The 57,671-nt window shown below is 55.7% G+C and carries 58 protein-coding genes and 1 riboswitch (1 of these 59 only partly in view); of the genes, 48 read left to right on the forward strand and 10 right to left on the reverse strand.

The genetic code is table 11. The features are described from left to right. The 35 genes from E308F_RS06985 to E308F_RS07155 all read left to right on the forward strand — a co-directional run. Positions 1-295, forward strand: the 3' end of a protein-coding gene (locus E308F_RS06985; RefSeq protein ID WP_141264242.1) for an anti-sigma factor family protein. It extends 821 nt beyond the left edge of the window; only the last 295 of its 1,116 coding nucleotides appear in the window; its start codon lies off the left edge, out of view; the stop codon is at positions 293-295. Next, entirely contained in the window at positions 295-1,212 is a 918-nt protein-coding gene (locus E308F_RS06990; RefSeq protein WP_141264243.1) for an ABC transporter ATP-binding protein, read from the forward strand. Before E308F_RS06985 ends, E308F_RS06990 begins: the two co-directional genes overlap by 1 nt. Beyond that, positions 1,203-2,078, forward strand: coding sequence for an ABC transporter permease (locus E308F_RS06995; protein ID WP_141264244.1), 876 nt, complete (start codon positions 1,203-1,205; stop codon positions 2,076-2,078). Before E308F_RS06990 ends, E308F_RS06995 begins: the two co-directional genes overlap by 10 nt. A gap of 341 nt (positions 2,079-2,419) precedes the next feature. Further along, complete coding sequence (locus tag E308F_RS07000) at positions 2,420-2,602, forward strand: hypothetical protein (RefSeq protein WP_141264245.1); 183 nt, start codon at positions 2,420-2,422, stop codon at positions 2,600-2,602. Further along, entirely contained in the window at positions 2,599-2,988 is a 390-nt protein-coding gene (locus E308F_RS07005) for a type II toxin-antitoxin system death-on-curing family toxin (protein ID WP_141264246.1), read from the forward strand. Before E308F_RS07000 ends, E308F_RS07005 begins: the two co-directional genes overlap by 4 nt. A gap of 217 nt (positions 2,989-3,205) precedes the next feature. Continuing rightward, positions 3,206-3,427, forward strand: coding sequence for a type II toxin-antitoxin system HicB family antitoxin (locus tag E308F_RS07010; RefSeq protein ID WP_141264247.1), 222 nt, complete (start codon positions 3,206-3,208; stop codon positions 3,425-3,427). A gap of 348 nt (positions 3,428-3,775) precedes the next feature. After that, positions 3,776-4,156, forward strand: a complete 381-nt coding sequence (locus E308F_RS07015) for a GntR family transcriptional regulator (RefSeq protein WP_141264248.1) — start codon at positions 3,776-3,778, stop codon at positions 4,154-4,156. Then, positions 4,153-5,052: an ABC transporter ATP-binding protein gene (locus tag E308F_RS07020; RefSeq protein WP_141264249.1), complete on the forward strand. Its 900-nt coding sequence runs from the start codon at positions 4,153-4,155 to the stop codon at positions 5,050-5,052. The genes E308F_RS07015 and E308F_RS07020 overlap by 4 nt, the downstream gene beginning before the upstream one ends. Further along, complete coding sequence (locus E308F_RS07025; protein WP_141264250.1) at positions 5,027-7,015, forward strand: DUF6449 domain-containing protein; 1,989 nt, start codon at positions 5,027-5,029, stop codon at positions 7,013-7,015. Before E308F_RS07020 ends, E308F_RS07025 begins: the two co-directional genes overlap by 26 nt. 157 nt (positions 7,016-7,172) lie before the next feature. Further along, positions 7,173-8,108, forward strand: coding sequence for a signal recognition particle-docking protein FtsY (gene ftsY, locus E308F_RS07030; protein WP_141264251.1), 936 nt, complete (start codon positions 7,173-7,175; stop codon positions 8,106-8,108). Between the two features lie 3 nt (positions 8,109-8,111). Beyond that, a complete protein-coding gene (locus tag E308F_RS07035) occupies positions 8,112-9,398 on the forward strand; it encodes an amidohydrolase (RefSeq protein ID WP_141264252.1) in 1,287 nt (428 codons plus the stop codon). 5 nt (positions 9,399-9,403) lie between these two features. Beyond that, a riboswitch (cyclic di-AMP (ydaO/yuaA leader) is annotated at positions 9,404-9,538 on the reverse strand. 138 nt (positions 9,539-9,676) lie between these two features. Beyond that, positions 9,677-10,615, forward strand: a complete 939-nt coding sequence (locus tag E308F_RS07040; RefSeq protein WP_141264253.1) for an aldo/keto reductase — start codon at positions 9,677-9,679, stop codon at positions 10,613-10,615. 62 nt (positions 10,616-10,677) lie between these two features. Further along, positions 10,678-11,046, forward strand: a complete 369-nt coding sequence (gene ylxM / locus E308F_RS07045; protein WP_141264254.1) for a YlxM family DNA-binding protein — start codon at positions 10,678-10,680, stop codon at positions 11,044-11,046. Between the two features lie 63 nt (positions 11,047-11,109). Beyond that, positions 11,110-12,453: a signal recognition particle protein gene (ffh, locus tag E308F_RS07050; protein WP_141264255.1), complete on the forward strand. Its 1,344-nt coding sequence runs from the start codon at positions 11,110-11,112 to the stop codon at positions 12,451-12,453. A 16-nt stretch (positions 12,454-12,469) separates the two neighbouring features. Continuing rightward, on the forward strand, positions 12,470-12,742 hold the full coding sequence (gene rpsP / locus E308F_RS07055) for a 30S ribosomal protein S16 (RefSeq protein ID WP_054937393.1): 273 nt from the start codon (positions 12,470-12,472) through the stop codon (positions 12,740-12,742). 11 nt (positions 12,743-12,753) lie between these two features. Continuing rightward, positions 12,754-12,984, forward strand: coding sequence for a KH domain-containing protein (locus tag E308F_RS07060; protein WP_141264256.1), 231 nt, complete (start codon positions 12,754-12,756; stop codon positions 12,982-12,984). A 2-nt stretch (positions 12,985-12,986) separates the two neighbouring features. After that, positions 12,987-13,499 (forward strand): ribosome maturation factor RimM, encoded by a 513-nt coding sequence (gene rimM, locus E308F_RS07065; RefSeq protein WP_141264257.1) that lies wholly within the window; start codon positions 12,987-12,989, stop codon positions 13,497-13,499. 12 nt (positions 13,500-13,511) lie between these two features. Next, a complete protein-coding gene (gene trmD, locus E308F_RS07070) occupies positions 13,512-14,273 on the forward strand; it encodes a tRNA (guanosine(37)-N1)-methyltransferase TrmD (RefSeq protein ID WP_141264258.1) in 762 nt (253 codons plus the stop codon). A gap of 89 nt (positions 14,274-14,362) precedes the next feature. Beyond that, positions 14,363-14,704, forward strand: coding sequence for a 50S ribosomal protein L19 (rplS, locus tag E308F_RS07075; protein WP_141264259.1), 342 nt, complete (start codon positions 14,363-14,365; stop codon positions 14,702-14,704). Positions 14,705-14,770: 66 nt separating this feature from the next. Beyond that, positions 14,771-15,319, forward strand: a complete 549-nt coding sequence (lepB, locus tag E308F_RS07080) for a signal peptidase I (protein ID WP_253256363.1) — start codon at positions 14,771-14,773, stop codon at positions 15,317-15,319. A gap of 8 nt (positions 15,320-15,327) precedes the next feature. Next, positions 15,328-16,143 carry a ribosome biogenesis GTPase YlqF gene (gene ylqF, locus E308F_RS07085; RefSeq protein ID WP_141264261.1) on the forward strand — a complete coding sequence of 272 codons (816 nt, stop codon included), beginning with the start codon at positions 15,328-15,330 and terminating at the stop codon, positions 16,141-16,143. Between the two features lie 126 nt (positions 16,144-16,269). After that, on the forward strand, positions 16,270-16,947 hold the full coding sequence (locus tag E308F_RS07090; protein ID WP_141264262.1) for a response regulator: 678 nt from the start codon (positions 16,270-16,272) through the stop codon (positions 16,945-16,947). Between the two features lie 12 nt (positions 16,948-16,959). Further along, a complete protein-coding gene (locus tag E308F_RS07095) occupies positions 16,960-17,634 on the forward strand; it encodes a ribonuclease HII (RefSeq protein WP_253256361.1) in 675 nt (224 codons plus the stop codon). 55 nt (positions 17,635-17,689) lie between these two features. Further along, positions 17,690-18,049, forward strand: a complete 360-nt coding sequence (locus E308F_RS07100) for an NADH-quinone oxidoreductase subunit A (protein WP_253256360.1) — start codon at positions 17,690-17,692, stop codon at positions 18,047-18,049. Between the two features lie 5 nt (positions 18,050-18,054). Then, a complete protein-coding gene (locus E308F_RS07105) occupies positions 18,055-18,540 on the forward strand; it encodes an NADH-quinone oxidoreductase subunit B (protein WP_256370602.1) in 486 nt (161 codons plus the stop codon). 1 nt (position 18,541) lies between these two features. Then, positions 18,542-18,991: an NADH-quinone oxidoreductase subunit C gene (locus E308F_RS07110; RefSeq protein ID WP_141264265.1), complete on the forward strand. Its 450-nt coding sequence runs from the start codon at positions 18,542-18,544 to the stop codon at positions 18,989-18,991. Positions 18,992-18,994: 3 nt separating this feature from the next. Beyond that, the gene (locus E308F_RS07115) at positions 18,995-20,110 is read left to right on the forward strand and encodes an NADH-quinone oxidoreductase subunit D (protein ID WP_141264266.1); all 1,116 of its coding nucleotides are present in this window, start codon (positions 18,995-18,997) and stop codon (positions 20,108-20,110) included. 35 nt (positions 20,111-20,145) lie between these two features. Beyond that, positions 20,146-21,186, forward strand: a complete 1,041-nt coding sequence (gene nuoH / locus E308F_RS07120) for an NADH-quinone oxidoreductase subunit NuoH (RefSeq protein WP_172613874.1) — start codon at positions 20,146-20,148, stop codon at positions 21,184-21,186. A gap of 1 nt (position 21,187) precedes the next feature. Further along, positions 21,188-21,592 (forward strand): NuoI/complex I 23 kDa subunit family protein, encoded by a 405-nt coding sequence (locus tag E308F_RS07125; protein WP_141264268.1) that lies wholly within the window; start codon positions 21,188-21,190, stop codon positions 21,590-21,592. Next, positions 21,585-22,091, forward strand: coding sequence for an NADH-quinone oxidoreductase subunit J family protein (locus E308F_RS07130; protein ID WP_141264269.1), 507 nt, complete (start codon positions 21,585-21,587; stop codon positions 22,089-22,091). Before E308F_RS07125 ends, E308F_RS07130 begins: the two co-directional genes overlap by 8 nt. Continuing rightward, entirely contained in the window at positions 22,088-22,396 is a 309-nt protein-coding gene (gene nuoK, locus E308F_RS07135; RefSeq protein WP_141264270.1) for an NADH-quinone oxidoreductase subunit NuoK, read from the forward strand. Before E308F_RS07130 ends, nuoK begins: the two co-directional genes overlap by 4 nt. A 26-nt stretch (positions 22,397-22,422) precedes the next feature. Beyond that, complete coding sequence (gene nuoL / locus E308F_RS07140; RefSeq protein ID WP_141264271.1) at positions 22,423-24,297, forward strand: NADH-quinone oxidoreductase subunit L; 1,875 nt, start codon at positions 22,423-22,425, stop codon at positions 24,295-24,297. Beyond that, positions 24,294-25,823 (forward strand): complex I subunit 4 family protein, encoded by a 1,530-nt coding sequence (locus E308F_RS07145; RefSeq protein WP_141264272.1) that lies wholly within the window; start codon positions 24,294-24,296, stop codon positions 25,821-25,823. The genes nuoL and E308F_RS07145 overlap by 4 nt, the downstream gene beginning before the upstream one ends. Further along, entirely contained in the window at positions 25,823-27,253 is a 1,431-nt protein-coding gene (locus E308F_RS07150; protein ID WP_141264273.1) for an NADH-quinone oxidoreductase subunit N, read from the forward strand. The genes E308F_RS07145 and E308F_RS07150 overlap by 1 nt, the downstream gene beginning before the upstream one ends. Positions 27,254-27,337: 84 nt before the next feature. Further along, a complete protein-coding gene (locus tag E308F_RS07155) occupies positions 27,338-27,700 on the forward strand; it encodes a YraN family protein (RefSeq protein ID WP_141264274.1) in 363 nt (120 codons plus the stop codon). A gap of 40 nt (positions 27,701-27,740) precedes the next feature. On the opposite strand, the gene E308F_RS07160 is transcribed toward E308F_RS07155, so the two are convergent. After that, positions 27,741-29,054 carry a histone deacetylase family protein gene (locus tag E308F_RS07160; RefSeq protein ID WP_141265209.1) on the reverse strand — a complete coding sequence of 438 codons (1,314 nt, stop codon included), beginning with the start codon at positions 29,052-29,054 and terminating at the stop codon, positions 27,741-27,743. Further along, positions 29,047-30,720, reverse strand: coding sequence for a hydantoinase/oxoprolinase family protein (locus tag E308F_RS07165; RefSeq protein WP_141264275.1), 1,674 nt, complete (start codon positions 30,718-30,720; stop codon positions 29,047-29,049). The genes E308F_RS07160 and E308F_RS07165 overlap by 8 nt, the downstream gene beginning before the upstream one ends. A 201-nt stretch (positions 30,721-30,921) precedes the next feature. Here E308F_RS07165 and E308F_RS07170 point away from each other — a divergent pair, with 201 nt between their 5' ends. From E308F_RS07170 to E308F_RS07190, 5 genes are all read left to right on the forward strand, one after another. Further along, a complete protein-coding gene (locus tag E308F_RS07170) occupies positions 30,922-31,839 on the forward strand; it encodes an N-acetylmuramoyl-L-alanine amidase (RefSeq protein ID WP_172613363.1) in 918 nt (305 codons plus the stop codon). Further along, positions 31,823-32,485 carry a coenzyme F420-0:L-glutamate ligase gene (locus E308F_RS07175; protein ID WP_141264277.1) on the forward strand — a complete coding sequence of 221 codons (663 nt, stop codon included), beginning with the start codon at positions 31,823-31,825 and terminating at the stop codon, positions 32,483-32,485. The genes E308F_RS07170 and E308F_RS07175 overlap by 17 nt, the downstream gene beginning before the upstream one ends. Before the next feature lie 103 nt (positions 32,486-32,588). Next, positions 32,589-33,596, forward strand: coding sequence for an isocitrate/isopropylmalate dehydrogenase family protein (locus E308F_RS07180; protein ID WP_141264278.1), 1,008 nt, complete (start codon positions 32,589-32,591; stop codon positions 33,594-33,596). A 21-nt stretch (positions 33,597-33,617) separates the two neighbouring features. Next, the gene (locus E308F_RS07185; RefSeq protein ID WP_141264279.1) at positions 33,618-34,298 is read left to right on the forward strand and encodes a metallophosphoesterase; all 681 of its coding nucleotides are present in this window, start codon (positions 33,618-33,620) and stop codon (positions 34,296-34,298) included. Between the two features lie 107 nt (positions 34,299-34,405). After that, the gene (locus E308F_RS07190; RefSeq protein ID WP_141264280.1) at positions 34,406-36,604 is read left to right on the forward strand and encodes a phosphodiester glycosidase family protein; all 2,199 of its coding nucleotides are present in this window, start codon (positions 34,406-34,408) and stop codon (positions 36,602-36,604) included. Positions 36,605-36,622: 18 nt separating this feature from the next. Here the strand turns inward: E308F_RS07190 and E308F_RS07195 are convergent, their stop codons facing one another. Genes E308F_RS07195 through murJ form a run of 3 tightly spaced genes read right to left on the reverse strand, consistent with a single transcriptional unit; the run spans position 36,623 to position 40,290 of the window. After that, on the reverse strand, positions 36,623-37,363 hold the full coding sequence (locus tag E308F_RS07195) for a type 1 glutamine amidotransferase (RefSeq protein ID WP_141264281.1): 741 nt from the start codon (positions 37,361-37,363) through the stop codon (positions 36,623-36,625). Continuing rightward, positions 37,323-38,690, reverse strand: a complete 1,368-nt coding sequence (locus E308F_RS07200; RefSeq protein ID WP_141264282.1) for a Mur ligase family protein — start codon at positions 38,688-38,690, stop codon at positions 37,323-37,325. The genes E308F_RS07195 and E308F_RS07200 overlap by 41 nt, the downstream gene beginning before the upstream one ends. Before the next feature lie 16 nt (positions 38,691-38,706). Continuing rightward, positions 38,707-40,290, reverse strand: a complete 1,584-nt coding sequence (murJ, locus tag E308F_RS07205; protein WP_141264283.1) for a murein biosynthesis integral membrane protein MurJ — start codon at positions 40,288-40,290, stop codon at positions 38,707-38,709. Positions 40,291-40,523: 233 nt separating this feature from the next. On the opposite strand from murJ, the gene E308F_RS07210 reads away from it, so the two are divergent. The 8 genes from E308F_RS07210 (at position 40,524) to E308F_RS07245 (ending at position 48,476) form a co-directional block, all read left to right on the forward strand. Then, positions 40,524-41,090: a spore coat protein gene (locus E308F_RS07210; protein WP_141264284.1), complete on the forward strand. Its 567-nt coding sequence runs from the start codon at positions 40,524-40,526 to the stop codon at positions 41,088-41,090. A 397-nt stretch (positions 41,091-41,487) separates the two neighbouring features. Beyond that, complete coding sequence (locus tag E308F_RS07215; RefSeq protein ID WP_141264285.1) at positions 41,488-42,063, forward strand: hypothetical protein; 576 nt, start codon at positions 41,488-41,490, stop codon at positions 42,061-42,063. A gap of 169 nt (positions 42,064-42,232) precedes the next feature. After that, positions 42,233-42,922: a response regulator transcription factor gene (locus E308F_RS07220; protein WP_141264286.1), complete on the forward strand. Its 690-nt coding sequence runs from the start codon at positions 42,233-42,235 to the stop codon at positions 42,920-42,922. A 17-nt stretch (positions 42,923-42,939) separates the two neighbouring features. Beyond that, the gene (locus E308F_RS07225; RefSeq protein ID WP_216364484.1) at positions 42,940-44,367 is read left to right on the forward strand and encodes a sensor histidine kinase; all 1,428 of its coding nucleotides are present in this window, start codon (positions 42,940-42,942) and stop codon (positions 44,365-44,367) included. Between the two features lie 177 nt (positions 44,368-44,544). After that, complete coding sequence (locus tag E308F_RS07230) at positions 44,545-46,104, forward strand: ASKHA domain-containing protein (protein ID WP_141264288.1); 1,560 nt, start codon at positions 44,545-44,547, stop codon at positions 46,102-46,104. A 144-nt stretch (positions 46,105-46,248) separates the two neighbouring features. Then, on the forward strand, positions 46,249-47,178 hold the full coding sequence (locus tag E308F_RS07235; protein ID WP_141264289.1) for a nitrite reductase: 930 nt from the start codon (positions 46,249-46,251) through the stop codon (positions 47,176-47,178). Positions 47,179-47,213: 35 nt separating this feature from the next. Next, on the forward strand, positions 47,214-47,606 hold the full coding sequence (locus E308F_RS07240) for a DsrE family protein (protein ID WP_141264290.1): 393 nt from the start codon (positions 47,214-47,216) through the stop codon (positions 47,604-47,606). A 108-nt stretch (positions 47,607-47,714) separates the two neighbouring features. Beyond that, the gene (locus tag E308F_RS07245) at positions 47,715-48,476 is read left to right on the forward strand and encodes a TatD family hydrolase (RefSeq protein WP_141264291.1); all 762 of its coding nucleotides are present in this window, start codon (positions 47,715-47,717) and stop codon (positions 48,474-48,476) included. Between the two features lie 122 nt (positions 48,477-48,598). On the opposite strand, the gene E308F_RS07250 is transcribed toward E308F_RS07245, so the two are convergent. The 5 genes from E308F_RS07250 to E308F_RS07270 form a co-directional block, all read right to left on the reverse strand. After that, a complete protein-coding gene (locus E308F_RS07250; RefSeq protein WP_141264292.1) occupies positions 48,599-49,837 on the reverse strand; it encodes a multicopper oxidase domain-containing protein in 1,239 nt (412 codons plus the stop codon). Between the two features lie 4 nt (positions 49,838-49,841). After that, positions 49,842-51,080, reverse strand: a complete 1,239-nt coding sequence (locus E308F_RS07255) for a multicopper oxidase domain-containing protein (protein ID WP_141264293.1) — start codon at positions 51,078-51,080, stop codon at positions 49,842-49,844. A 50-nt stretch (positions 51,081-51,130) separates the two neighbouring features. Next, positions 51,131-52,120: a multicopper oxidase domain-containing protein gene (locus E308F_RS07260; RefSeq protein ID WP_253256359.1), complete on the reverse strand. Its 990-nt coding sequence runs from the start codon at positions 52,118-52,120 to the stop codon at positions 51,131-51,133. 73 nt (positions 52,121-52,193) lie between these two features. Next, positions 52,194-56,651, reverse strand: a complete 4,458-nt coding sequence (locus E308F_RS07265) for a choice-of-anchor Q domain-containing protein (protein ID WP_141265210.1) — start codon at positions 56,649-56,651, stop codon at positions 52,194-52,196. Positions 56,652-56,960: 309 nt separating this feature from the next. Beyond that, complete coding sequence (locus E308F_RS07270) at positions 56,961-57,647, reverse strand: manganese catalase family protein (protein WP_141264295.1); 687 nt, start codon at positions 57,645-57,647, stop codon at positions 56,961-56,963. Positions 57,648-57,671 lie beyond the last annotated feature (24 nt).

The raw sequence follows: 57,671 nt of genomic DNA on the forward strand, positions 1-57,671 counted from the left end.
GGGGGTCGACGCGGTAGCCCTGCGCGAGGCCCTGCTGAAGCTACCCTTCCTGCCCGAAAACTTGCGCCGGCAACTGGCGGCCATCAACGACTGGCAGCACACCCTGCCCATCCCGCAGACCCAGGGTATGGCGGCGCGGGAGATCACGGTCAACGGCAACCAGGGGGTATACTTTAGTAACGGTGCCACCAACAGCAGCAATGTTATCCTCGCCTGGCGCCAGGGCAACAGCTGGCGGGCTCTGACCGGCTTGCCCCTGGAAGAGGCCCTGCGGGTAGCGGCGGAGGTCAAATAATGGCCTTAATTGAAGCACGGAATTTGACCAAAATCTATGGCCGGCAAGTAGCCTGCCGGGAGATCTGCCTTTCCGTAGAGGAAGGGCAGATCTTCGGCCTCTTAGGACCCAACGGCGCCGGCAAGAGTACCCTGGTAAAGATGCTGGTGGGCCTGGTCTACCCCACGGCCGGGGAGGCAAAGGTTGCCGGCTACACGCCCCAGGACATCAGGGGCCGGCGCCGGGTGGGTTTTTTACCGGAGAACTTCCGCCTCCACGGCTGGATGAAGGGAGAAGAGCTATTGACCTTTCACGCCCGGCTGGCGGGCCTGGACGGCAGGGCCGCCAGCCGGCGGGCTCATGAAGTCCTGGAACTGGTGGGCTTGAGCGGGGAGGGCCGGAAGCTGGTTGCTAATTACAGTAAAGGCATGCAGCAGCGCCTGGGCCTGGCCGCCGCCCTGGTGGGCGACCCGCGGGTGGTCTTCCTGGACGAGCCCACCTCGGCCCTCGATCCCCTGGGCCGGCGCCAGGTGCGGGAGATCCTCCTGACCCTGAAGGAAGCCGGCAAGACTGTCTTTTTAAACAGCCACCTGTTGAGCGAGGTGGAGCAGGTATGCGATCAGGTGGCCATCATCAACCGGGGTACGGTGGTGGCCGCCGGCCACCTGGCGGAACTGCAGTCCGGCCCAGCGACGGTCGCCATCAGGTTGGCTGGCCTGACGGGAGAACTGGTGGCGGAGCTACGCCGGCTTTACCCCGAACTACAACTGGAAGGTGACCGGCTCACCCTGACCCTGGGTGACCGGGAGGAAATCGCCGATCTGGTGGCCCGGCTGGTGGCCGGGGGCTGTCGCATCTATGAAGTGAGGCCCGGCCATAATTCCCTGGAAGACGTCTTTGTCCACCTGGTGCGGGAGGGGGAGCAGGCATGTGGCTGATGGCCCTCTTTACCTTCCGGGAGGCATGGCGGAAAAAAGTGGCCTTCATCGCCGGCGCCCTCACCCTGGCCTTCCTCATCCTGTACGGCACCGGCCTGCACTTTATTACCAGGGACATGGTGAATACCGCCAATCCCGCCGCCACCGCCGCCAGTTACTTTGCCATGATGCAGACGGTTACCCTTTTTGTCCTGGGGATTTACCTGGCCAGTTTCCTGGCGGCTGGCCTGGCCGTCCTGGCCGCCGTGGGCAGCGTCGCCGGAGAAATCGAAAACGGCACCCTGTACACCCTGGCAGTACGGCCCCTGTCCCGCCGCGACCTGCTCCTGGGCAAATTCCTGGGCCTGGCGGCCATGCTGGTAACCTACGCCGCCCTCTTTTTCCTGGCCCTGGCCGGCCTGGTGTACTGGCAGACAGGCCTGGTCATTCCCGGGCTGGTGCCGGCCCTGGGCCTCTTTATCCTGGAGCCCCTGGTCCTCCTGGCCGTTACCATGCTGGGGACCACCAGGCTAAGTACCCTGGGTAACGGCGTCCTGGCCTTCGCCCTCTACGCCCTGGCCGTAGTCGGGGGTATGATAGAACAGATCGGCGCCCTGGTGGAGAGCACCGCTGCCATTTATACAGGTGTGGTCACCAGCCTCATCCTGCCGGCGGACGCCGTCTACCGGCGGCTGGTGGCGACGGTGGTCGACCGGCTCCCCGTCGGCAACGGCCAGGATATTCCCCGCTTTATCAATCCCCAGTCGATGCTGGGGCCTTTTGGCAGCCAGTCCACCCCCAGCGACTGGATGCTCCTCTATACCCTGGTCTATATCGTCGTTCTGCTGGCGGCGGCAATCTATAGCTTTAAGCGGCGGGATATTTAAGCTCACGGTGCGCTAAACCTTTTTTGCCCTCCAGACTACGACGGGATTAAATTAACAAAAGGCCGCGGCAGGACACCTGCCTGGCAGGCCCTGAGACCCTACGGCCCGCACACCGCCAGGGTTTGGCTTAACTACCTTCACTTGATTGATGCGGCAATCCGGAATATCCTCGTCCTTGGACAATTGGTCGTACCCGGACTTCCGGGTGCCCTATGGCGGCCGGTAGTAAAACCGCTATAGTATTTTTAAAACGGGAAGGTGGTGTCAAGGGGGGTGTGGTATAATAAACTAAAATAGCGTACACGAAAAGGAGTTAAAAGTCATAGGGGGGACCTTGAGTAATGGATATGAACAGCAATCTGGAACGGTTGAAGGCGGAAGTGGCCTCCCTGTCCCGGGAAGAGGCGGCGGAGTTACTGGCCTATATTCAAAGCAAGTTTGACCTGGAAGTGCGCGACTGGTTAGCCGCCGGGAGACGCTTCATTGAACAAAATAAAGGTGCCTTAAAGGATCTGGCCAAATGAAGTATCCCAGCATGGAGGTCGTTCTGGCCCTCTACCAGGAAACCATGGCCAGGACGGGCGGGCTATCCGGCCTGCGGGATCTTGCCCTGCTAGAAGCAGCCCTAGCCCGGCCGCATAGCACCTTTGACGGCAAGGAACTATACCCCACCCTTTTCTTGAAAGCTGCCTGCCTGATGCATAGTCTGATTTTAAATCATGCCTTCGTGGACGGGAATAAGCGCATCGGTGTGGTGCTGGCCGGTACCATGCTGGCTATGAACGGCTACCAGCTGGAGGTAGAGCGTCGGGAAATGGTCTCCTTTACCTTAAGCGTGGCCGAGGGGAAGCGTAGCGTTGAAGAGATCGCTGCCTGGCTGGAGGCACACAGCCGGGCGATTGCCATATAACAGTCCTACTGACAACCAAACCCGGAGGGCTTTGGCTTGTTGGAAAGGTCGGCCTATTTTCTGGCATTACAAATGATGCATTGAAGCTGGCGGGTGTGGTACAATACTAGTGGTACAATACTATACAATACTATGTAATAAAACATGATACCAGCCTATTGATGCGGAAGAGAAGACATCTTCACCCGCCTAAAACAAAAGATAGAGGTGATAAAAATTGTCCTCTCACCGTTTTCTAGTTGTAATCGAGCAAGATGAAGATGGCAAATATATTGCCTCGGTACCATCTCTCCCCGGATGCCACACCCAAGCAGATAACCTTACTGATCTGGAGAAGCGAATTCAAGAGGCAATAAAGCTTTACCTGAATGAGAACGGTCATGTTATTATGGCAGCGGAAAAGTTTATCGGAATTCATCAGGTCGAGGTACAAGCATGACAAAGCTTGCAATTATTTCTGCTGAAGATATGGAACGTATATTAATCCATTTTGGAAGAATATGAGAAATTGAGGCAAAAAGTTCTCTGATATTCGCTAACGCAGCTATATTTTTATAGTTAAAGTCTGAAGATACCGCTTTAACCTTATAAGGCAGCCTTAACCGGCTGCTTTTCTTATTATTTCGCACCCAAAAGAAAGGACCGCGTTGCCGGCGCTTCAACCGGGGTAGTTAACCAGCGGTTTAACTGAATTTACAGGGGCATTATTGACAACCTGCCACAGGTGATCTATTATAGCATTGTATTAACTGTATTATCATAATTAATACAGAAGAAGGAGGTGCCTATGTTACAGCTTGATTACAGGGACCGCCGCCCCCTGCACGAACAGATCAAGGAAAAGATTAAAACGCTGATCATTACCGGGGTGTTGCAACCGGACGAACGGATACCCTCGGTGCGTGAACTGGCCCAGTTGCTGACCGTCAATCCCAACACAATCCAGAAAGCCTACAAAGACCTGGAGGCGGAAGGCTTCATCTACTCCATCCGGGCCAAAGGCAGCTTTGTCACACCCCGGGACCGTTCAGCCCCGCACCCCCGGCTGGAGGAACTGATGCGGGAACTGGAGCGAAACGTGGCCGAATTAATGTATTTGAACGTACCGATGGAACAATTGCTGGATACCATTCGTGCCATCTATAAAAAAGGAGGTCTGAATGAGTGATTGAAGTCAGAAAGCTCAGCAAAAGCTTTGGCAGATTTAAAGCTCTGGAAAATGTCAATATCGATGTCAAAAAAGGTTCCGTTTACGGCTTGCTGGGCCCGAATGGCGCCGGGAAAACCACCCTCATCAAACACCTGGCCGGAGTCTATCGCCAGGATGCGGGGACCATCACCATTGCCGGCCAACCGGTTTATGACAATCCGGCCGTCAAGTCGTTCCTGGTTTACATACCAGATGACCTGTATTTTTTCTCGCAATACAGCATCGAGGAAACAGCCCAATTTTACGCCAGCTTCTACCCGGCTTGGAACTGGGAAAGATACCGGGTTTTAAAACAGGTGTTCTCCATAGACCCCCGGCGCAGAATCACCCGCCTGTCCAAAGGCATGCAGAAACAGGTGGCTTTCTGGCTGGGCATCTGCGTCATGCCCCGGGTGATGATCCTGGATGAACCGGTCGACGGCCTTGACCCGGTAATGCGTAAGAAGGTCTGGAATCTGGTGCTGCAGGACGTCGCCGAACGCGAAACCACGGTGCTAGTTTCCTCCCACAACCTGCGGGAATTGGAGGATGTTTGTGACCACGTTGGCATCCTGTACAACGGCACCATCCTGGTGGAAAAAAATCTTGATGATTTAAAGACAGATATACACAAACTTCAGGTAGCGTTTGCCGGCGAAGTACCTCCAGATCTCCTCCGGTCTGGAACGATCCTGCACCGGGAACAAAACGGGAGCATCCTCCTGCTTGTTGTGAAGGGGGATAAAGAGCAAATCCTGGCCGAGATACGGCGGGCCAACCCGGTCATCCTGGATGTTCTACCACTGACGCTGGAGGAGATCTTCATCTATGAACTGGGGGGAAGCGGTTATGACATTCAGAATGTCCTTATTTAATAAGGGGCTGATGGCCAGTGATCTCAAACGTTTCTGGTGGGTCAGCGCCCTGTACGGCCTGTTCCTGATCTTAATCCTGCCTTTTCACCACATGGTGCAGGATATACCTGCCAGTAACAGGTGGGCCAGGGAAATGCTGCAAAGATCGCTGGACATTTTCTCCGGCCAGAGCGGAATGCAGGCCATTCTAATCTGCACCGTGCCCATCATCCTGGCGGTGCTGCTTTTCCAGTATTTGCATAACAGCCGGGCGGTGGCGGTGATGCACAGCCTGCCATTCAATCGCTACACCCTTTTCTGCAGCCACAGCGTCGCGGGGCTGGTGCTGCTGCTCCTGCCCGTTACGGTCACCGGGCTGGTATTGGCGGTCCTGAATATGACTACTCCCTTAAAGGAGTATTATTCCCTGCTGGATATTCTCCGGTGGATGGGCATGACGGCCCTATTTGACACCCTGTTATTCGCGATTACCGTTTTTGTGGGTATGTTCACGGGCAATGCCATTGCCCATATCGCCTTTACCTATATCCTGCAGGTCCTGCCCATAGGGTTATATGTTCTTCTGACGGAAAACCTCCGCCACTTGATTTACGGCTACGCCAGCCTCAACCATCCCGGCGACCTGCGGTACAACTTTCCTTTGATGATGTTTACCAGCGGTACCGGGAGCGATCTTTTTACCGCCGGAACCGTAGCGGTGTATCTCCTGGTCGCCGCCTTGTTCTTTGTTGCCGCCGCCTGTGTCTACAAGTTAAGGCACGCGGAAGCGGCTGGTGATGTCATCGCCTTTACAATCATGCGGCCGGTTTTTAAGTACGGCGTAACCGTTTGTGCGATGCTCCTGGCGGGAGCGTACTTTGCCAATGTATACAGGGGCGCTTTTCCTATTATTGTTTGGGGGTACGTACTGGGTTCCCTATTGGGCTACTTTACGGCCGAATCCCTGCTGCAGAAATCTTTGAAGGTCTGGTCGTCGTACAGGGGTTATCTGGGATATATCGCGATCATTGTGGTGCTGCTGCTCGGGATTGTCACCGACGCCACCGGCTATGTGCATCGCGTCCCCGAACCGGAAAAGGTGAAGAAAGTCTACTTTGGTACCAATATTAACGCGTGGATACACCTGGAAAAACTGAAAGATATAAAAGATCAAGGCATCAAGTACGAGGGCGCCATCTTCTTTGAAAACAGGGACAACATCAAGCATATCACCCGCCTGCACCGTCAATTGCTGCAGAACCCCCGCGATAAAAAAGGGGTACCCCGCTATATTATCTATACCCTGAAGGACGGTGGTTACTTAGTCCGCCAGTATTATATCGACGAAAAACAATATGCTTCCCTGCTCAAACCCATCTACGAATCCCTGGAATATAAACAGGCCAGGTTCCCGGTGGTGGCCCAGGACCCGGCTGAAATTAAATTGATCGAAATCGACGATGATCGCACCCCCAAAAGAGCGGTTATCCTGACTGACAGGGTGGAGATCGGGGAGTTTGCGGTCCGGTTGCAACAGGATGTGCTGAACACTACCTTTGAAGAACTCGTCGCCAGGACGGATGATTATGTGCACATCAATATTGAGGACGTTAACGGGAGATCCGTGCATTATACCCTCCGCGACGGCTACAGGTCGGTTATCAACTGGCTCAAAGAAAAAGGGTATTATGAGAGTATCATGCTGCTGCCGGATGAAGTCGAATATGCCGTCCTGGAATATCCTTTACCCCCGGAGGCCTCGAAGACCGGTTCGGCATCCAGGCGGGTTGAAATCAGGGAGCGCCGGTTAATCGAGGAATTGCTCAGTATAAACGGACCGGATGACTTCACCGACCGTGACAAAACCATCAGTGTGATATTTTCCGGGAGGGCAACCACGGGCCCCTTCGAGTTCCACCGCTTTATCCACCGGGACTGGCCGGTTTCGGCGGCATTAAAAGAATACATGCAACAGCTGGATTAGCACCGGTCCTACCGGTTTCCTGAGGAAATGGGTAGACATATAAAGAGGCTCCTGGCTGGCAGGAAGCAGGGTTGTCAACAATATACCTTGGACAAAAGGCCTCGTCTCTGGTAAATTAGGGATGAGGCTTTTTGATATCGTACAAGGGGGATTACCATTGAGTCTTTTCAGCAAGCTTAAAGACGGTTTAAAAAAGACGCGGCAGAATTTCACTCAACGGCTGGGCACCTTGCTAGTTGGCAGCAGCCGCCTGGATGACGATTTCTTTGACGAACTGGAAGAAATATTATTGACGGCCGATGTTGGCGCCAGGACCAGCATGGAACTGGTGGAACGTTTGCGCCAGGAGGTTAAGGCCCGCAAGGTAACAGACCCGGCCGCGGTAGGTACTTTTTTGCAAGAAGAAGTTACCCGGCTACTGGGAGAAGAGGTGCCCCGTTTAAACAGGGCGCCGTCACCGCCGACGGTGATCTTGGTGGTAGGTGTCAACGGCGCCGGTAAGACGACCACCATCGGCAAGCTGGCTTATCGTTTAAAACAGGAAGGTAAAAAGGTCATCCTGGCGGCAGCCGACACTTTCCGGGCTGCCGCCGGCGAGCAGCTGGCCGTATGGGCCGAACGGGCCGGGGCTGAACTGATCCGCCACCAGGCCGGGGCCGATCCGGGCGCAGTAGTTTACGATGCTTTACAAGCGGCCCGCAACCGCCGCGCCGACGTGGTGCTGGTGGATACGGCCGGCCGCCTGCAAACCAAAGTTAATCTGATGGATGAGCTAAAAAAAATTCGCCGCGTTATTGAACGGGAACTGCCGGGGGCGCCCCATGAGGTGCTCCTGGTCCTGGACGCCACCACCGGCCAGAATGCCCTGTCCCAGGCCAGGCTCTTTAGTGAGGCGGTGGGAGTTACTGGTATCGTGTTAACCAAGCTCGACGGCACGGCCAAGGGCGGGGTGGTTTTGGCTATTGCCGCCGAAATGGGCATTCCGGTCAAGCTGGTGGGCCTGGGCGAAGGCCTGGATGATCTGAAGGAATTTCAACCCCGGGACTTTGCTGCTGCCTTATTCAGCGGCCTGTCTGGGGAAAAGGAGGAATAACCCTTGGGCAAAATTTTAATCAAAGATTGTGCCATCGTCCCCATTAGCAGCCCGGTAATTGAAAAGGGCGTCATTGCCATCGACGACGACCGCCTTCATTATGTCGGACCGACAGGAGGCTTACCAGCCGACTGGCAGCCGGATACTGTTATCGAGGCCGGCGATAAGGTGGCCCTCCCAGGCCTGGTCAATGCCCACACCCACGCGGCCATGACCCTGCTGCGGAGCTACGCCGACGATCTTCCCCTGAAACAGTGGCTGGAAGAAAAGATCTGGCCCCGGGAGGATAAACTTACCCGGGAGGACATTTACTGGGGCGCCAAGCTGGCCTTGCTGGAAATGATTCGCTCCGGCACCACCACCTTTGCTGATATGTATTTCCAAATGGACGCCGTGGCCGAAGCCGTTGTCGAGGCCGGCCTGCGGGCCTGCCTCAGCCAGGGCCTCATTGGCCTTCAGGACGGGCAGGGAAAACGCCTGGCCGCCGGTGTCAGCCTGGTGAAAGAGTGGCATGGCGCCGGTGACGGCCGCGTGACCACCATGCTGGGCCCCCATGCCCCCTATACCTGCCCCCCGGATTACCTGACGAAAGTGGCCAAGACGGCGGCCGGACTGGGGGTGGGTATACATATTCACCTGGCGGAAACGAAGGGAGAGGTAGAAGATATTCAGGCCCGTTACGGGGCCACTCCGGTAGCCCTGATCGAAAAATTGGGCCTGTTCGACCTGCCGGTCCTGGCCGCCCACTGCGTCCACCTGACCACAGAAGATATTTCTATCCTGGCAGAAAAAAAGGTTGGTGTCGCCCACTGTCCGGAGAGCAACCTGAAGCTGGCCAGCGGGGTGGCGCCGGTGGCGGCGATGCTGGCTGCCGGTGTCAATGTGGCCATCGGCACCGACGGCGCCGCCAGCAACAACAACCTGGATATGGTGGCCGAAATGCGTACCTGTGCCCTGCTGGCCAAAGGGATAAGCGGTGATCCCACCGTAGTTCCCGCTCACCAGGCCCTGGTTATGGCCACCTTGAACGGTGCCCGGGCCCTGGGCCTGGAAAAGGACATCGGCACCCTGGAGACCGGGAAAAAAGCCGATCTGATCCTGGTAAACAAGCACCAGCCCCACTTAATGCCGCCCCATAATGTAGAAGCCAACCTGGTTTATGCCGCCCGCGGGAGCGATGTGGATACGGTAATCGTTAACGGGAAAATTCTCATGGCCGCCGGGGAAGTAAAGACCCTGGACGCCGGGGAAATTTACGCCCAGGTAATGAAACGGGCCGGTAGAGGGTAAAAAAATTCCACCTCCTTCCACGCCTACGGGGTTAGCTGCCGGGTGCGGACCAAGGATGGCCCTACCGCGGTGACCCGCGGATTAACCCCCTGGAAATGGTTCCCCCGTTTTCCACCGAGGAAATTCGGCGATCTGGTGGAAGAAAGGATGGAATTGATGGCATTTTTATCGTAGCATGAAGGTCCTATTTTGTTAACATAAAACTTAATGGTAAAACCCAATGGTTTTTCCAGGACCAATTTCAGGTTTCCTTGATTTCAATATGGGGGGAGTAACCTGTGGAGTACCGCCAGCTGGGTAAAACGGGGATGAAGGTTTCCGAGCTATGTTTCGGCGCTCTGCCCATGGGGCCGCGCCAGAAAAACCTCGACATTGACACCTGCACCAGGATTATCAAAAGAGCCCTGGACGGAGGGGTTAATTTCATCGATACGGCGCAAATTTATGAGACCTACGAGCCTATCCGGCGGGCTATTCACGCCTACGGCGGTGAAGTGATTATCGCCACCAAGTCCGCAGCTGTCACCTATGAGGATATGGAGCGGGCTATCCAGGAGGCCCGGGAGAAGCTCCAGCTGGATTATATCCATATTTTCCACCTGCATGCGGCCCGGGCAACGGAGCATATTTTCGAAGAAAGGGCGGGCGCCTGGCGCTGCCTCCTCGATGCCCGGGAGAAAGGGCTTATCGGGGCCGTTGGTATTGCTACCCACGGCGTGGCGGCGGTGCGGAAAGCGGCCGCCGAAAAAGAAATAGATGTTATCTTTCCCCTGGTAAATATCAAGGGCATGGGCATCATCGACGGCAGCCGCGCAGACATGCTGGCCGCCATCTCGACAGCCGTGGCTGCCGGCAAGGGGATTTACCTGATGAAGGCCCTGGCCGGGGGGAACCTCTTGGACAACTACCAGGAGGCCATGGCCTTTGCCCGCCAGGTACCGGGTATTGCCGCCGTCGCCGTAGGTATGGTCAGCGAGGCAGAGGTGGATTACAACCTGCGCTTTTTTAACGGCGAGGACCCGGGGAAAATAGAGATTGCCGCCAAAGAGTTTACCGTGGTGGAGACCGTCTGCAGCGGCGACGGCGCCTGTCTTAAGGCCTGCACCAACGACGCTATAACCTTAGTTAACGGTAAAGCCAGGATCGACCGCGGCAAATGCCTTCTCTGCGGCTACTGCACCGAGGTGTGCCCGCAGTTTGCCATCAGGATGATCTAGTGTCAAAGCCCTGCCCTTGACACCTCCGGGAATGTGCCCTATAATTCTTATCGGTGGTGCTTATGCTTGACCAGCTGGCCCGGGTGGCGCGTCTGTACGATTTTTACGGCCCCCTTCTTACCCCCAAGCAGAGGCAGTGGCTGGAACTCCACTACCACCACGACCTTTCCCTGGGAGAGATAGCTGATGAAGAAGGGATCAGCCGCCAGGCTGTCTACGACGGCCTGCATAGGGCGATCAAAGCCCTGGAGGATTATGAAGCCCGCCTGGGTTACCTGCAGCGGGAACTCACCCTGCGGGAACAGCTGGCAGCAGCTATCAGGCACCTGGAAAACTACCGCCATGGTGGCGGGGAAGGGGAGCTGGCTGAAGCTTCCCGCATCCTTGAGCGGCTCCTGGAACTGCCGGAGGGCAGTGCGGGGAAGAATTAAACTGGCGCAGATTTAAATGTAGCAGATTTATATGTAATTGTTCCCAATACGGGGGTGAAACAGGTGGCCGTCTTTGCTTCTCTGGCCGACAAGCTCCAGGAAACCTTTAAAAAACTGCGCGGTAAAGGCAAGCTCACCGAAGCTGACGTGACAGCCGCCATGCGGGAGATCCGCCTGGCTTTACTGGAAGCCGACGTCAACTTCAAGGTCGTCAAGGATTTTATCAACCGGGTCAAAGAGCGGGCCGTCGGCCAGGAAGTCATGCAGAGCCTCACCCCCGGCCAGCAGGTGGTTAAGATTGTCCATGAGGAGCTGACGGCCCTCATGGGCGGCAGCGAGAGTAAAATCAACTGGGCCAGCCAGCCGCCGACGGTCATCATGCTGGTTGGCTTACAGGGCGCCGGTAAGACAACTACTGCTGCCAAACTGGCCCGCCTGGTGCAAAATCAGGGCCGGCGGCCCCTGCTGGTGGCTGCTGATGTTTATCGTCCGGCGGCCGTTAAACAGCTCCAGGTCCTTGGGGAGCAGTCAAAGGTACCGGTATTCAGCATGGGGGAAGGGATCAATCCAGTAGATATTGCCCGGGCCGCGGTAGAGCACGCCCGTAAGTTTGGCAGTAACCCTGTCATCCTGGATACTGCCGGCCGGCTGCATATTAACGAAGCCATGATGGCTGAACTGGCGGCTATTAAAGAGGCAGTCAACCCCCAGGAAATTCTCCTGGTAGTAGATGCCATGACCGGCCAGGACGCCGTGCAGGTGGCTTCTATCTTTCACCAGCAGCTGGGCCTGACAGGGGTAATACTCACCAAACTGGACGGCGATACTCGCGGCGGTGCCGCCCTATCCGTCCGGGCGGTCACCGGGTGCCCCATAAAATTTATCGGCATGGGAGAAAAAACCGATGCCCTGGAAACCTTCCACCCGGACCGCCTGGCTTCCCGCATCCTGGGGATGGGGGATGTCTTGAGCCTCATTGAAAAGGCCCAGGCCAATCTTGACGTAGAGAGGGCCAGAGAACTACAGAGGAAGATTCGCCAGCAGGAGTTTACCCTGGAAGATTTCCTGGAGCAGATGAAGCAGATGAAGAAGATGGGTCCTTTGGAGGAAATCTTAAGCATGTTACCCGGGGCCGGGAAAATGAAGCAGTTAAAGGATCTCCAGATTGACCCGAAAGAATTGGTCCACACCGAGGCCATTATCCAGTCCATGACCCCGGAGGAGCGCCGCAACCCGGCCATCATAAACGGCAGCCGCAAAAAACGCATCGCCGCCGGCAGCGGTACCCGGGTTCAGGATGTAAATCGTCTGCTGCGCCAGTTTGAAGAAGCCAAAAAGCTAATGCAACTTTTAGGCGAAGGCGGTAGCAAGATAAAAAAGAAAGGCCGCCTCCCTTTCCCTTTTTAAAAGGAGGTGACTGCATATGGCAACCAAGATCCGCTTAAAGCGTATGGGGGCTAAAAAAGCACCTTTTTACCGGGTGGTAGTAGCCGATTCCCGCTCGCCCCGTGATGGCCGGGTAATTGAAGAGATTGGGTACTATAACCCCGTCAAACAACCTGCCGAAATCAATGTTGATGAGGAAAAAGCCCTGCGCTGGCTGAGTACCGGAGCGCAGCCTTCGGAAACAGTGCGCGCCCTGTTGAAAAAAGCTGGTGTCTGGCAGAAATTTGTTGCTGCCAGGGAAGCTAAATAGGGGGGATAATAATGAAGGAATTGTTATTGACCCTGGCCCAGGCCCTGGTAGATCACCCCGATCAGGTCAGCGTTAACCAGGTAGAAGGAGAAAGATCAGTTATCCTGGAGCTCAGGGTGGCCCAGGAGGACATGGGTAAGGTCATTGGCAAACAGGGACGTATCGCCCGGGCCATCCGTACCCTGGTTAAAGCTGCCGCTGCCCACCAGGGCAAGCGGGTAGTTGTGGAGATTATCCAGTAGAGATGGTACCTGACAGGATCGACGTCGGTAAAATTGTGGCTACCCACGGTATCCGGGGAGAGGTAAAAGTAGAACCCTGGACGGACTTTCCCGAGCGTTTCCGGCCCGGGACCAGGATGCTTCTCCAGCTGGGAGAAGAGATAAAGGCGGTAACTATAGCCGGGGCCCGCCCCCACGGCCGGCACCTGATCCTCAAGCTGGCGGAAGTTAATGATTGCGATCAGGCCGGGGCATTACGCGGGGCGGTTCTTAAGGTAGAGCCCTGGGAAGTGGAACCCCTTCCGGAAGGGCATTATTATATTTTCCAGTTAGTGGGAAGCCGGGTTTATACTACCGGCGGCGAATTCCTGGGAATTTTAACCGAGGTGTTAACCACCGGCGCCAATGATGTCTATGTCGTCAAGGGCACCGGGAAAAAGGAAATACTAATACCGGCCTTAAAAGACGTAGTGCGTAAAATTGACCTGGCCCGGAGGGAAATGACCGTCGCCCTGCCACCGGGTTTGCTGGATTAGGGGGCCTTGCCCTTGCGGGTTGATGTGCTGACCATTTTCCCCGAGATGTTCACCGGGTTTTTAAATACGAGTATTATCAAACGGGCGCGGGAACAGGGCCGTTTAAATGTTAACCTGGTCGATATCCGGGCCTATGCCAGGGACAAACACCGCAATGTTGACGACTATCCCTTTGGCGGCGGGCCGGGGATGGTCATGCTCGCCGAACCCATCTTCCTGGCTGTGGAGGCTTTGTTACCCGAAGCAGCTGCCGCCAGGCCGCCCATCATCCTTTTATCACCCCAGGGCGAGGTCTTTAACCAGGCCCTGGCCGCGGAACTGGCCGGGGAAGAACGCCTTATTCTCATTTGCGGCCATTATGAAGGCGTCGATGAACGGGTCAGGCAGTTTCTGGTAAACCGGGAAATATCAATTGGCGACTATGTCCTGACAGGCGGCGAGCTGCCGGCCATGGTAGTTATTGACGCCGTTACTCGCCTGTTACCGGGGGTACTTGGAGACCCGACGGGGGCCAGGGAGGATTCCTTTGCCATGGGCCTGCTGGAATATCCTCAGTATACCAGGCCCCGCTCCTTTCGCGGGCTGGAAGTACCCGAAGTCTTGCTATCGGGTAATCATGAAAGAATAAGGCGCTGGCGGCGCCAGCAGGCTCTAGAACGGACCTGGCGGCGGCGGCCGGATTTGCTGGCGAAGATAGAGTTAAGCCCCGAAGACCGGCGCCTGCTGGCGGATATTATCCGCCGTGCCGGCAGTGAAGACCTGCCAGGGGAATAAATCCGTAAGACCATTCGCAAGTTGTTTCCTGGTGAAAACCTGTGGTATAATAAACGCTGGTGTTACCGGCAGGGAAAGGAGGGGTTGCGTTGAATATTCTGGAAGCCCTGGAAAAGGAACAAATGCGTTCAGATATACCCGACTTTAGACCAGGGGATACTGTACGTGTACATGTCAAGGTCATTGAAGGCAACCGGGAGCGTATCCAGGTTTTTGAAGGAACGGTCATTGGCCGCCGCGGGCGGGGTATAAATGAAACCTTTACCGTCCGCAGGGTTTCCTATGGTGTGGCGGTAGAGAGGATTTTCCCCGTTCATTCACCGCGTATTGAACGTATCGAAGTGGTAAGGCACGGCCGGGTCAGGCGGGCAAAGCTCTATTACCTGCGCGGACGGGCCGGTAAAGCTGCCCGGATTAAAGAAGAGAGGTAACATAGTCGAACAACGGGACTGGTGCTCAAATCAGTCCCGTGTTTGACTAATAGGGGGCGTCAACTGTTGGAGGAAAGTAAGAAAGCGGCAGGGGAAATTAAAGGTTCGGCCTGGTGGAGAGATTTACTCCAGTCCCTGGTAATCGCCGCCGTTTTAGCTCTAATCATCCGGAGTTTTCTTTTTACCCCGTTTTATATTCCTTCACCGTCCATGGAACCAACCCTTTACCCCGGGGACCGCATTATTGTTAACCGCCTGGCCTACCGCCTGGGAGAACCCCAGCGCGGTGATGTAGTAGTTTTTCGATACCCCCTCGATCCCAGCCGCGATTATGTCAAACGGGTGGTGGCCGTTGGGGGGGATATAGTTGAGGCGCGGGATAATGTTCTCTATATCAACGGCCAGCCCCAGCCACCGGCAAGCTATTTACCGCCGGGAGTAGTCTACAGTGACTTTGGACCTATTAAAGTACCGCCCAACAACTACTTTATGATGGGAGATAACCGTAATAACAGTGCCGACAGCCGGGTATGGGGGACCCTGGACAGGAAGCTGATTATCGGCAAGGCGGTCCTGGTTTATTGGCCTTTAAATCATATCGGACTCATCAGGTAGGTGGCAGTATGCCGGCAGGATTAAAGTCCTTGCGCCAGTACCTGAAGGTTGTCGACATTGTCCTGGAAGTCGCCGATGCCCGCCTGCCTTCGTCCAGCCGTTACCCCGGATTGGAGACAATCCTCGGTAGCAGGGCACGGATCCTGGTTTTAACCAGGATCGATCTGGCTGAGCCCGCGGCCACGACACGCTGGCTGGATGTCTTCCGGGCTGGTGGGACTCCCGCCGTGGCCGTCAATGCCCGAACGGGAGAAGGCATGCGGGCTTTACGTCAGCAACTGGCCGGTATAGCGAAGGAAAAAAAGGAAAAACTGGCCCGGAAAGGGTTACGGGCACGGCCGTTAAGGATCATGGTTCTGGGGATTCCCAATGTCGGCAAATCTTCACTGTTAAATCGCCTGGCGGGACGGGGAGCAGCCCGTACCGGTGACCGGCCCGGGATTACCCGCGGGCCCCAGTGGATCCGTATAGAGGGCGATATGGAACTCCTGGATACCCCTGGTGTTCTCTGGTCCCACTGGCACGAACCGGGGACGGCCCTGTGGTTGGGAGCCATTGGCTGTGTTCCTGAAGGTATTTTGCCCGTTACCGATATAGCTAACCTGGTGGTAGAATTTTTACTCGCTAAAGCCCCGGAACTCCTGCGGACAAGATATGGTATCACTGAGCAGGAAGCCGCGGGAGCAAATTTACTCGCGGCCATTGGTCGCCGGCGTGGTTATCTCCTGCCCGGCGGTATTATTGACCAGGAAAAGACGGCACAAGCCCTGGTTAAAGATTTCCGGGAAGGATATTTAGGTCGCTTTACCCTGGAGCTCCCATGAAAAAATCTCAACAGCATTCCCGGGGGCCTGGATAGAACCTGGTCAGAATACTTGACAAAACTAACAGAAGTGCATCATTATTTCAACGAGATCCTTTTCCGATTATATCGTGGCAGCGGGAAAGAGGTGGAAGTTGTGCCGGCCGATAAGATTTCCATTGTGATTGCTGATGACCATCCGTTGGTGCGGGAAGGCATTCGCAAGATCCTGGAACTGGAGCCGGGCATTCAGGTGGTTGCCGAGGCCGGGGACGGGCAGGAAGCCATTGCCATGGCCCGGCGTCACCACCCGGACGTAATTTTAATCGATATTAACATGCCCGGTTTAAACGGTATCGAAGCTACCAAGGTGATCCGCCGGGAACTGCCCCAAACCGGCATCCTGGCCCTGACCATACACGATGACGAGGAATATATCATTGAATTGCTAAAATGCGGGGTTTCCGGCTATGTCCTTAAGGACATCGGCGCCGAAGAACTGGTCAAGGCTATTTTCCAGGTAGCCCGGGGATACCAGGTAATTCACCCCGGCATAGCCCCCAAGGTAATTGATTATATCCAGAAGAAGGACCTGCCTGCTAATTCATCTATAGGGGGGCTACCTTTAACGCCCAGGGAACGGGAAATTTTAGTTCACGTCAGCCTGGGGAAATCAAACCGTGAGATAGCCCGGGACTTATATATTAGTGAAAAAACGGTAAAAAACCATTTAACGAATATCTTTCATAAAATTGGTGTTAGCGATCGTACCCAGGCAGCTCTTTATGCCTTGAAACACGGCTTAAGTGGTGGTAATCTAATATAGGTGATAAAAAAGGTGGCCGAAGTGCAAGGTGTAAGCCTGGAAGAACAGGAGCGGGTAGAGGCCCTTTACGCCTGGGAGCGGCGCTTACAGCGCCGGGGTGCCGTGTATATAGCCGGCGTGGATGAAGCCGGCCGCGGTCCCTTAGCCGGGCCGGTAACTGCCGCTGCCGTTATCTTGCCACCGGGTTTGTTTATCGCCGGCCTCAATGATTCTAAAAGAATACCACCTGCCAGGCGCCGGCAGCTGGCTGGAATAATTAAAAAAGAAAGCCTGGCCTGGGCCGTTGGCTGGGCTTCGGTTAAGGAGATTGATTGCCTGAATATCCTGGTGGCTTCCCGGTGGGCCATGTGGCGGGCCTTAATGGCTTTACCCATTAAGCCCGACCATGTTTTAGTTGACGGCTTGAAACTACCAGGTTTCCCTGTACCCCAGACCCCCCTGATAGGGGGCGACGCGTTAAGCGCCTCCATTGCGGCTGCCTCGATCCTGGCCAAGGTGGCCAGGGATGAACTGATGGTGGCCTACGACGCTGTTTTTCCCGGTTACGGCCTGGCAGAAAATAAGGGCTACCCAACGCCGGAGCACCGGCGCGCTCTGGCCTGCCTGGGTCCCAGTTCACTGCACCGCTTAAGTTTTAAAAACGCTTTGGTAGTCAAAAGCAGGGATTTTCATAAATATGGCGAATAAGTATGTGAGTATTGCCAAAGGTTATGGGGCCGATTATGGAAAGGAGGTAGTAAGGGTGTTGCAGCAGTATGGGATAATAGCCATTTTCCTCGCTGGCGGGGCAGCTACGGCCATCGCCGCCCTGGCAACCAACTGGCTCCTCCGCCCCCGGGGAAAAGCGGTGGGGGACAAAGTGGCCACCTATGAATGCGGCCTGGATACCAGGGGACCAACGTGGGTCCAGTTTAAAGTAAGTTACTTTTTGTATGCCCTTGTCTTTTTATTGTTTGATATAGAAACTGTTTTTTTATACCCTTGGGCGGTACGTTTTCAAGTTCTGGGGCTATTCGCTTTTATTGAAATGATTATTTTTATAGCTATCCTGGTAATTGGCCTCTGGTATGCCTGGAAGGAGGGTGCGTTAAAGTGGCTGTAGCCAGGTTGAAACCGCCAGAACCCCAAGTGCCTGATAATATTATCCTGTCGACAGTGGATTATATGCTCAATTTCTGCCGGGCCCATTCCTTCTGGCCGCTAACCTTCGGCCTGGCCTGTTGCGCCATTGAAATGATGGCTGCCGGCGGATCCCGTTATGATATTGCCCGCTTTGGCTACGAAGTTTTCCGGCCTTCGCCGCGCCAGGCTGATTTGATGATTGTGGCGGGAACGGTAACGAAAAAAATGGCACCCATTGTCCGGCGCCTTTACGAGCAGATGCCGGCGCCAAAATGGGTTATCGCCATGGGGAGCTGTGCCATCAGCGGCGGCCCCTTCGTGGATTCTTATAACGTTGTGCCCGGAGTAGATACCATTGTGCCGGTTGATGTTTATGTTCCCGGGTGCGCCCCCCGGCCGGAGGCATTGATTAACGGCCTCCTGCAGCTAAAGAAAAAAGTGATCAATCCTAAAGCAGTGCTGGTGAAGTGAAATGACCGCGTTAATTGAAGAATTGCAGGGCCTCTTCCCTGGAGTTCACGGGGAGGAAGGTGTTGATATGCCAGCCCTGGTTGTACCGGCCGACCGGCTGCTGGCGGTAATGAAGGAGTTAAAGGAGAGACGGGGTTATAATTTTTTGACCGACCTGACGGCTGTAGATTACAAAGATGAAGACCGGATAGAAATGGTATACCATTTATTAGCCGTGCCGGAAGCAAAGGAGCTAAGGGTCAAGGTGAACCTCAACCGCCAGCACCCGGAAGTTCCTTCGCTGACTGCTATCTGGCCGGCAGCGGAAGTACAGGAACGGGAAGTCTATGATCTAATGGGGGTCATTTTTAAAGGGCACCCCAACCTGAAAAGGATCCTCTGTCCCGATGATTTTAGCGGCCATCCTTTGCGCAAGGATTTCCAGTTAAATGCCGAAGAAGGGAGGGAATAGGTCATGGCCGTTGCCAGGGAAGATTTGCAGACCCAGGAAATCGAGCTCAATATGGGCCCCCAACACCCCAGTACCCATGGTGTTTACCGGGCCCTTTTAACCCTGGATGGTGAAAAAGTAGTCAAGGTTGAAAATATTATTGGTTATTTGCACCGGGGTATAGAAAAGCTGGCGGAGGACCGCACCTACACCCAGATCATCCCCTACACTGACCGCCTTGATTACCTGGCCGGGATGCTGAACAACCTGGGTTATGTCCAGACGGTGGAAAAACTGATGGGGATAGAGGTGCCGGAGCGGGCCGAGTACCTGCGCATTATCATGGCCGAGCTGTCCAGAATAGCTAGCCACCTGATCATGGTTGCTTCCATGGCCCTGGATGTGTCCGGTTGGACGGCATGGTTTCCCCCTTTCCGGGAAAGGGAGCGGATATTAGATCTCTTTGAGATGACTTGTGGTTCGCGCCTGACGGTGAGCTATATGCGCATCGGCGGCGTGGCTGCCGATATTCCGCCGGGCTTCTTGCCGGCCCTGGAAGCTTTTTTAGATGATTTGCCCCAGTTAATCGCGGAAGTGAACGGCTTGATTACCGGGAATGAAATTTTTAAGGCTCGTTGCCGGGGTGTGGGCAGGATTGATCTGGAGACAGCCCTGGCCTATGGTATCACAGGGCCGAACTTACGCGCCTGCGGGCTGCCCTTTGATTTGCGCAAAGCGCGGCCGTATGGTATTTATGATCGGTTCGAATTCGATATCCCCACTTTAAACAACGGGGATAGCTACGACCGCTTTGTTATTCGCCTTTTGGAGATGGAACAGAGCGCCCGCATCATCCGCCAGGCCATGGCAGGGCTCCCCGAGGGGCCGGTAATGGCCAAAGTGCCCCGGGTAATTAAACCGCCCAGGGGAGAAGTTTACCACCAGATCGAGGGTGCTAAAGGAATTTTGGGCTTTTATCTCGTAAGCGACGGCGGCAATAAGCCCTACCGCCTGCACATTCACAGCCCGTCCTTTGTTAATTTAGGCTCTCTACCCAAAATAGCCGAAGGCGGTAATATCCAGGATTTTGTTGTCAACCTTGCTTCCATTGATATTGTTCTGGGTGAGGTTGACCGGTGATCGGGAGTTTTGCTTAAGGGAGAGGATAGATGGTTATGGAAAATATATTTACTGGCATAGCCGCCTATTTAAAGGGGCTGCTTGCCGGGGCACCGCCGTGGGTCCAGACCTTGGGGATGGGCCTCCTGTACCTGGTGGGTGTCCTAGCCTTTATCTTTCTTAATGCCATTTATTTGATTTACCTGGAACGGAAGGTAAGCGCTTATATGCAGCAGCGGCTCGGGCCCAACCGCCTGGGCCCCCGTGGGCTCCTCCAGTCGGTAGCCGATGCTGTAAAGCTCCTGGGCAAGGAGGATATTATACCCCGCGGGGCTGATAAATGGGTTTTTATTATTGCGCCGGTAATAATCTTTATCCCGGCGGTCATGGTCTATGCCATCATCCCCTTTGGCAAAGGGATGATCCCTGTTGATTTGAATATTGGTGTCTTTTACTTCCTGGCAGTGGCCTCGACCACAACTATTGCCATTTTAATGGGCGGCTGGGGGGCCAACAATAAATACGCCCTGCTGGGGAGTATGCGCTGCGTGGCCCAAATGGTAAGCTATGAAATCCCCCTGACCTTTTCCATCCTGGGGGTAATTATGCTGGCCGGGTCCCTGCAGACTTCCCAGATAGTGGCGGCCCAGGAAAAGATCTGGTATATCCTGCTCCAGCCTTTGGCTTTCCTTATTTACTTTATTGCGGCCACAGCGGAAGTAAACCGCGCCCCCTTTGACCTGGTGGAAGGGGAGCAGGAGATCATCGCCGGCCCCTATACGGAATACACCGGCATGCGCTACGCCCTCTTTTATCTCTCGGAGTATGCCAACCTGGTCAGCGTTTCCGCCCTGGCGGTAACCCTTTTCCTCGGGGGCTGGCACGGACCGTGGCTGCCCTCGTGGTTATGGTTCCTCATTAAAGTCTATATTATGATTTTCATCTTTATGTGGGTGCGCTGGACCTTTCCCCGCATTCGCATCGACCACCTGTTGAGCTTTAATTGGAAGGTATTGTTACCTCTGTCCCTGGCCAACATCCTGGTGACCGGCGTGGGAATTAAGGTTTACCAGCTGCTGACCCTGGGGAGGTGGTAGGATGTTCGGGCAAGGTTTATTAAAGGGTTTAAGTATTACCTGGCACTTCTTTTTTGGCAAGGCCTTAACAGAACAGTATCCGGAACGGCGGCCCAACCTGCCCCCGGCTTCCCACGGTTCCTTTCGCCTGGACAGGGAGAAGTGTATTGCCTGTGGCCTGTGCGCCAGCGCCTGCCCCAACCATGCCATAACTATCGAGAGCGAGCGCGATGAGCAGAAGAAACGCAGGCTTACCGGTTACCGGGTGAAATTTGGCCAGTGTCTCTTCTGCGGCCTGTGTGTAGAAAGCTGTCCCCAGGACGCCCTGCACTGGCAGCCCGATTTTGAGCTGGCCTGCTATCGTTATGAGGATACCGAACATGATTTGCTGGCCGGCCCGGCAGCGGAGGTGAAAAAAGGTGCCTGATATAACTGCCCTTTTCTTCTGGCTGCTGGCGGCGATTATTACCGCTTCCGCCCTGGCCGTAGTCATATTAAAAAATATTGTGCACAGCGCCCTGTACCTGGTTTTAACCTTTGCCGGCGTTGCCGGGCTCTATATCTTGCTAGGCGCCGAGTTCCTGGCGGCCGTGCAGCTCCTGGTCTATGCCGGTGCTATTGCCGTTCTAATTGTATTTGCCATTATGCTGACCCGGCGGGGCGACATCCGGGCCAGCAACCTGTTTAATGTCAATTACCTGGCGGCGGCCGTTGTTTCCCTGGCCCTGTTTATCGTAATCACCCTGGCAACAGCCCGCATATACTGGGTGGCTACTCCCGGCCAGGCTCCGGCAGGTAATGTCGGAGCTATTGCCGAGGCTTTTTTGGGCCCGTTTGCCCTCCCCTTTGAAATAGCGGCCGTGCTCTTACTGGTGGCCATGGTAGGAGCTATTCTCCTGGCGAGGGGAGGGAAACAGGACCAGTGATTACCTTAAATCACTACCTGGCCCTGGGGGGCCTGCTTTTCTGCATCGGCCTCTTTGGTGCCCTGGCCAAGAGAAATGCCGTCGCTGTTTTAATGGGAATTGAACTCATGCTCAATGCGGTCAATATTAATCTGGTGGCTTTTAACCATTTCCTGGAGCCGGCCCGGGTGACAGGCCAGATCTTTGCCATTTTTGTCATTGTCGTGGCCGCAGCCGAGGTAGCCGTCGGCCTGGCTCTGGTCTTAAATATCTACCGTCGGCGCCTGGACAGCAACGTGGATGACCTTGACTGGCTCAAATGGTAATTCGTCAATAAGGCAGGTGATATCCCGTGATCAAATATGCTTGGTTGATACCTGTTTTTCCCGCTATTGCTTTTCCTATCATTATTTTTCTCACGCGTAAAGTGCGCCTTTTAAGCGCCCTGGTGGCTATTGCCGCCATTGCGGCCAGCTTTGTCATGGCCGTAGGAGTATTACGGCAAGTTTTCCTCCTGGGTGTAACCATGGAGAAGCCGGTGGAATATGCTGTCCCGTGGCTGCAGATCCCGGGACTTTTAAAGATTGAAGCCGGGATATTAATTGACCCCTTGACTGCAGTAATGCTTTTGGTAGTTACCCTGGTGGCCCTGCTGGTAGAAATTTACTCAGTAGGCTATATGCACGGTGACCCGGGATTTTCTAATTTCTTTAGCTATCTCTCCCTTTTCAGTGCCTCCATGCTGGGACTGGTCCTGGCCAATAACTACTTTATGATCTTTTTCTTCTGGGAATTGGTGGGACTCTGTTCTTACCTCCTTATCGGTTTTTACTATCATAAACACGCGGCAGCCCGGGCGGGCTTGAAAGCGTTTGTAACCAACCGGGTGGCCGATTTTGGCTTTATGCTGGGCTTTTTCTTCCTCTTTGCCATGTTTGGGACCTTTAATTTCCGGGAACTGGCAGAGGCCATTCCCGGCTATCAAAATACGGGCTTTTTAGCCCTGGCGGCGGCCCTGGTATTTATCGGCCCCATCGGCAAGTCGGCCCAGTTTCCCCTCCATGTCTGGCTGCCTGATGCCATGGAAGGCCCCACGCCGGTGAGCGCCCTGATCCATGCCGCGACCATGGTGGCTGCCGGTGTCTATTTACTGGCGCGGGCTTTTGTCCTCTTTGCCAGCCTGCCGGGGGTTATGCTCCTGGTGGCCTATGTAGGCGGCTTTACGGCTTTATTCTCAGCCACCATTGCCGTTGCCCAGCGGGACATCAAGCGGATACTTGCCTACTCTACCATGAGCCAGCTGGGTTACATGGTCATGGCCATGGGCGTAGGCAGCATGACGGCCGGCATGTTCCATCTCATGACCCATGCCTTCTTTAAAGCCCTTCTCTTCCTGGGAGCCGGCAGTGTGATTCATGCTTTGGAAGAACAGGATATTTTCCGCATGGGTGGTTTATACAAGGATATGAAGATTACCGCCGGCACCTTTATCCTTGCGGCTTTAGCCCTGGCCGGGTTACCGCCCCTGGCGGGTTTCTGGAGCAAGGATGAGATTCTGGCCGCAACCTTTGACCACGGCTTTACCGGCCTTTATATCCTGGGCACCCTGGTGGCCTTCCTGACGGCTTTTTATATGTTCCGCCTGATCTTCGTGGCCTTCTTTGGCGACCGGCGCGCCGGGCTACACGGCCATGAGTCGCCTTTAACTATGACCGTGCCCCTCATTATCCTGGCCGTGCTTACGGTGGTAGTCGGTTTCGTGGGTACGCCCTTCACCGAACACGGCTTCAGTACCTTTGTTTATTACGGCGAGCCCCATCACGTTGAGCCCAATTATGCCGTCATGCTCATTTCCGTACTCGTCGCCCTGGCGGGTATCGGTCTGGCCTGGCTCTTCTATGGCCGTCCCAGCGACGTGCCGGAAAAACTGGCTAACCGTTATCGCAGCATCTATACGTTGCTGGTAAACAAATTTTATATCGACGAAATCTATATGTGGCTTTTCCGCCGCGTTGTTTTGGGGCTGTCGGAAGCCTTTAACTGGCACGACCGTCATGTAGTTGACGGCATCTTTGACGGTGTTGGCGATATGACCCGTATCTCGGGCCGGAAACTCCGCCTCCTCCAGACGGGGAATCTGCAGACCTATGCCCTGGTCATCTTTACCGCCGTAGTGATTATTGCCCTCTGGATGGCGTCACCGGTGTTAGGAGGTGTGATCCAGTGAATTTTCCCATCTTGACGGCCATTATGTTGGCCCCAGTGGTGGGTCTGCTCCTGATCCTGCTAATCCCGGAAAAGGAAGAGTTGACCATCAAAATCACCGCCGCTGTGGCCACCTTTGTTTCCCTGGTGCTGGCCATCCTGGCTTACGTACTCTATGATTACGGCCGGGGGGGCCTGCAATTCCTTCAGGATGTTCCCTGGGTTCCGTCCTTCGGCATTAATTACTCCGTCGGTGTCGACGGGTTAAGTATGCCTATGGTACTGCTGACGGCCATCGTCATCTTCACCGGCGTCTTTGCCTCCTGGGATATGACCAAACGGGTGAAGGAATTCTTCATTTTCCTGTTAATGCTGGTGACGGGGGTTTTCGGGGTCTTCATCAGCCGCGATCTCTTTTTCTTTTACCTCTTCTTTGAGGTAGCGGTGATCCCCATGTACCTTTTAATAGGCATCTGGGGCAGCACCAGGAAAGAGTACGCGGCCATGAAGCTGACCCTTTACCTCCTGGTCGGCAGCGCTTTTGCCCTGATTGGTATTATTGCCACCTTCCTGTACGCTGCGCAGCAGCTAGGCCATGCCACCTTCGACATCCAGACCCTGGCCACGGTGAAGTATGACCTGGGCTTCCAGAAATTTGTTTTCTTCTTGATGTTAATCGGCTTTGGGGTGCTGGTGCCTATCTGGCCCCTGCATCTGTGGTCACCGGACGGCCATGTGGCCGCTCCGACGGCTGTCAGTATGCTCCACGCCGGTGTCTTGATGAAGCTGGGAGCCTACGGTCTCATCCGGGTGGGCCTTTTCCTCTTCCCGGAAGGAGCCAAATACTGGGCGCCCCTCATTGCCGTTCTCTGTATAGTGAATGTGGTCTACGGGGCCATGATTGCCATGGTCCAGAAAGACCTCAAGTTTGTTATCGGCTATAGCAGCGTCAGCCATATGGGCTACGTTCTTTTGGGGATAGCAGCCCTTAACACTTTAAGCCTGAACGGGGCGGTAGCCCAGATGTTTGCCCACGGTATCATGACGGCCCTCTTCTTTGCCCTGGTGGGTAATGTTTACCACAAGGCCCATACCAGGGAAATCGCCCGCTTTGGCGGCCTGGCCCACCAGATGCCGCGGGTAGCAGCCGGCTTCCTTATCGGCGGCCTGGCCTCCCTGGGCCTCCCGGGACTTAACAACTTTGTGGCCGAGTTTCTCATTTTCATCGGCTCCTTCACCAGGGAGCAGTCTTTGCTGGGCGGTGTTCTCTCGTACCGCATCCTCTCGATACTGGCCATCTCCGGTATAGTCATCACGGCCACCTATGTATTGCGGGTGGTCAAGAACACCTTCTTTGGCCCGCGGAAACACGAATGGGATCACCTGGAAGATGCCCGCGGGGTGGAGATGGTGCCCATTGTTGTATTAGTGGCCACCCTGATCCTCTTTGGCTTGCTGCCTTCCCTTCAGATTGACATGATTAACAGCGGCGTAGCCCCGCTCGTAGCTAAAATAGAAGCTGCGAAGGCGATTGGGGGTATCTTTTAATGGCTAGTCTGCAGCTACTAACGGTGGAAATATTGACGGCGGCTTTAGGCCTGGGGCTGCTGGCTTTAGGCCTTCTGGTACCCAAAAACGACCGCCGGGGTATTGGCTATGTAGCAGCCGCCGGCCTGGCCGGCCTGATGGTGGTAGCTTTCAGCATGCGGGATGCCAGCGGGGTAGTTCTGGGCGGTTATGTTATCGACCCCTTTGGCACCTATTTTAAAGTCTTATTCCTGGCCGCGGCTCTGCTGACTGCAGTTTGTTCTTTTGAATATGTAGAAAAGATGGGCTTTAACCAGGGAGAATATTATGCTTTGCTGGTGCTGGCCACCCTGGGGATGATGGTCCTGGCTTCTTCCGGCGAGCTGATCAGCCTTTATCTGGGCCTGGAGCTGATGACCATTACTTTCTGCATCCTGGCCGCCTATCGCCTGGATGATGCCAAATCGGCCGAAGCAGGTATCAAGTACGTCCTGCTAGGGGCCATGTCCTCGGCCATTCTCCTGTACGGCTTGAGCCTGGTCTATGGGGCCAGCGGGAGCACGGTAATCAAGGAGATAGGCCAGGCAGTTGCGGCCGGTGGCGCCAGCCCGGCCCTCCTCCTGGGAACCATCTTTCTTTTGGCCGGCTTTGCTTTTAAGGTAACGGCCGTACCCTTTCACATGTGGTCTCCCGATGTTTATGAAGGGGCACCGACGCCGGTAACGGGTTTCTTATCGGTTGCCTCCAAGGCCGCCGGTTTTGCCGCCCTGGTACGGGTGTTTTTTGGCGCCCTGCCGGACCTGCACAACTTCTGGGTGCAGCTCTTTATTGCCCTGGCAGTGCTGACCATGGTCCTGGGGAATCTCGTGGCCATTCCCCAGACCAATATCAAGCGGCTGCTGGCCTATTCCAGCATTTCCCAGGCCGGCTACCTGCTCCTGGGTGTTGTATCCTTCTCGATCTTAGGTATAGGGGCTATCATGTACTATGCCATGCTCTACGTCTTCGGCAACATGGGCGCTTTTATGGCAGCCACGGCTTTCTACAACACCGATGGGAGCGATGAGATAAGGGATTATGCCGGCCTGGCCAGGCGTTCGCCCCTGGTGGCGGCGGTAATGCTTTTTTCCCTGCTGTCCCTGGCGGGGATACCGCCCATGGCCGGCTTTGTCGGCAAGTTTTACCTGTTTATGGCCATTATATCCCAGGGTTATATCTGGCTGGCCATCCTCGGTATCCTTATGAGCATGGTCTCTGTCTACTACTACCTGCTGGTGGCCAAGGCCATGTACCTGGGTAACCCGCCGGAGGGGAGCCGGCCGGTGCGGGTAGCTCCCGGCCTCCAGGTAGCCATGATAGTGTCTCTGCTAGTCCTCTTCCTCCTGGGGATTTACCCGACACCCCTGACCAATTATGCCATGAACTCGGCGGTAGCCTTTTTTATGCCCTGAGGCTTCCCATCTTAGCGATCTCATTGAACAGGTGAAACGTTTACAGGGCTTCAGCCTTTAGCCCTCAAGGCGAGGTGAGCCAGCATGACTGTGGCGCGGCGGCGGCGCGGCCAGCGAGGCGAGGCGGCCGCCGCTGCCTATTTAGAGCGCAGCGGCTACCGGCTGCTGGCGCGTAATTACCGCTGCCCCCTGGGGGAAATAGACATTATTGCTGCCGACGGCGAGGCAGTTGTTTTTGTCGAGGTACGCACCCGTTCGACAGCTACCTTCGGTACACCCCAGGAGTCAGTTGACGCCCGCAAGCAAATGCGCCTGCGCCGCCTGGCGGCCTATTACCTTAGCGGGCATGGTTTGAGCAACCGCCCCTGTCGTTTTGATGTGGTGGCGGTTTGGCTGGACCGGCAGGAGAGAGTGAGGGAGATAGAAATTATTAAAGGAGCGTTTTAAATGTAAAGCCAGGGTAACCCCTGGCTTTTTAATTACAGATTTATTTCTTTAATAACAGGTCCTGGACCCGGTCCTGGAGGTAAATACCGTCCCTGTACGACTCGGCGGAGGCGCGTTCAAAGAGGGCGTGGCCTTCTTCCTGGCAGCGGGGGCAGGCCTCGCGGGGGATAAAGATAGCCAGGATGTGGCTGCCCCGGTCGGTTCGCGAGTCGATCCAGGTGAGCCCGCCGCAAGAATCACATACGAGCGTTGTTTCTTCCTGGGTTTCCATCAGCCCCTCGGTGTCGTAATAGATCTGGCGCCGGCGGCTGATTTCTTTTTTATCCCGGACATATTCAGCCCGCAATGTTTCCCGCTGCTGCCAGGCCTGGTAGGTTTCTTCGCACAGGCGGGCGATGTAGTCGCTGACCCGGGAAGACTGGGCCACCCTGGCCGGGTTGTAGTCAGGCTCCAGAATGCCGGAATAATCGAGTCCAGCCAGGGCCAGAATAATCCCTACATTGACATAGGGCAGGGCGCCTTCGATGGAGTAGCCGCCTTCTAAGACGGCAATGTCCGGCTGCAGGCGGTCATTCAGGCGGGCATAACCCCGGGCGGAAAAACGCATGTTGGTGATGGGATCGGTATAATGGTTATCCTGGCCGGCGGAATTGATGACCAGATCGGGTTTAAAATCGGCCAGGACGGGCAGGATGAAATGTTCCAGGGCGTAGAGGAAACCTTCTTCGCCTGTCTCGGGCGGCAGGGGCAGGTTTAAATTATAGCCGAAGGCGTTCGGTCCCCCGAACTCATTTAAGAAGCCGGTGCCGGGGTAGAGGGTACGCCCGTCCTGGTGTAAAGAAATATAAAGGGTGTCTGGATCATGCCAGTAGATGTCCTGGCTGCCGTCGCCGTGGTGGCAGTCGGTATCCACAATGGCGATGCGCTTTTTACCATAATGACGGCGGATATATTCGATCATAATGGCTTCTATATTAATATTGCAGAAGCCACGGGCGCCGTGGACGATGCGCATGGCATGGTGTCCCGGCGGCCGGACGATGGCAAAGGCTTTATCCACCTCACCTTTGAGGACGGCTTCAGCAGCCACGATAGCGCCGCCGGCGGCTATCAGGTGGGATTCGGTGATCCGGGACATGACATCAGGGACACAGACGTGCACCCTTTCCACATCGGCTATGGCAGCCAGGCGGGGGCGGTATTCATAGATGCCGTCGATATCCAGGATGCCTTCTTCCAGGACCTGGTCCTGGGTATAGAGGAGCCGCTCTTCCCGTTCCGGGTGGGTAGGGCTGATGGCCCAGTCAAAGGCCGGGAAGAAGACCAGGCCCAGGCGGCGGGCGGCTTTATACATCATCCCCATCTCCCTTCAGCGGAGTGACCCGGGGTTTAACCTGAACTTTTACCCGGATATTTTTACCGGTTGTATAAAAACCGGAAACCATATTAAAGGCTTGTTCTTCCACTACTTCCAGCTCGGTGCCGGCCGCTTCCGGGGTCAGGCGCAAAAGACGCCCGCGCAAAAGCTCCAGGGCGCGGGTACGGGCCCGCTCCAGGTTGTAGCCGGCAGGGATCTTTTCCCGGATGCCCTCTTCGGGAACAGTTAGCAGTCCCTGTTCGGTATCGGCCAGGAGGGTCAATTCCGTAGTGGGCTGGCTTAAAGCTGCCCCGATGGCATTGGCCACCCCGGCCAGGTTGGGGACGGTGACCGGGAGGCCGAAAGCAGCTTCCAGCTCGGCCGCCAGTATGGGCGCCGGGGCGCCAATGACAATCACCTGGGCGGGCTGTAATTGTTTACCTTCCAGCACTTCGCGGACGGTGTAGACCGGCCGGCTGTTGATTTTATCCAGCAGGGTCCGACACTGCCGGGCAATTTCCCCCGCCATTTGCTGCAAAATCGCTGCGGCCATATTCAGTGTACTAAGTCCCAGTTTATCGCCCAATTCGGCTATGCCCTGGCGGGCGGCGGCCTTATCCCCTAGGTCCAGGCGACCCAGGGTAATGAGGGCGTCGGTAGGGGTCACGGCCGGGCCCCCCAGGGCCCGGGCCGGCCCCTGGCGGTCGGGGCCGATGGTTAAACGCCCCTCCTTTACCCGCAGGCAGCTGTCGCCCCCCAGACCCAGGGAGTAGCTGAACAGCGCGCGCACCAGGGTGGGGTAGCCGGCAAGGCTTATGCCGGTGGGTTCATAGAGGGGCACACCGCCGGCCAGGAAAGCAATATCAGTGGTTGTTCCGCCTATATCCAGGATGATAGCATCTTGCTGAGCTGGCACCAGGGCCAGGGCGCCCATGACGCTGGCCGCAGGGCCGGAAAGGATGGTTTCAACAGGTAAGGCCCGCGAGGCCTCCAGGGAGAGGGTGCCGCCGTCGGCCTTTAAAATATAGGGAGCAAAGGGTAAATTCTTTCTGGCAGTAAAAGTTTCAATGGCAGCCGCAAAGGAACTATAGGTAGCGGCGACGGCGCTGTTCAGATAGGCGGTGAAGACCCGGCGGGGAAAGTTTAACCGGCCTGACAGGCGGTGGCCCATGGTAATAAAATCGTAGCCAGGGGACAGGGCCTGCTTGATGCCGAGTTCGTGCTCCGGATTGCGGGTTGAGAACTTGCCGACAATGGCCAGGTGGCGGATGCCGGCCTGCTGCAGCTCCCTGTCGGCAGCCTTAATCTCCGCTTCTACCAGAGGGCTGGTGGGGCGGCCGCGGTGGTCGATGGACCCCGAGAGGATGAAGTTTTTCTGGCCACAGGCGAGTACGGCGGGATTTAAGCCCGGCCCCGGCTCCAGGAGCAAACCTACGGGGCTGGTGCGGCCGGTAACGATGGCATTGGTGCAAATAGTTGTGCTTAAATTGAGGCGTTTTATTGCGGAGGGTTCGATCCCGGCCAGGACAGCTTCCAGGGCTCGGGTAATAGTGCCGAGGTAGTCCGCCTGGTCGGTAGTTGTTTTATAGTGGCGCAGGATGCGGCCCCCGGCAATGAGGACGGCATCGGTGTGGGTGCCACCCATATCCAGTCCTACAAACATTTGCCTCGCCTCCAGGTTTATTTTAGAACTTTAAACCGGGAGTTGCAAGGATAATGCATTATCGGCCCATTATTTTCTGCGTTTTACGAGTTTAACTTTGAAAATGCTTTAAAAGAATATAAAGGTAGTATTTGCGGGTCACTCCTGGCATATGAATGATAGCGGGCGGTTCTGCGCCTGCCTGCGAACATTGTTAGCGAGGTGAAGAAGTTGCCAGCCACCGCCCGGCTGACTAATTTCTATAGCAAGGTAATGCTGGAGGGGGAAGAGCAGTTCAGCACCGTTACCATTGAAGCCACTGCACCGCCTCCCGTGGCAATCGACTATCCAGAACCGGGTACCTGCCGGGTGACCCTCCGGGCCATCCTGAATATGTACCCCGGCCCCCTCTATATCCAGGACGGTATTCTCCGGGAAGTAACGGTTGAGCCTGGTGAAAGGCAGGTTACTTTTAACATCAGCCTTGATGAGGCCGTCCAGGCGACGTCGACGGTGGTAGAAGGTATACCCTACCGGGTGGTGTTGTGCTTCAGCCGTCGGCCCCTGCAGGAATTTTACCGGGATAAATTAATTATACTCGATCCGGGCCACGGGGGGACCGATGGCGGCTGGCGGGGACCGGTCAATCTCTGGGAGCGGGATATGGCGTGGAAGACCGCCCTGGAACTGGCGCGGGTCATGGAGGGTTTTAAAGCCCGGGTGATCTGGACCCGCCAGGCAGAGGAAAACCCCTCCTGGCAGGAACGCCTGCAGAAAGTTACCCCGGCTACTTTTTGCTTTATCAGCATTCACGAGCATGGTGCAGAGGATGAATGCCAGCGAGGGACGGCCGTCCTTTATAATCCCGCTTTTCGGGGTAATGAGGAACTGGCGGCAAAGGTTTTAGAGAGAATCGTGGCCAGGGTCAAGACACCGGTACGGGGAGTTAAAGCAGACGAGGAGCTGGCCTGCCTTGGGGAGGTGCCCGGCTTAAAGCTGGAACCGGTAGCCATTACCAACTGGGTCGATGAAGGTTTGCTGCGCAACCCCTATTTCCATCAGAAGGTAGCCCTGGCTACCGCTGTAGCTATCAAACAATATTTCCAGCGGGGGAAATATGCCTATGGCCGGGAAGAATGAGAAAAAATTCTTCTATAAAATACCCATCCGCACCCATATCATTACCGAAAACGACGATATAGTCAGCCTGGCCATAAAATATAGTACCGGTATTGCTGCGCCCGGCGATGTCATCTGCCTGGCGGAAAGTGTCGTCGCCATTAGCCAGGGACGGGCTATTTTACCGGAAACAGTACGCCCCGGGAGGCTGGCCCGTTTTTTAAGCCGTTTTCCCGGTAAAGACGGGAGTCTCGCCACGCCGCCGGCCATGCAGCTGGCCATTGAAGAAGCAGGTAGAGCGCGCATCCTGGCCGGCTGTGCCGCGGCTGCTGTGGGCCGGTTGATCAAGAAAAAGGGCCTTTTCTACATTGTAGCCGGGCGCGAGCTGGCCCTGATCGATGATATAGCCGGTACCATGTACCCCTACGAGAGACATATTGTCATGGGACCTAAAAACCCGGGCCGGCTAGTACAGGGTATTAAAAAGGCTACCGGTGCAGAAGCCGTGATTGCCGATGTCAATGATAAAGGGTGTGTTGACATCCTGAGCATCACTGATAAGCGTTACAGGCAAGCAGTAATTGAGGCTTTAAGGGATAATCCCTTTGGCAATGAAGATGAGCAGACGCCCATAGTTATCCTCAAGCGCCGGGAAATGAGGGGATAGATGGCCATAGAATCGCCCAATGACGGGCGATTTTTTACTTGTCCTGCAAGTGGACGAGAACGTATAATAATGGGGTAATGAGATTTTCTGGAGGTGGCTTTAGTTGAAGCATGTGGTTACCCTGATACCGGGTGATGGTACCGGCCCGGAACTGATTGCTGCGGCCCGGCGGGTCCTGGATGCCAGCGGGGCCGAGCTTGAGTGGGAAGTCGTGGCGGCCGGGGAGACGGCCCAGGAGAAGTACGGCAGCGTATTACCAGAGGAAACCCTGGCTTCCATTCGTAAAAACGGCGTGGCCCTTAAAGGCCCTATTACTACGCCGGTAGGCACCGGTTTTCGCAGTGTCAATGTGGCTTTACGGAAAGAACTTGACCTTTATGCCAATATTCGCCCGGCTCGTAACCTGCCCAATGTACCCTCCCGCTACCAGGGTGTCGACCTGGTCATTTTTCGAGAGAACACGGAAGATCTCTATGCCGGTATAGAACATATGGTAGGAGAGGAAGCAGCGGAAAGTATTAAAATTATCACCCGCAAAGGTTCCGAACGCATTGCCCGGGCAGCCTTTGAATATGCCCGCCGCAACGGCAGGAAAAGGGTGACGGCCGGGCACAAAGCCAATATCATGAAATTCAGCGACGGCCTTTTCTTGCGGACTTTTTATGAAGTGGCTCAAGATTACCCCGATCTAACTGCCGACGACCGTATTGTGGACAACCTGAGCATGCAGCTGGTGCAGAAACCAGAACAATATGATGTCCTGGTGCTGCCCAACCTCTACGGTGATATCCTTTCCGACCTCTGCGCCGGCCTGGTAGGCGGCCTGGGGGTGGCGCCGGGAGCGAATATCGGCGACCGGGCGGCTGTTTTTGAACCCATCCACGGCAGTGCGCCCAAATATGCCGGCCAGAACAAGGTTAACCCCCTGGCAACCATCCTCTCCGGGGTAATGATGCTGGAGCATTTAGGCGAAAAGGAAGCTGCCGCGAGGATTCAGAAGGCTATCCTGGCTGTCCTGGCCGAAGGAAAATACCTAACCTATGACCTGGGAGGCACTGCCGGTACCAGCGAAATGGCCGACGCTATTGTAAGGCAGCTGGAGAAGGCGTAGCTGCCTGGTGGAGGGGTAGGAGTGGCCTTATTTGCCATAGCCGATCTGCACCTGGGTCGCGATATGGCTATGTTTGGGCCGGTATGGGAAAACCACCAGGCTAAGCTTGCGGCCCGCTGGCAGAGGGTGGTCAACCCCGGGGATACAGTTTTAATCCTGGGAGATATCAGCTGGGGCATGCGCCTCGATGATGCCTTGCCCGACCTGCAGTTCCTCAAGTCCCTGCCGGGGTCCAAGCGCATCCTGAAGGGGAATCACGACTACTGGTGGCAGACGGAGCGTAAAATGGCGGCGGCCATCCTTGATGCGGATCTTGCCCTTTTAAAGCCGGAGATCATTGCCGGAATGGCCGTCTGCGGCACCCGGGGCTGGCTGGTCCCCCAGCACCCTCTATATAATGAAGAGACGGATGGGAAAGTTTACCGGCGAGAAGTTTTGCGCCTGGAGATGGCCCTGAATGGTGTGCAGAAGCTGCGCCGGGAAGAGCCCCTGGCCGTGATGATGCATTTTCCCCCGGCCTGTCGTGGTGAAGCGACCGATTTTATAAGCCTAATGCAGAGCTATGGTGTCAGTCACTGTTATTACGGGCACCTCCACGGCGCTGACCAGGAAAAAGCCCTGGCAGGGAAGGAGTGGGGCATTAACTTTCACCTGGTTGCTGCCGACTATGTGAATTTTACCCCGGTTCTGGTATCCTGTTAAAATGGTGACCTGTCCATATTATGTGGACAGGTCGCTGAGTTTTAGGAACCTTAAGGTCCTTAAGGACGTCTAAAGATAGGGAAGTCTCTATTTTTGGAGGAAAAGTTATGAACTACATACGGAAACGGGTTTTATCTGTCTTTCTGACTGTTTTCCTGGCTGTCGGCTTGCTGGCCAATCCCCTGCTGTCTCTGGCAGCCGCTTCCTGGCAGGTGGTACCTGAGGTAGAAAAAATACCTCTGGCCACTGGCGTGCAGTATTCGGCCTACCAAATTACTGCTCCCGGCTATAAGGAGGCAGTGAAGGTTTTAACTATCGATCCCCGGGACAAGTTTACAATTCTGGAGACGTCCGTATCCCACGGCAACCTGGCCCTTGACCAGGAAAGACCCACGGCTATGGCCGCCAGGCTGGCCAAGGAAGGTAAGGCTGCAGTAGCGGCAACAAATGGTGATTTCTACAGCACCCGGGTGCCTTACTTGCCCATCGGCCTGCAGATAAGCAACGGTGAGCTGTTAATCAGCCCCCAGGGGTTTCCGGCCCTGGGGTTGACCGGGGACAAAAAAGCCATTATCGGAACTCCTGTTATGGCCGCCTACCTGACGGTGACCAGGGAAATAGCGGGAAAAGGCGGAAGTGTGGCCCGGGTGGTTTACACTTATCCTATCGCCCATGTCAACCGGGAAAGGGGGGCCGACATGCTGGTCCTCTATACCCCGGCCTTTGCGGCCCGCACCGGCACCAATGACTACGGTACGGAGATAATTCTGAAAGGCGTTGACCTGCCCGTTAAAGCAGGACGAACATATACCGGCACCGTGGCTGTCAGGATTGACGCCAAGGGTAATAACTCCATCCCGCCGGACGGGGTAGTCCTCTCCGGCCACGGGAAGGCCCAGGAGTTTTTAAAACAGCTTCATGCTGGCGACAGGGTTAGTTTCACCATCAGGTTTACCGATACCCGCTGGCATGATGTTGTCCAGGCTGTGGGCGGCCATGAGATTATCCTGCAAAACGGGCAGGTCGTCCTGCCCGCGAACAGCACGGACCCCCTGGTGAGGTCCCGCCACCCCCGGACGGCTGTTGGCCTCACGAAGGACGGCCGCCTGGAGATAGTGGTCGCCGATGGCCGCCAGCCCGGCTACAGTGACGGTATGACCCTTTACGAACTGGCCGCATTTATGCAATCCAGGGGGATAGTCGCGGCCCTGAACCTTGATGGTGGCGGTTCATCAGTGCTGGCGGCCCGAAATGTCGGCGAGCATGAGCTATCGATTTTAAACCAACCTTCCGACGGTCAGGAAAGGCCGGTTACCAATGGCCTGGTTGTTTTTTCCACCGCCCCCCGGGGTCAACTCAGCCATTTATACCTGGTTCCTGACGTAATCAAGGTGTATAAAGGCAGTAAAGTGCAATTCAGCCTCAAGGCCCAGGATAATTATTATAACCCTGCTCCGGTACCTGACGGTGTGACCTGGCAGGTGGCGGGGAATGTGGGTCGCTTTATTTCCCCCGGCCTGTTCCAGGCTGCTAACCCCGGCCAGGGTGAGATTACCGCCCGGACAGGGCGGGTAAAAGCTACCGCCAGGGTTACTGTCGTCGATAAGGTATACAGGCTGGAAGTTACCCCGGCTATTGCCACCCTGCAGCCCGGTGCTGTCCAGCACTTTACAGTAACGGCCTTTGATACCGAGGGCAATAAAATATATGTCGACAGCTCTTTGTACCAGTGGACGGTCAGCGAAGGGCTGGGCCGGTTTGACCCGGAAAAAGGGCAGCTCGCATTGGCCGGGCCGGTGAGTAATGCCTGGATCAAGGTCAGGCTGGGTGACCGGGAAGCTGTAGCCGCAATCAATCCCGCCCTGGAGCTGGCTCTAGATGGCCGGCCCGTAGCCGGGCAGGAGGTAACCCTGGTCGTCCGCCATAACGGTGAGCCGGTAGCGGGGGCGGTGGTCCAGCAAGTCCAGCCAACAGCGGCTTTAGGCAGGGTAACGGCACAAGCCCTTTATGTAAGGTCAGGCCCGGGAACAGGGCATAAAGCCATCACCCTGGTACCGGAGGGTTACCGGCTGGCTGTCCTGGCCAGGCTGGAAAACGGCTGGCTGCAGGTGCGCCTGCCGGACGGCCGGGAAGGCTATTGTTTTGGGGAATATGTTGCTGTCCAGGAAGGCAGCCGGAACCTGGGCCAGACGGATGCCCAAGGTAGAATCCGGTTTACGGCTGGGGTGGCCGGGAGCTATAGCTTTGTCGCAATGAAAGAAGGTTATTTACAGGCTAACCTGAACCTGGTGTTTAGCGAGAAATAATTTGCTCCAGGTTGCGCTTTACCACTTACCTTTGGTGGGCAAAAAGCGCCGGTAGACTTCTTCGTTAACAGCCAGCTCCAAAGAATCATTCAAGGGTGGCAGTTCGACTTCGCCATAACGGCGCTGCAGGGCCAGCCGGAGGAGGTAATCGGCCAGGTGGGGGTTTTTACTCAATAAAGGGCCGTGGAGGTAGGTGCCGATAGCGTTCCGGTAGCGGGCACCTTCCGTCTGGTCGGTGCCGTTGTTGCCGTCGCCGTAAATTACCCGGCCCAGGGGCCGGGCACCTTGGAGGAAGGTGCGGCCGCCGTGGTTTTCAAACCCTATCACCGGCCGGTCCGTACCCAACTCCTCCACCTGGATGGCAATATTGCCCTTCAAGCGCTTGTTCCCGGCCTCGGTATAGGCGGCAAAAAGGCCTAAGCCGGGTAATGTTTCCCCGGTGCTGGTGCGGTAATACTCGCCGAGGAGCTGGTAGCCGCCGCAGATGGCCAGGAGGGCCGCGCCTGCTTCCACCGCTTCCTTGAGCCAGGGACCTTTAGCAACTAAATCGGCACTGGCCACCCCCTGCTCCTGGTCGGGACCGCCGCCCAGGAAGAAAAGGTCATAGGCCTTAGGGTCCAGCTTATCCCTCAGGGAGATCTGGGTTACTTCTACCTCAATACCCCGCCACTCAGCCCGGCGGCGAAGGATTAAGACATTACCCCGGTCACCGTAGAGGTTAAGGAGTTCCGGATAGAGATGGCAGAGGCGTAACTTCACTGACAGCCCCCCTTGCTTTAAGGATGCGGCGGTACAGGGCCAGGTTGGTATAGGTACAGAGAATCAGGCCTTCGTCGACTGGTTCTCCCAGTAAAAAGTTGACGCTTTCTTCCTGGTCGGGGATAACCTTCAGGTCCGCCTCTTTTACCCCCTGGTATTTGAGACAAAGGGCCATATCACCGGCCCGCAGGCCGGCACAGATAATCCGGTTGTAAGGAGCCTGTAACAAGGGACTGACGTCGGCATCCCACAGCCAGGAGACGTCGCGGCCGTCGGCAGCCAGGTCATTGATGGCCAGGAGATAGGTCGCTTTTCCGCGGCCGGCAGTCAGGGTCTTCAGGGCCACACTTAAGCCCGTGGGGTTTTTTACTAACATCAAGGTCAAATGTTTGTTGCCCAGGATAAAGGTTTCGGCCCGACCCTGGCCCGGGAGGAAGGTCGCCACCACCCGGGCAACGGTTGCCGGGTCAATCTTTAATAGCAGGGCGGCACTGGCAGCGGCCAGGACATTATAGACATTATAAATCCCCGGCATGGGGGTCCGGAGGGGCAGTTTGCCGGCTGGGCAAACAAGGTCAAAACGTGCTCCTCCGGAATTTAGCTCTAAATTCCTGACCTCATATTCCGCTGGTGGCCGGCTGTAGGAACACTGCGGGCAGAAATAATCCCCCAGGTGGCTGTAATGATAGTAATTAAACTCCAGGGGCCGGCGGCAGCGGGGACAGATATGGCCTTCCAGGACTTCGCTGGTTGTCGCCTGACTCCAGGGCGTCCGCGCCAGGCCAAAGTAGCGGACCCTCTTCCTTCCCCCGCCCAGGGAAGTGACCAGGGAATCATCGGCGTTAAGGACCAGGGTGGCCGTCGGGATGGCTGCCAGGGCGCGGCTGATGGCCGCTGCCAGTTGTTCCAGCTCATGGTAGCGGTCTAATTGATCCCGCAATAAATTCGTAATGATCATCATATCGGCCTTGACCTGTCGGGTAACCAGGCCCAGGGTGCCTTCATCTACTTCCAGGACAGCAATTTCCCCCCGCCGGGCCAGGAGGGCCGTGGTTACGCCGGCGGGCATGTTGGCCCCTTCACTGTTATGAACCACCTTTAACCCGGCGGCCCGTAAAATTGAGGCCAGGAGGTTGGTGGTCGTCGTCTTGCCGTTGGTCCCGGTAACGATAATAACTTTCTCATACCTGGAGGCTAAACGGCCCATTAAATCCGGGTCAATTTTCAGGGCCAGATAGCCCGGCAGGGAGGTACCACCCCGTTGCAAAAGGCGGGATATAAATGCTACCAGGCGACCAGTCCAGATGGCCAGGAAGGTACGCAACAATTTCTAGGAACCTCCTTTAACCCATAGCGGCCTGGCTGCGGCGCAGGCGCCTGCCGAGAAGGCTTAAGAACATAGCCAGTTCCTCCATGCGTAACAACCAGGCCAGGCCGGCGTAACTCAAAACTCCCAGGGTAATCAGCAGGGCCAGTTCCAGTCCCTCCCGTACCAGACGGGGCCAGGTTACCGGGAGCAGAATATGAGCGGCCGCCAGGGTCAGGAGAAGGCCCATGACCAGAGCTGCCAGGAGACTTTTTAAAGCAGTTTGCAGCAACCGGCGACCTTCCAGGGAATTTTGCACCTTGCGCCGCAGGTAATAGAGCAGCAGGGCGACGTTGACGCAGCCGGCCAGGGAGTAGGCCAGGGCCAGGCCGCGGATGCCGAAGGCCGGTCCCAGGGTAAAATTCAAGGCGGTACCCGCTGCCAGGGTAACCAGGCCGATCTTTAAGGGAGTTACCGTATCCTGGGTGGCATAGAAGGCCCGGCTCAAAATCTCATAGGCACCATAGGCTGTTATCCCCAGGGAGTAAAAGACCAGAGCTTCGGTAGTGGCCAGGGTGTCGGCACTGGTAAAGCGGCCATGCTGGAATAGGACCCTCACCACCGGTTGCCCCAGGGCAATTAGACCCACCGTGGCCGGGATGGAGATGAAAACCACGGCCCTTAAAGAGCCCGACAGGTAACGGGTAAAGGAACGAAAATCCCCCTCCATGGCAATACGGGTCAGGGCCGGTAGAAGGGCAATCCCCATGGATGAAGCAAAGAGGATGGGCACCAGCACCACCCGGCTGGAGATAGTCAGGGCATTAATGGAACCCCGGGGCAGGTAGGAGGCAATGAAAGTCTGGTTAAAGAAAAGGTTTAACTGGGCAATGGAAAGGCCAATGGTTACCGGTAGCATTAGTTTAAAAATCCTGCGAATGCCTGGATGCTTAAGGTCCAGGACCAGCCGGTAGCGGGGCTTAAGGTGCCATACTCCCCAGACCTGCACCAGGAAATTCAGGGCCGCGCCAATCAAGGTGGAAATGGCAAAAGCGGCGATGCTGTATTTCTCAGCCAGGGCGAGGCCGAAAACTATAATGGCGGCGTTGTATACCAGGGGGCCGATGGCCGTGCCTATAAAGGATTGGTAGGCGTACTCTGTCCCCATTAAGACCCCATTCAGGCAGTGAAAGAGGATGGCTACCAGGACAATCCGGGTCAGGTAGGCGGTATACGCCACTTGATCGGCATCAAAGCCCGGGGCTATCAAGTGTATCAGCCAGGGAGTCCAGATCATTCCCAGGGTTACGGCAACCCCTACCAGGGTCAGGACCAGATTAAAGGCAATGCTTACAGTCTGCCAGACGGCATCTTCATTCTCTTCCGCCAGGTAACTGGCCAGAACCGGGATAAAGGCCGAGCTAACCCCGCCTCCCACCAGGATTAAATAGATGGTGTCCGGGATAACAAAGGAGGTATTGAGCATGTCGGTTAACTGGTTCTGGCCAAACAGAGCGGAAATAGCTGTATTGCGTAAAAAACCCAGAATCCGTGACACGCCGGCAGCCAGGCTCATGATAGCTACCGAGCGGGCCAGCCCCATTGTCCCTTGTTTTACCACTTTTGCGCTTCCTTTTTATTTGGCATTGTTGACACACTACCTGTATTTTAATCCTTTAGGTTATAAAAAGGAAGCCTTAGGGTGACAGAATGTATAACGGAAAGGGGAGGCACGTTGACAGAGCGTACTCCCTGGAGGAAAAGGGATTTTCGGCCAGACTGGTTAAATAATTTAACCGGGAGGGGGAGATAATAACTTTCGAGCCAAACTATCTTTTTCAGGAGGAGATTTTTATGGCAGCCCATTACGGCGCCCATGAAGTAATGGAAATCCATGAAGTTTTGAGCGACACTATCGATGGGATCAATCAATTCCAGTTATACCGCCCCCATGTCAAAGATCCCCAGCTTCATTCTATCCTGGACAAGCAGCTGCAATTTATGACCCAGGAGTATAATAACATGGTTCAAGCCATCAACCAGCGCGGTATCACCCAGGCGATACCTTACCGCATACCCCGAACGGCTGCCCCGGTTTACGGCTTAAATAACCCGGAAACCCAAAAGCCGAATACCTCCATTCAAGATATGGATGACCGGGATGTAGCCAGCGGCATGCTGGGATGCCATAAGGCTTCAGCAGCCTTTAGAATGATGGCTTCCTTGGAATGTGCCGACTTGGAGCTGCGGCGCATGATCCAGCAGGGGGCCATTAACTGCGCCGAGCAGGCTTATGAAGTATGGCAGTACATGAATCAAAAAGGCTATTACCAGGTACCGACCATGAAGGATGTAACGACAAGTACCATGATTAATGCTTACAGCCCAGCCAGTACAGGACAGATAAGGCAGTATCAGTAATAAACCGCGCTATTCTGGGCGCAACCGCTGTCCCCTTAGACATGCAAAAACGCCCCGCCTGCTATTAGTAGGCAGGGCTTTTTTATTCCAGTAGATTTCTAAGTCAATGTTAACTTCTCCATGGAGCTTATAAACCCTTGCAAGCTTTTCCCGCCCGGTGTAAACTATAACCAGTTCATCTAATCCAGTCAGATCATAATTAGAGGCGGGGCATCTTCCGCCCCAGCCAGATGTTTTGCAGGCCTCTGAGGCCTTTATCGTCGCGGAAAGTCTTTATTATCTTAAGAACTTCTTAACATTTTCTTGATAACATCCTGAGACTCTTGGGGTATGCTATTCCTAAACCAAGAAACAACAGGCCTGGTTGTTTCGAGAAAAAAGAAAGGGATGATGTAAGGTGACGAAGGGCAAAAAGATACTGGCTGCTGTGGCGGCCCCCCTGGTGCTGGGAGGATTCCTGGTGGCAACCCAGCCCGGGTCTTCCCTGGCAGCCGACGGTACCCCGGTGCAGTCCACCCAGACTACTTATGGTCCAGGTTTAGGCTTGGGGTTGGGGCGAGCCCAGGGAGGGATGCTCGGTATACTCAGCAAAATCCTGGGCCTGGACCTGGCAGACTTAAGGGCCGAGCGCCAGGCGGGTAAATCCATAGCCGGGATTGCCGCTGAACACGGGATTAGTAAAGACCAGCTGGTAGACACGATAACTGCTGAACGGCAAAAGCTCCTGGATGAAAAGGTGGCCGCCGGCCAGATAACCCCGGAGCAGGCCAGTTACTGCCTGGAAAACATGAAGGAGAGGATTGGGCAGAACCTTGAACGGACGACAGTTGGTCCCAATGGCCAGGGCCGGGGCGGCTGGAAGGCCGGTGCCCCGGGCAATACCGGAGCACGCCAGGGGATGCAGGCCGGGCCAAGGGGGCGGGCCGGCCAGGGTGCAGGCTTTGGCCGCGGCCCGGCTAGCAGTCAACAGTAACCTGTACGGGTAGTTTTAACCGTCCAGTTAAAGGTTTTCAGGAAGGTTCCCGTAGTTGTATCTACCCAGGGGGATTACCCCCTGGGTATTCTTAAATCAGGAGTAATAAAGGAAAAACACTGCTGGTAGCGAAACAGTTAATAACATAGCCTCCCCGGGGAGGAAAAGGATGGATAAAAAGAAGATCTTAATCATCGAAGATGAAGAAAAAATAGCCACTGTTATCCAGCAATATTTACTCAAAGAACAGTTTGCAGTTTTAATAGCTGCTGATGGAGTCATGGGGCTAAAAAAAGCGCGCCAGGAAAAGCCCGACCTGATTATTTTAGATTTAATGCTGCCGGGCTTGAGCGGTCTCGATGTCTGCCGGGAAATCAGGAAGGAAAGCCAGGTCCCTATCATCATGCTCACGGCTAAAGCTGAGGAAATAGACAAACTTTTAGGACTGGAGCTGGGAGCCGACGATTACATCACCAAGCCCTTCAGTTTAGCCGAGCTGGCGGCGCGTATCCGGGCCGTCTTGCGCCGTACCGGTGGCCAGGAACAGCCCAAAAATACGGTGCAGACCAGGGGCGATTTGACCATAGATTTTAGTGGCCTCCAGGTATACAAAAAGGGACAGCCCCTGAACCTTACTCCGACGGAATTCAATCTTTTATCTGTTTTGTTCCGGCATCCGGGCCGGGTGTACAGCCGGTTGCAGCTCCTGGATGCGGCCCTGGGCGAAGCATACCAGGGATATGAAAGGTCCATTGACACCCATATCAGCAACCTGCGCCGTAAAATCGAAGACGACCCGGCCAATCCTCGCTACATTCTCACCGTTTACGGTGTGGGATATAAATTTGGCGAAGGATAAATTCCGGGCAGAAAAGGGTGAGCGGGTTGAAACTCAGGACCAGGTTATCCCTGGCCTTTATCATGGTAGTTCTCCTGGCGGTAGCGACCCTGGCGGTTGCCGTAGGCTGGGCCACCAGGACTTTCTTTCATGGGTACCTGGATGAGGTAGCCGGGAAACGCCAGCAGGTGTGGGCCGATTTTTTTACTGCTTATTACCGCGACAGAGGGGACTGGACCGGGGTCCAGGAGCTTTTTAATACACCATGGCATGGCGGCCGGGGCCAGGGCATGGTCCGGGGGCAGGGTATGGGGCGGGGCCAGGGGTTGGGCTGGGGTCGGACCGGTTTAGAAAGGGTGATCCTGGCCGATAGCAGTAGCCTTGTTGTTGCTGATACTTATGGGCTCAGGTTAGGTGAAAGACTGTCCGAACAGGAATTGGCGCAGGGTACAGCGATTATCGTTGATGGCCAGAGGGTGGGTACCTTGTGGTTGACTACTACAACCCCACCGGGTGTCCTGTCCCAGGAAGACCTTTTTACCCGCTCCGTTACTGTGGCGATCATCCTGGCAGGTATAGCGGTATTAATCCTGGCCGGCCTGGCAGGCTTTTTCCTGGCCCGGCGGATAGCCGGGCCCTTGAGCAAACTTACAAAGGCAGTACATAGGCTGGCTGCCGGCGGCTGGGAACAGCGCCTAGTCCTAACCGGCGATGAAGAGATTGTCCAGCTGGTGACAGCCTTTAACGACATGGCTGCCCGGCTGGAAAAATATGAGGCCATGCGCCGCAACCTGGTTGCTGATGTGGCCCATGAACTGCGCACACCCCTGACCGTCCTGCGGGGTCAACTGGAATCCCTCCAGGCAGGAGCCCTGGAGGCAAAGCCGGAAGTAATAATGTCCTTGCATGATGAGATCCTGCGCCTCTCCCGGCTGGTTCATGATTTGCAGGAACTGAGCCTGGCCGAAGCGAAAAAACTCCCCCTGCACCAGGAAACTTTCAACCTGGTCGAGGCAGTGCAGAAGGTGTTGAATTTCTTCCAGGTTGAAGCTGAAGGTAAAAATATTGCTCTAACCCTCAATACTGAGGGACAGGAAATACAGGTAAAAGGGGACAGGGACCGCCTTACCCAGGTCTTAATTAACCTCCTGGGCAATGCCCTGCGTTATACGCCCCCGCAGGGCCAGGTGGGGGTAACCATCAAGGAGAAGTCCGGCGAAGTTAGCGTTTCAGTGGCTGATACCGGCCCGGGGATCGCAGCTGCCGATCTCCCCTATGTCTTTGAAAGGTTTTACCGGCCCGATAAGTCCCGGAGCAGGGCCCAGGGGGGAGCGGGGCTGGGCCTGGCCATTGCCAAAGGTTTCGTTGAAGCCCATGGGGGGAGAATCTGGGTCGAAAGCCAGCCTGGCCAGGGTACCAGGTTTACCTTTACCATTCCGGTTACCCGCCATAATAGTTCTTCATAATTTTTCCATATATCCTATATTCCGCACCTCTAGTTATAATTTCCAGGATTTTGGGGGGCGTCCAAAATTAGGGTGTTAGCCTGATGATTTCCAGAAGGTTTTACGAAGAATTTCGGCGAAATAATGCGAACCAAGGTATTTTGGTCGTTTAAGTCTAAATTATTGGAGGCCAGTACAATGCAGCAGAGCTACAAGTTAAAAGCTAGTCCCTTGAGTGAAAAATACTTACTAGAGCTTAAGTTTCCGGGAAACGGCGACAATATTGCTGATGCAGATCGTTTACGCCAAGCACTGGAAACCCAAATTGGCTGTCCCGTGATTATTCCTCTTGAGTTACTAAGGGAAATTCCGGCAAAGTTACGCCAGAATGATTGGAAGGTAACAGTAACTGTAGGCTACTACTGGCCTCCGGGGTGGGGGTTAGAACGACTGGCCGCCGAGTTAGTGGAACTAGGGCCGGGTTCTGACCGGTTAGGTCCCTTTGGCCTGGCGGTGGACTTGGGCAGTACCACTGTGGGAGGATATTTGTGGGATCTAGGTTCAGGTAAACTTCTCGCTGCTGATGGTGTGGCTAATGCACAGACGAGGCTTGGAGAAGATATCCTGACTCGTATTCATTACGCAGCTACTCCTCAGGGACTAGCAGAACTGCAGCAGTTAGCAAGCATGAGTATAAACAGGATAATTGATTTGGTGACCAAGCAGGCTAACATAGTACCGCAGGATATTACCGCAGGGGTAATCAGTGGTAATACAACTATGGTGCATCTATTACTGGGTCTACCAACAGCAAATATCTGCCGGAATCCTTATGTACCTGTAGTTAACGCTCCGGGGTTTTTCCCGGCAGCAATGATAGGTCTGGATCTCCACCCGCGAGCTCTCGTTTACCTTTTACCCAGCGTAGGTAGTTATGTGGGAGGAGACATCCTGGCGGGTATTTTAGCGAGTGGTATGCACCGGCAAAAAGAGGTCAGCCTTTTGGCGGACATTGGTACCAACGGAGAAATGGTCTTAGGCAATCGAGAATGGTTGGTGGTAGCTGCTGGAGCAGCCGGCCCGGCCTTGGAAGGTGGGGTAGTAGCTTGTGGCATGCGGGCTGAACCTGGTGCAGTTTGTCAGGTTCGTATAGATCCGGATACAGGTAAGGTGACTTACCGCACTATTGGAGATGTACCCGCGCGCGGTATTTGTGGTTCAGGCATTGTGGATGCAATAGCTCAAGCGCTGCTAGCAGGGATCATTAATCAGCGAGGAGAATTACGTGAACCGCTTACTTCTCTAGTGGTTGTGCCGGCAGAGGAAAGCGCTACTGGCCAGCCCATCGAGCTCACTGCCGTAGACATCCAGCGGCTGTTGCGCACCAAAGCTGCAGCCAATGCCATCATGGCTACGCTGCTAGAGAGTGTTGGCTGTACTTTTGCCGATCTTAAGTACTTTTATGCTGCTGGTGCATTTGGCGAGCATCTAGATATTGAATCAGCTATTACCCTTGGGCTATATCCCGACCTGCCGCGGGAAAATATCGTACGCTTAGGAAACAGTTCTGGTACAGGCGCCAGCCTGGTCCTTACTGACATTAATAAGGCACAGGAGTTAGAAGAAATAGCCCGGCGCGTTACGTATCTGGAGATGAACAATAGCCCGCAATTTATGGCCCATTTTACCGCAGGCCTGTTTTTCCCCCACACCGACCTTGACCTTTTCCCTACTGTTAAAGCTCGCCTAAAACACTAATAGGACGTGTCCTGAACCAGTTTTCGCCACAGCAAAACTTTATATCGTGTATAAGATAAACTGATTGGACGTACAATCTTTTCTATGTTACATTCTTTTTGTAGGTTACACCCTTAATGAAGTAAAGTAAGGAGAAGAGCAATTATGATTAAAAAGTACGCCAACAAGGGTTTTATACAACAGCTGGATGGTTCTTACGCTGTCTTAATTCATCCTCTCAACGGATATCTGGAACCCGAACAGCTAGAGGCCATACGTAAGCTGACCCAACAATACGGAAAGGCGAAGCTCACGGTTACCGAGGCTATCATGATTTACGGGATAAAACCCGAGGACCTTGACCAGGTGGCCGCAGAGTTAGAAAAGGCGCGCCTACCTTTGGCTGATATCGGTCCGGTGGTGCGAAATGTCAAAGTATGTTCCAGCCAGTATTGTAAGCACGTTATCCGCGATGTTACTCCTCTGGCAGCGGAAATCAATCAGCGCCTCGCAGGGATGGCGACGCCGAAAAAATTTAAGATGGCCCTGAATGGCTGCCCCAATTCATGCGTGGAGGCACAACTAAACGACCTGGGTATCATTGCTGTCCAGGACGGGTACTGGCTTTACCTTGGAGGCAAAGGAGGACGTCAACCCCAATTGGGTACTCGGCTGGACATGGTTATCAAGGAAGAGCATCTAGTCGAAACTGTCGAACGGATAGTTAAGGGCTATCTTCAGGTTGCCCAGAACGAGCGACTGGCTGAAGTTATTAACCGGATGGGCCTTCTGCCATTCCTAAAGGTAGCGCTGGCATGGAGTAGTGAAGGAATCAAGACGTGCATAGGCGCGCGGTATTGTAAAAACGGTGTTGGTGATGTCCATACTATGGCGGAGCGCCTAGTGTCCTCCGGCAATTTACAAGGAAATATCACTATCAGTGGCTGTGGCAATGCATGTGCTATGGACAAGGAAGCGGATTGTAATGTTGTTATTTTGAAAGACAGGTTATGGGTATACAAAAATGGCGATATGGATGTTGTTGATACTGACCAGTTACCTGAGTATCTTAAACGGAAGGGTATTTTAAAATAACTCCAATTTGAGTTTAACAGAGAAGGGGTGTTGGGGTGAATAAGTTGAAAGTCCTTTTCCATGTTAACGAATCTGGCAGATGGCAAAGGGTTCTCGTGAACATCATTAATTTTTTAAATGATGTTGGGCAAGGAAATGCTGACATCGAAGTAGTGGCCAACGGTGAGGCGGTTTCTATTTTCGGGAACAGGTGCCTCCTGGCCGGAGGTGAGGGTCAGGGGGCAAGCTGCGGGACAGCTAATGGATCGCTGGTAGAGCAGATGAAGAAGTTATCGGAGATGGGAGTAAACTTTGTAGCGTGTCGGAACGCTCTTAAAGGTCAGTCTATCGACGAGGACAGCCTCCCCAACTTTCTGACAGTTGTACCGGCCGGCATAACAGAAATCGCCACGAAACAGGCTGAAGGGTATGCCTACATCAAGCCTTGATTATGTGCCCTATGTAGGGGAAGTGAGAAACTTCCCCTTTAATGTAATTTGAACATGCGGCAATAAAAAAGGGCCCGATCCAGCACAATAAGGGGGTAGTAAAATCGTATGGAAGGAATTGTAGACTCTCATACCCATGTTTCGTTGCTTCCGTACGAAGGGCTAGAAAACATGGCCCTGGCCGGGGTGAAGAAGATTATCGGCTGCTCCATATTTTTCGGGGCCAAACATGCGGAAACACTCTTTGATCATTTCCACCAGATGTTAACCCTTTCCACGAGCAATGCCGCCCAAAATGGTATCAAGCTTTTCGTTACAGTTGGTATTCACCCCATGGGAACGCCGGAAGACTGGCCCAGGGTAATTGACGCCCTTCCATCCTTTCTTAATATGAGCGATGTTGTCGGTTTGGGCGAAATCGGCCTGCATGAGGGGAATAAGCGGGAACAGGACGTCCTCCGGGAGCAATTGAAGATAGCCAAGGAATACGGGGTTCCGGTGATCATTCATACTCCGCCCCAGCGCAGGGTGGAAATTACCGAAAAAACGATTGAAATTGCCGCCGCCGTTGGGATAGAACCCGGAAAAATGATCATCGATCACGCTAATTTGGACATCATTAACATAATTGAAGAGTTTGGGGCCGTTCCCGGGCTCACCATCCGCCAGGAGGGGCTCACTCCCCATTTATTGCTAAATCACCTGGAACGCTTCCCACGAGGTGTTCTGAACAGCGATTACAGCAATCTCAAACCCAATGATCCCCTGAGCGTCCCCAGGGCCGTGCGGTACCTGGAACTGAACGGAGCTTCCCCGGAAATCATTGCTCGGATCGCGAGGTACAACGCTGAGGAACTTTTTGGTATCTAAACAACCAGGGAGGATAACCCTCTGATTTTGGACATCAGGCACAAAATACGGTTGTATAGTTTTCGGCTCTGATTTCCGAATACCCTGGTTTATTCCTGGTTGCCGCGGCCGTTTCATCTTGACTAAGGCAAGGTGGTGACGACAGCCTCGTTTGAATATGCTGATGTTCCCGCTAGATTGAAGGCCAGTACCCGGTAGGTGTAGGTGGTGTTGGCCTCGACATGGGTATCGGTATAGGCCGTTGCTCCCACCATCAGGGTGGTGACCCGCAAAAACGGCCCGCCTCCCGCCCGGCGCTCCAAAACGAACCCGTCTTCATCCGCAGCGTTGTTTATCCAGGTAAGTTCAACCTGCCCTGGTAAAGCCGCCGTGGCCGTCAAACTTGACGGGGCCTGCGGAGGAGTTACGGGAAAGGCCGGGCGAACATCAACAAGGGCCATCATCCCGCCGGGGTAATCGTCGGTATTGACCAGGTGCAAAAGATCCCGGTCGTATAGATAATGCTCCCCCTCCGGGGGCGTGAAGACCAGGTCGGCGCTTTGCCCGGCACCTAAGGTGATCGCGTTCTTATCGTAAGTAGCGTCAAGCAAGGGACTGCGGCGGGGCCGGCCGTCCTCGGCCACAACGCGCGCCGGCCCTTCCTGGAAGGCCAGGGTGTGGGCGAGGAAGCCGGCATTAATTAAGCGGAGTAGTACCCGCTGGCCGGCAAGGACGGGGACGCGGGAGGAGAGGGGTTGCGTGGATGTATCGGGTGGGGCCACACAGTCCGGAAAGGGGCGCCCGTTTACCAGCCAGTACTGCGGGGCGTAGTTCAACGGGTTGTATATAGCGCCGGTGGCGATAACTTCGTGCGCCGCGCGGTCGAATTCGCTGAGCAGAATAACAGCCTCAACGTCGTAACCGCTCCCGGTATCTGCCCCGTAGGCGGTATAATAGTTCGGGCTGCCAGGGTCGTCCCAGCCGGCCGGCCTTACGATGAGCGCGCCGTACAGGCCCATCTGGACCTGGCGCTCGGGACTGGTGCCGCTTTCATAGCGAAAGGTACCCGGGCGGTAGGCGGGAAAACTATAGACCACACTCCTTCCTGGCGCGGCGAAGCGAGTGAGCGAAACCAGCCGGCCGCCGGCGTCGAGGACCGGTTCCGGGGCAATCTCCTGCCCCGGAAAAGTAAGAGAGACAGGTTCATTTAACATGTTATGAAGCGTTATTTCTACCATATCGCCGACCGTGGCTTCAAGCACAGGTCCCGGCACTTGAGGCGCGGCGGTCGGACTGGTAGCTAGACCCCAGATAACGGCGGGGAAACCACCGGGTAGCGAAACGATGCCCGGACGTGCCCAGAGTTCTATGCTTACCAGCATACCTTCATCTCCTTTCGCGAGTACTATTTGCACGGCTGTTTCTTTGCAGCCTGCCGACCTCTGGCCCGAGAGTACCGACTGGAAAGATGCCGATCATCGTCATCATCCCCCCGGGGAATTCGCCCCAGTTGGTGATCTGCGGTTCGGAGTGGGAATGGAGCATAAAGTAGTACTCGCCGGTCACGTTTAGAGAAGTTACTCCTATGGGTATGTCACCCTTTTGCCCTAAGTACGGGCTGCCACTCCACATGGTCCACCCGACATCACCAATCGCCTGGTTCCGGAGGTTGGGGATCGGGGTGGGAATCAGGTTGGTCACCGGGTCATATCCCAGGCCGTCCCACTGGAAGATCTGGTCGTAGGTCTGGCCGGGACCCACTAACACCGTGAAGTGTTTGTGCGATAGGTCCTGGGTGCCGTTTCTTAGCAGCCGCCCGTCCAGCGCGACCACCCGGGTATGATTCCCGTGGGGGTGTAGCGGGTGGGCATCGCAGCCGGCGCCTATATAGCGTATAAGGACCCGCTCGCCCGGTTCCGCCATAATCATTGAGCCGTATGGCTGCTGGGGAAGATAGGTCGCTCTATCGGGCAACATCGTATCGGGGGCACAGCGCCCGTTAATCGTCCAGTAGCGAGGTCTGTAAGTGCTGGGCCGGTAAGGTTTGCCCAAGCGGACGGCTTCGTGTAGCACCGGGTCTATCTCCGCGACCACCAGCAGGTATTCGCGGTCGAATTCGGTGTCGGTTTCCGGGCCGTATGCGGACCAGGTGGCCGGGTCGAGGGGGTCGAAGCCGGCCGGGCGAACGATAATGGCCCCGTAGAGCCCCATCGGCACCTGTTTGTTAATCTCCGTACCGCTGTGGTAGACATAGGTGCCCGGCTGGCTGGCCACGAACTGGTAAATGACCGTCCCCCGCGGGGGCACGTAATCAGTAAGGGAAACGAGGCGCCCGTTTTCGTATATGGGCCCGACCGGTACCGCGCCACTGTTGGTTAGCCTGAACACTCCGTTCTGGCCGGGGAACATTATGGAAACGTTCTCGCGCAGTTCGTTGGTCAGTTTAATGGTGACTGTATCGCCCTGGTTAACAATAATGGTCGGACCGGGTAACTGGGCAGGCCTGCCCATCTCATCCCGGTAGCCCCAGATGTAGATACTCGCTCCGTCGGGGGTGATGATATATCCGTCAACAGCGCGCAGGTGGAAGGTCGGCGATCCGTTGGCTGTAGCTTGTGTTGGCATGAATCCTCCCTCCTGGAAGTTGGTTGGGGGAGCCCCGGCCGGCCCCTCGCTTAAAAGCCGGGCCCCGGCTGGGGCGGCAGAGTTCCGGCAGGGTATACAGTAATGTGCGTCATCATCCCGCCGGGGGTAGCTCCCGCATTGGTGTTTTTGTGGTAGCCCCTGTTGAAGAGCGGGTAAAGCGCCGGTTGTTGAGGTTCGATAATGACGTCGACCGTCTGCCCGGCGCCGAAATAGAGAACGTCCCGCCAGTGGGAAAGGTCCTCCCCGTGCAGCCCGCGTAACAGTCGGGCATCCCGGGCAACAATCCGCAGCGGCAGCCCGAGAATGGTGATGGCATGCTCTTCAAAACCGAGGTTTATGAAGCGCAGGAGCACCTTTTCCCCGGCGTTGGCCTGAATCAGGGAATGATAGGGCTGTTGGCTGAGGTCGCCATCCGGCGCCGTATGCAGCGTGTCGGGGTAGGCGCGGCCGTTGATTAACCAGTAGGCCGGGCGGTATTCGCTCCAGTCGAACTCCTGGACCCTCTGCACCTGCTCGTGGGCTACCGGGTCGAGTTCTGATATCAATAGAAAGTACTCCCGGTCGAATTCGGTTCCCGTACCCGCGCCATATGCAGTTTTAAATAGCGGATTCGCAGGGTTGTAGTCGGCGGGACGGGCGATCAACGGCCCGACCATGCCCATCTGAATGTGTTCTACCGGTTCAAAGTGGCAGTGGTACATATAGGTGCCGGGATCCTTGGGTTCGTAATAATATATGAAATCGCGCCCTACCGGTACCGCAATTGACGTCTCGGGAACGCCGTCCCACAAAGATATCTGGTTGGGGAAGCCGTGCCAGTGGATCGTGTGGGAGTCGTCGAGGTCGGGCCGTTGCGGCATCCCCAGGTTGGTAAGGGTCAGTTCAACCCGGTCGCCGACTCTGACATCCAGGAGCGGCGCGGGTAACGTTGCCTTCCCCCGGCGCGCGAAGATCTCGTTTTCGGGAACCCCGGTCAGGTCAACGAAACCGAAGATATAGTGGACCGAGCCGTCGGGCATGGTGATGAAACTGTCGGTTGCCCCGTAACGCACCTGGACGAACGTCACGTGAACTCCTCCTTGGTAAAAACATTTAGCGGGCCTCGTCGGCGCCGATATCCACCCCGGCCCCCCGGGGTCGCGGCTGGTCGTCGAAATCGGTTGTTGGCGCGTTATAGATATCGCCGTTCACGACGAGGGTAGTGGTACCCCGGTCAATGACTGGTGAATTGGGTTTCAGGTGGTAATCGCCTTGCAATTGCGGTTCGACTGTTATAATTTTAACGGTCTTGAAGTCCGGCTCCATATTGAAGGCTACGGCCGTGACGGTGGTATCATAAGGCATCACGAACGACGGGTTTACACCAACAATGTTGGTAGGAACGGGCACGCCGTACGGTTGCGACAGGCTGCAGTAGCGCGGGCTCAGCACCTCGGGGGTCGGGGTACCGAAGACCTCGAGATCAATCACGTTGACCGGGTTCGGGTCGGCCGGTGCGCCGATGCCGGCGATACCGCCGCGGCCGTTGTTTAGGGTCTGATCGTACCAGCCGGCCCGGTTATCCCAGAAGATGTTGTTGAAGAGGACCGGGTTGCTGAAGGTCGGGGCGCCCGGCGGCAGGCTGGCCTGGAAGGCGGCGCTGTTCGCCTCGCTGACAAGGCCCGCTCCGTGCGGCCGGCCGTCGCTGTCTTCGGCGGTGGCGGTGGTGATGTTCTTGGCGACGGTGTTGTTGACGATTACCACGTTGGACGCATCGTCGAGGGCAATTCCCCCGCCGAGGTCGGTGGAGACGTTGTTAGTGATGATGTTGTTATAGATGTTGATGCGGTGCGTACCTGCCCGGAGCAGGCGGATCCCGCCGCCGTCGTCGTTGGCCAGGTTGCCCTGGACGAGGTTGTTGTAAATGTCCACCGCCCCGGAGCCGGGCGAAAGGGTTGCTGGCGGGATTGGCTGTTCGCCGCCTACAAAGATGCCCGCACCCTCGTCAAAGGAAGCGTTGAAAAGGAACTTGTTGTGGTGGATGCGCCCGCCGTCGCTCAGCCCGAAATGCGAGAGGCCGCCGCCGTATTCGGCGGAGTAGTTGCCGCAGACCTCGTTGTGGTCGAATTCATACCCGTCGGCGCCGGTAAAGATCCCAACGCCGCCGGCCAGGCTGATGCCGCCGTTATTCAGGATGCGGTTGTGGTGGATGTGCACGCCGTCATTTTGGTTGTCACCGGCGTAGGGCCTACCGATCATGATCGCGCCTCCGAAGCCGCCGCCGTTGCTCAGGATGACGTTGTTGCTGATCTCGAGGTAGCGACAGTAAGCGTTGGCCACAATGCCCCCGCCTTCTTCGCCCCGGGCACCGGTGATCGTCAGCCCGTCAATTTGCGTCGTAAACGCAGGACCGAAGGCGCCATCCTCGGCTACTACCGTGATGACTTGACCCCGCGGTATCTCCTGGGGCCCGTCAAAGGTAATGGCGGCGAGCCTTGTTTCCCATTGCTGCCGGTAGCTGGCGAAGAAGCGCCCGTCCAGCCTGGTAACCCAGGCCCCCATGCCCTGGAGTTTCACATTCTTGTAGAGAATCGGGCTCTCGTAGTAAACGCCGGGATTGATAATGATCAATGACCCCGGCGCGGCGCGGTCGATGGCCGCCTGGATGGTCGTACGGGTGGTGGCGTTTACGATCGGGGGATCGTAAATCCCGGGGACCAGGACGTGGATGGTGATTCCCAATGTACTGGGGATACCGGCACTCGAGGTTATCACCATCTGGGCCGGGCCGGCAGCGAAGCTTCGCGGTACGTACGTGAGGATAAAGGTATCACGCCAGGCCAAAACGGGAATGGCTCTGCCGTTAAGCGTCACTGTTCCTGGATGGGCACCGAAGTTACGCCCCCTGATGAAGATCAGGCGGTTGCCGGTCAAAGTCACGTAGACAGGATTCACGCTTCCGATTTCCGGGGCGCCGGTTGTCTGGCAGAGCGGCGGCCGCGAGAATTGCGCCCCAGGTCTTCCCACGAAGGCGGTGATGGGGAAAAGGGCGACGTCGGCATAGGTGGTTTTCCCCGGCCAGACATCGAAGACCATGGTCAAGGTCTGGTAGTTGGGATTATATCTTATATTGGGCCGGCCGGGATCGCCGGGGTCGTTGCCGACAACCAGGTACATTCCCGGTGCCACGCCGGATGGAGTAGGTACGTTGCGGGTATAAGTGGACGGTAAGAGCACCTCAAAGATGCCGTTGGCGTCCGAATGAACGGTGGTGATCAACCGCCCCGTATAGTCCCGGATGCCGACCGGTGTATAAGGAATGCCGCGCTTTTCGCCGTAGTAGATAAAATTCGGGTCGGTTTCGATATTCACGTCGTCGAGGAGGAAGCCGACTATGCGCCCCGGCACGGGAACATCGGTATACAGAAAGAAGTCCGCCACCGCGTTTTGCCCTGGACTGACGGTTACTATTTTAGTATCGTATTTGTCGCCATAGTAAGGGGGCGGGGGCAGGCGGAACAGAGCCGCATCAGTAGCGCTGGCGGGTTGGTCCCGAGTGGTCATCGAAAGGGCGACAAACCGGTCGCCCTGGCCGGTGTTCACCGCGCCGGGGTCGAGCACCTTGTACAGCGGTTTCGGGGAACCATCGGGCCAAAGGTTATACGGGTCGGCCGGCGGGACCACCTGCACAAGGTAGGTTCCTGGTGGGAGCGGCTTTTCCACGGCGCCGGGGGCCCCGAAGTATGGTTCGAAGTAAGTCGCGAAGGAGTAACCGCCGTCAAAGACGCCGTCCTTGATCTGGTTGGAGGCGTTGGGTACTTCGATGCAGCCCGGGTCAACGCTCCCGTCGGGCCGCACACAGTCGGTTGGATGTTGCCAGGCGTCGGTCTGCACGGAGTTAATCAGCGTGGTGCTGCCGTCGTCATTCAGCCGGTAGAGGTTGACGGTTACGTTGGGGATGCCCGGTTCGTAGTCCTCAGCCACCGCGTAGCGGGGGTTGAGTTCGTTGCGCATCGTCGCGTAATAAACGATTCCCGAGATGCCCCCATGGAGTTCGTCGTCGGGTGTTCCCAAAAGTCCGTCCGGTCCCGGTAGCGGGTATTCCCGCATCCCCCAATCGATGCGGTTCGTTTTCGCCGCCCACGTCAGGACCGCCAGGGTAAGGGCGCGGGGATGGGTCGTAGTGGGTCGCGGCGGGGTGATCCCGTAATCGGGGGTAGCGGTCGCAGCCGTCCGCCCGAACCGGTCAAAGCCCAGTTCCGCCACGGCGAACCGCTCGAGTTCGAAAACTTCGTTGAGCGAGTAGCGGCCGTCGAGATCGGTTACGGTGGCATACTGCACACTGCCGTCTTTGAAGCGCGTGCCCACGGGGATATAGGGGATACCTTCCTCGATATAGTTCCCGGCAGCATCCGTATCGCGTACGCCGTTGCCGTTCTCGTCCCTGAAGACCATGCCGCTGATCCAGCCGAACCAGCGCGGGATCCCGATATCGCCCATATCAATCGTTTCACCCGCGGCGATCTGGACAGTACGGAAGGAGATGATGTAGTCGAGGGGTTCATCCCAGATGGCCATCTGATAGAGACCTGCAGGAACGTTGGTGATGGTAAAGGTTCCGTCAGGGTTGCCCCGGCCGGTATAGACCTGTTCGTCGGTGCGGCCGATATCGGTAAGAGCGATCCAGGGCCGGTCGACGGGTCCGCCGAGGATCAGGGGCCTGACTGGCGGTGTGAACTCGATGATCGTACGGACGCGGCCGGTGATCGTGCCCGTTCCCGCTCCGGGGGCGAACTCCTTCGGCCTGACAAAACCGAACCAGACCAGGGGTGCCCTGAAACCCTCGCGTGGGCTATACCCGTCGTTACCTTCTTCAATCCAGGCGTCAATGACGTGGGTACCCTCGATGGTTGTGGTCTGGATCCAGTCGCTGCCGTCGGGCGGGATCGCCTGCACCCCGTACTTGCCCGGCGGGAGGTTTTCAATGACGGCGTCGCCGTTTTCATCCGTCCAGATTATGCCGCCGGTGTTCGGCACTGGTACCGGTTTCCCGTCCGGACCGATAATCAGGTTGCCGCTGGCGTCACGCTTGTAAACCGTTCCGAGGGGGTTGCCGAAATAGTCGACCGTAACCTCGCCGGCGGCATCTGCGAGCACGATGCGGAACCCCGGCAGGCCGTGTTCGAGGGGGAAGTCATCCTCGCCGTTGACAGGGTGGATATCTTCAAAGACGTGAACGCGGATTTTGGCAAGCGGCAAGGGGTGGGGCTGCAACTCAACGGTCAGCGTACTGTCACGCGTCAGGTTGATCCAGTTACCCCCGAGCTTGTAGCCGGGAGCCAGGACGGAGACGAGGTATTTGCCGGCCGGCAGGGAGACGGTGGGTTGCCTGGAGTCCCCGGTGGCCACGACCGCACTGTGGCTGGCGCCGGGCTTCAACGAAGGCCAGTTGGCCGGATCGGGGTCGAAAGGATCTCCCACGTTGTCCTGGTTGACGATAAATTGGAAATTCGTTATGGGTATACCTGTACCGACTTGCGAGACAGTTACTGTGAGTTGAAAAATGCCCATTTGTTTAGTGGGACTTTTCCTGGATATTACTGGCTCCTTTGTACTAATATCCATATTGTCCCAACCCCCAGTTAAAACTTTGGATTATCTTATTCTTATTCTTATTGTTATAAATTGGTTACTGAGGGTTGAGATAGAGTTATGATTGTGGTAGGGATAGTGGTGCTGATCGTACGGCTGGTAAAAGAGCCCGGAGGCGGACGGCGGACAGGTGTCCTATAGATATGAAATAAAACAGGGAGGCGATGCCCTTCCCTGTTTACGATCTTGCCCTATAGTACTTTTTGACAAAAGCCGTCCCCAACTATCTTACTGGGGCGGGATTTGCGGCTGGTCAAAGGACGGTGGTTGCGGGTTATGCAGGGAGGACCCCACATAGTTGCCGGGTGTGGACAGGTTGAAAAAGAGCCGGGCGTCCTTGTCCACACCCCAGTTTTGGGTGGAGCCGGTGCCCCGGACCTTCTGGAAGCATTCCCGGAACATGGTGTTGTGCGCCTCTTCCCTGTTTAGCAGGAAATCGATCATCTGCCGAATATACCGGTCGGCGATTTGCCGGTGCAGATATTCATAAACAACCTTGGCACGTTGTTCGGCGGCGATGTTGGAAAGCAGGTCCGCGGGCAGGTCACCGGTGGCTTCAATGTAAGACGCTGTCCACACCTGGCCGGAGGCGTTGCTGTAAAAGGGATTGAGTCCGGTCATTACATGCGCCTGAACATTGCCGATGGTGGCGTTCATGGCCTGGGGTTCATGGCCGTTCAAGAGGTTGACTGCCGTACATACCATTTCCAGGTGACTGAGTTCCTCCGCGGCGATGTCAAGGAAAATATCCTTGATGGCCGGGTCTTGAATGCGAAAACTTTGGGCCAGGTACTGTAACCCGGCTTTCAGCTCACCGTGGGGGCCCCCGATTTGCTCCTGCAAAAGCGCCGCGTAGTTTGGGTTCGGCCGTTCCACACGCACCATTTCTAGCAGGTTCTTATCGTGCTTGAACATGTTATTCCCCCTTTCTTAGTCTAT

This window comes from Moorella sp. E308F (genome assembly GCF_006538365.1).
In the GTDB taxonomy this organism is placed as follows: domain Bacteria; phylum Bacillota; class DSM-521; order Neomoorellales; family Neomoorellaceae; genus Neomoorella.

Bases quoted from the DNA above. Each gene is read 5' to 3' on its own strand.
- E308F_RS06990 (WP_141264243.1), top strand. From the start codon at position 295: ATGGCCTTAATTGAAGCACGGAATTTGACCAAAATCTATGGCCGGCAA.
- E308F_RS06995 (WP_141264244.1), top strand. From the start codon at position 1,203: ATGTGGCTGATGGCCCTCTTTACCTTCCGGGAGGCATGGCGGAAAAAA.
- E308F_RS07000 (WP_141264245.1), top strand. From the start codon at position 2,420: ATGGATATGAACAGCAATCTGGAACGGTTGAAGGCGGAAGTGGCCTCC.
- E308F_RS07005 (WP_141264246.1), top strand. From the start codon at position 2,599: ATGAAGTATCCCAGCATGGAGGTCGTTCTGGCCCTCTACCAGGAAACC.
- E308F_RS07015 (WP_141264248.1), top strand. From the start codon at position 3,776: ATGTTACAGCTTGATTACAGGGACCGCCGCCCCCTGCACGAACAGATC.
- E308F_RS07025 (WP_141264250.1), top strand. From the start codon at position 5,027: ATGACATTCAGAATGTCCTTATTTAATAAGGGGCTGATGGCCAGTGAT.
- ylxM (WP_141264254.1), top strand. From the start codon at position 10,678: ATGCTTGACCAGCTGGCCCGGGTGGCGCGTCTGTACGATTTTTACGGC.
- rpsP (WP_054937393.1), top strand. From the start codon at position 12,470: ATGGCAACCAAGATCCGCTTAAAGCGTATGGGGGCTAAAAAAGCACCT.
- E308F_RS07060 (WP_141264256.1), top strand. From the start codon at position 12,754: ATGAAGGAATTGTTATTGACCCTGGCCCAGGCCCTGGTAGATCACCCC.
- rimM (WP_141264257.1), top strand. From the start codon at position 12,987: ATGGTACCTGACAGGATCGACGTCGGTAAAATTGTGGCTACCCACGGT.
- ylqF (WP_141264261.1), top strand. From the start codon at position 15,328: ATGCCGGCAGGATTAAAGTCCTTGCGCCAGTACCTGAAGGTTGTCGAC.
- E308F_RS07110 (WP_141264265.1), top strand. From the start codon at position 18,542: ATGACCGCGTTAATTGAAGAATTGCAGGGCCTCTTCCCTGGAGTTCAC.
- E308F_RS07115 (WP_141264266.1), top strand. From the start codon at position 18,995: ATGGCCGTTGCCAGGGAAGATTTGCAGACCCAGGAAATCGAGCTCAAT.
- nuoH (WP_172613874.1), top strand. From the start codon at position 20,146: ATGGAAAATATATTTACTGGCATAGCCGCCTATTTAAAGGGGCTGCTT.
- E308F_RS07125 (WP_141264268.1), top strand. From the start codon at position 21,188: ATGTTCGGGCAAGGTTTATTAAAGGGTTTAAGTATTACCTGGCACTTC.
- E308F_RS07150 (WP_141264273.1), top strand. From the start codon at position 25,823: ATGGCTAGTCTGCAGCTACTAACGGTGGAAATATTGACGGCGGCTTTA.
- E308F_RS07155 (WP_141264274.1), top strand. From the start codon at position 27,338: ATGACTGTGGCGCGGCGGCGGCGCGGCCAGCGAGGCGAGGCGGCCGCC.
- E308F_RS07160 (WP_141265209.1), bottom strand. From the start codon at position 29,054: ATGTATAAAGCCGCCCGCCGCCTGGGCCTGGTCTTCTTCCCGGCCTTT.
- E308F_RS07165 (WP_141264275.1), bottom strand. From the start codon at position 30,720: ATGTTTGTAGGACTGGATATGGGTGGCACCCACACCGATGCCGTCCTC.
- E308F_RS07175 (WP_141264277.1), top strand. From the start codon at position 31,823: ATGGCCGGGAAGAATGAGAAAAAATTCTTCTATAAAATACCCATCCGC.
- E308F_RS07190 (WP_141264280.1), top strand. From the start codon at position 34,406: ATGAACTACATACGGAAACGGGTTTTATCTGTCTTTCTGACTGTTTTC.
- E308F_RS07210 (WP_141264284.1), top strand. From the start codon at position 40,524: ATGGCAGCCCATTACGGCGCCCATGAAGTAATGGAAATCCATGAAGTT.
- E308F_RS07220 (WP_141264286.1), top strand. From the start codon at position 42,233: ATGGATAAAAAGAAGATCTTAATCATCGAAGATGAAGAAAAAATAGCC.
- E308F_RS07230 (WP_141264288.1), top strand. From the start codon at position 44,545: ATGCAGCAGAGCTACAAGTTAAAAGCTAGTCCCTTGAGTGAAAAATAC.
- E308F_RS07235 (WP_141264289.1), top strand. From the start codon at position 46,249: ATGATTAAAAAGTACGCCAACAAGGGTTTTATACAACAGCTGGATGGT.
- E308F_RS07245 (WP_141264291.1), top strand. From the start codon at position 47,715: ATGGAAGGAATTGTAGACTCTCATACCCATGTTTCGTTGCTTCCGTAC.
- E308F_RS07250 (WP_141264292.1), bottom strand. From the start codon at position 49,837: ATGCTGGTAAGCATAGAACTCTGGGCACGTCCGGGCATCGTTTCGCTA.
- E308F_RS07255 (WP_141264293.1), bottom strand. From the start codon at position 51,080: ATGCCAACACAAGCTACAGCCAACGGATCGCCGACCTTCCACCTGCGC.
- E308F_RS07260 (WP_253256359.1), bottom strand. From the start codon at position 52,120: ATGCCCGACGGCTCGGTCCACTATATCTTCGGTTTCGTTGACCTGACC.
- E308F_RS07265 (WP_141265210.1), bottom strand. From the start codon at position 56,651: ATGGGCATTTTTCAACTCACAGTAACTGTCTCGCAAGTCGGTACAGGT.
- E308F_RS07270 (WP_141264295.1), bottom strand. From the start codon at position 57,647: ATGTTCAAGCACGATAAGAACCTGCTAGAAATGGTGCGTGTGGAACGG.